Annotated in this window: 56 protein-coding genes and 1 tRNA gene (2 of these 57 running past the window's edge); 19 read left to right on the forward strand and 38 right to left on the reverse strand. The window is 69.1% G+C overall.

Annotated elements, in window-relative coordinates:
* From nusB to JCR33_RS20965, 11 genes are all read right to left on the reverse strand, one after another.
* A protein-coding gene (gene nusB, locus JCR33_RS20915) for a transcription antitermination factor NusB (protein ID WP_198884080.1) crosses the window boundary here: on the reverse strand, window positions 1-97 show its start. The gene continues 419 nt to the left of window position 1, outside the view; the window shows 97 of its 516 coding nt (coding positions 1-97); the start codon lies at window positions 95-97; the stop codon falls past the left edge of the window.
* The gene (locus tag JCR33_RS20920) at window positions 94-537 is read right to left on the reverse strand and encodes a 6,7-dimethyl-8-ribityllumazine synthase (protein WP_198884081.1); all 444 of its coding nucleotides are present in this window, start codon (window positions 535-537) and stop codon (window positions 94-96) included. The genes nusB and JCR33_RS20920 overlap by 4 nt, the downstream gene beginning before the upstream one ends.
* A gap of 62 nt (window positions 538-599) precedes the next feature.
* On the reverse strand, window positions 600-1,211 hold the full coding sequence (locus JCR33_RS20925) for a riboflavin synthase (protein ID WP_198884082.1): 612 nt from the start codon (window positions 1,209-1,211) through the stop codon (window positions 600-602).
* Entirely contained in the window at window positions 1,196-2,314 is a 1,119-nt protein-coding gene (ribD, locus tag JCR33_RS20930) for a bifunctional diaminohydroxyphosphoribosylaminopyrimidine deaminase/5-amino-6-(5-phosphoribosylamino)uracil reductase RibD (protein ID WP_198884083.1), read from the reverse strand. Before ribD ends, JCR33_RS20925 begins: the two co-directional genes overlap by 16 nt.
* Window positions 2,311-2,814, reverse strand: a complete 504-nt coding sequence (gene nrdR / locus JCR33_RS20935) for a transcriptional regulator NrdR (protein ID WP_198884084.1) — start codon at window positions 2,812-2,814, stop codon at window positions 2,311-2,313. The genes ribD and nrdR overlap by 4 nt, the downstream gene beginning before the upstream one ends.
* The gene (gene glyA, locus JCR33_RS20940) at window positions 2,811-4,106 is read right to left on the reverse strand and encodes a serine hydroxymethyltransferase (protein ID WP_198884085.1); all 1,296 of its coding nucleotides are present in this window, start codon (window positions 4,104-4,106) and stop codon (window positions 2,811-2,813) included. Before glyA ends, nrdR begins: the two co-directional genes overlap by 4 nt.
* Window positions 4,107-4,241: 135 nt before the next feature.
* Window positions 4,242-5,426, reverse strand: a complete 1,185-nt coding sequence (locus tag JCR33_RS20945; protein WP_232372733.1) for a L,D-transpeptidase family protein — start codon at window positions 5,424-5,426, stop codon at window positions 4,242-4,244.
* Window positions 5,427-5,678: 252 nt separating this feature from the next.
* Window positions 5,679-6,197: a MarR family winged helix-turn-helix transcriptional regulator gene (locus tag JCR33_RS20950; protein WP_198884087.1), complete on the reverse strand. Its 519-nt coding sequence runs from the start codon at window positions 6,195-6,197 to the stop codon at window positions 5,679-5,681.
* A 161-nt stretch (window positions 6,198-6,358) separates the two neighbouring features.
* Complete coding sequence (locus JCR33_RS20955; RefSeq protein WP_198884088.1) at window positions 6,359-7,453, reverse strand: DUF6163 family protein; 1,095 nt, start codon at window positions 7,451-7,453, stop codon at window positions 6,359-6,361.
* On the reverse strand, window positions 7,450-8,469 hold the full coding sequence (locus tag JCR33_RS20960; RefSeq protein ID WP_198884089.1) for an enoyl-CoA hydratase/isomerase family protein: 1,020 nt from the start codon (window positions 8,467-8,469) through the stop codon (window positions 7,450-7,452). Before JCR33_RS20960 ends, JCR33_RS20955 begins: the two co-directional genes overlap by 4 nt.
* Before the next feature lie 8 nt (window positions 8,470-8,477).
* A complete protein-coding gene (locus JCR33_RS20965) occupies window positions 8,478-9,626 on the reverse strand; it encodes an acyl-CoA dehydrogenase family protein (protein ID WP_198884090.1) in 1,149 nt (382 codons plus the stop codon).
* A gap of 166 nt (window positions 9,627-9,792) precedes the next feature.
* Between JCR33_RS20965 and hemB the strand changes: the two genes are divergently transcribed.
* The 4 genes from hemB to JCR33_RS20985 all read left to right on the forward strand — a co-directional run bounded on the left by hemB (window position 9,793) and on the right by JCR33_RS20985 (window position 14,925).
* Window positions 9,793-10,818, forward strand: a complete 1,026-nt coding sequence (gene hemB / locus JCR33_RS20970; protein ID WP_232372734.1) for a porphobilinogen synthase — start codon at window positions 9,793-9,795, stop codon at window positions 10,816-10,818.
* A 17-nt stretch (window positions 10,819-10,835) separates the two neighbouring features.
* On the forward strand, window positions 10,836-12,098 hold the full coding sequence (locus JCR33_RS20975; protein WP_198884091.1) for a threonine ammonia-lyase: 1,263 nt from the start codon (window positions 10,836-10,838) through the stop codon (window positions 12,096-12,098).
* A gap of 75 nt (window positions 12,099-12,173) precedes the next feature.
* Window positions 12,174-14,003, forward strand: a complete 1,830-nt coding sequence (locus tag JCR33_RS20980) for an SLC13 family permease (protein WP_232372735.1) — start codon at window positions 12,174-12,176, stop codon at window positions 14,001-14,003.
* Between the two features lie 67 nt (window positions 14,004-14,070).
* On the forward strand, window positions 14,071-14,925 hold the full coding sequence (locus JCR33_RS20985) for an arginyltransferase (RefSeq protein ID WP_198884092.1): 855 nt from the start codon (window positions 14,071-14,073) through the stop codon (window positions 14,923-14,925).
* 12 nt (window positions 14,926-14,937) lie between these two features.
* Here the strand turns inward: JCR33_RS20985 and JCR33_RS20990 are convergent, their stop codons facing one another.
* From JCR33_RS20990 to rpoZ, 10 genes are all read right to left on the reverse strand, one after another.
* Window positions 14,938-15,195: a hypothetical protein gene (locus JCR33_RS20990; protein WP_211110479.1), complete on the reverse strand. Its 258-nt coding sequence runs from the start codon at window positions 15,193-15,195 to the stop codon at window positions 14,938-14,940.
* Between the two features lie 35 nt (window positions 15,196-15,230).
* Window positions 15,231-17,441, reverse strand: coding sequence for a DNA topoisomerase IV subunit A (parC, locus tag JCR33_RS20995; protein WP_198884094.1), 2,211 nt, complete (start codon window positions 17,439-17,441; stop codon window positions 15,231-15,233).
* A gap of 363 nt (window positions 17,442-17,804) precedes the next feature.
* Window positions 17,805-18,548 carry a DNA repair protein RecO gene (gene recO, locus JCR33_RS21000; RefSeq protein WP_198884095.1) on the reverse strand — a complete coding sequence of 248 codons (744 nt, stop codon included), beginning with the start codon at window positions 18,546-18,548 and terminating at the stop codon, window positions 17,805-17,807.
* Window positions 18,549-18,551: 3 nt separating this feature from the next.
* Entirely contained in the window at window positions 18,552-19,511 is a 960-nt protein-coding gene (era, locus tag JCR33_RS21005; protein WP_198884096.1) for a GTPase Era, read from the reverse strand.
* Window positions 19,511-20,206 (reverse strand): ribonuclease III, encoded by a 696-nt coding sequence (gene rnc / locus JCR33_RS21010; protein WP_198884097.1) that lies wholly within the window; start codon window positions 20,204-20,206, stop codon window positions 19,511-19,513. Before rnc ends, era begins: the two co-directional genes overlap by 1 nt.
* Before the next feature lie 2 nt (window positions 20,207-20,208).
* Window positions 20,209-20,964 (reverse strand): signal peptidase I, encoded by a 756-nt coding sequence (gene lepB / locus JCR33_RS21015; RefSeq protein WP_198884163.1) that lies wholly within the window; start codon window positions 20,962-20,964, stop codon window positions 20,209-20,211.
* Between the two features lie 140 nt (window positions 20,965-21,104).
* A complete protein-coding gene (gene acpS, locus JCR33_RS21020) occupies window positions 21,105-21,503 on the reverse strand; it encodes a holo-ACP synthase (protein ID WP_198884098.1) in 399 nt (132 codons plus the stop codon).
* A 6-nt stretch (window positions 21,504-21,509) separates the two neighbouring features.
* Window positions 21,510-22,160 carry a DUF2062 domain-containing protein gene (locus tag JCR33_RS21025; RefSeq protein ID WP_198884099.1) on the reverse strand — a complete coding sequence of 217 codons (651 nt, stop codon included), beginning with the start codon at window positions 22,158-22,160 and terminating at the stop codon, window positions 21,510-21,512.
* A 58-nt stretch (window positions 22,161-22,218) separates the two neighbouring features.
* Window positions 22,219-24,348: a RelA/SpoT family protein gene (locus tag JCR33_RS21030; RefSeq protein WP_198884164.1), complete on the reverse strand. Its 2,130-nt coding sequence runs from the start codon at window positions 24,346-24,348 to the stop codon at window positions 22,219-22,221.
* A gap of 168 nt (window positions 24,349-24,516) precedes the next feature.
* Window positions 24,517-24,894, reverse strand: a complete 378-nt coding sequence (rpoZ, locus tag JCR33_RS21035; protein ID WP_198884100.1) for a DNA-directed RNA polymerase subunit omega — start codon at window positions 24,892-24,894, stop codon at window positions 24,517-24,519.
* Between the two features lie 211 nt (window positions 24,895-25,105).
* Here rpoZ and JCR33_RS21040 point away from each other — a divergent pair, with 211 nt between their 5' ends.
* Window positions 25,106-25,693, forward strand: a complete 588-nt coding sequence (locus JCR33_RS21040; RefSeq protein ID WP_198884101.1) for a LabA-like NYN domain-containing protein — start codon at window positions 25,106-25,108, stop codon at window positions 25,691-25,693.
* A gap of 19 nt (window positions 25,694-25,712) precedes the next feature.
* Entirely contained in the window at window positions 25,713-26,354 is a 642-nt protein-coding gene (locus tag JCR33_RS21045; protein ID WP_332461246.1) for a uracil-DNA glycosylase, read from the forward strand.
* Between the two features lie 32 nt (window positions 26,355-26,386).
* On the opposite strand, the gene JCR33_RS21050 is transcribed toward JCR33_RS21045, so the two are convergent.
* The 10 genes from JCR33_RS21050 to paaN all read right to left on the reverse strand — a co-directional run bounded on the left by JCR33_RS21050 (window position 26,387) and on the right by paaN (window position 37,214).
* Entirely contained in the window at window positions 26,387-27,523 is a 1,137-nt protein-coding gene (locus JCR33_RS21050; RefSeq protein WP_198884102.1) for a polysaccharide biosynthesis/export family protein, read from the reverse strand.
* Between the two features lie 242 nt (window positions 27,524-27,765).
* Window positions 27,766-29,133 (reverse strand): hypothetical protein, encoded by a 1,368-nt coding sequence (locus JCR33_RS21055; protein WP_198884103.1) that lies wholly within the window; start codon window positions 29,131-29,133, stop codon window positions 27,766-27,768.
* Window positions 29,134-29,208: 75 nt separating this feature from the next.
* On the reverse strand, window positions 29,209-30,084 hold the full coding sequence (locus tag JCR33_RS21060) for an ATP-binding cassette domain-containing protein (RefSeq protein WP_198884104.1): 876 nt from the start codon (window positions 30,082-30,084) through the stop codon (window positions 29,209-29,211).
* Window positions 30,085-30,167: 83 nt separating this feature from the next.
* Window positions 30,168-30,869, reverse strand: coding sequence for an ABC transporter ATP-binding protein (locus JCR33_RS21065; protein ID WP_198884105.1), 702 nt, complete (start codon window positions 30,867-30,869; stop codon window positions 30,168-30,170).
* Complete coding sequence (locus tag JCR33_RS21070) at window positions 30,869-31,630, reverse strand: ABC transporter ATP-binding protein (RefSeq protein WP_198884106.1); 762 nt, start codon at window positions 31,628-31,630, stop codon at window positions 30,869-30,871. Before JCR33_RS21070 ends, JCR33_RS21065 begins: the two co-directional genes overlap by 1 nt.
* The gene (locus JCR33_RS21075) at window positions 31,627-32,562 is read right to left on the reverse strand and encodes a branched-chain amino acid ABC transporter permease (RefSeq protein WP_198884107.1); all 936 of its coding nucleotides are present in this window, start codon (window positions 32,560-32,562) and stop codon (window positions 31,627-31,629) included. Before JCR33_RS21075 ends, JCR33_RS21070 begins: the two co-directional genes overlap by 4 nt.
* A 3-nt stretch (window positions 32,563-32,565) precedes the next feature.
* Window positions 32,566-33,441: a branched-chain amino acid ABC transporter permease gene (locus tag JCR33_RS21080; protein WP_198884108.1), complete on the reverse strand. Its 876-nt coding sequence runs from the start codon at window positions 33,439-33,441 to the stop codon at window positions 32,566-32,568.
* Window positions 33,441-34,361 carry a ketopantoate reductase family protein gene (locus JCR33_RS21085; RefSeq protein WP_198884109.1) on the reverse strand — a complete coding sequence of 307 codons (921 nt, stop codon included), beginning with the start codon at window positions 34,359-34,361 and terminating at the stop codon, window positions 33,441-33,443. The genes JCR33_RS21080 and JCR33_RS21085 overlap by 1 nt, the downstream gene beginning before the upstream one ends.
* A 4-nt stretch (window positions 34,362-34,365) precedes the next feature.
* Window positions 34,366-35,502, reverse strand: a complete 1,137-nt coding sequence (locus tag JCR33_RS21090; protein WP_198884110.1) for an ABC transporter substrate-binding protein — start codon at window positions 35,500-35,502, stop codon at window positions 34,366-34,368.
* A gap of 56 nt (window positions 35,503-35,558) precedes the next feature.
* On the reverse strand, window positions 35,559-37,214 hold the full coding sequence (gene paaN, locus JCR33_RS21095; RefSeq protein WP_198884111.1) for a phenylacetic acid degradation protein PaaN: 1,656 nt from the start codon (window positions 37,212-37,214) through the stop codon (window positions 35,559-35,561).
* Between the two features lie 230 nt (window positions 37,215-37,444).
* Between paaN and JCR33_RS21100 the strand changes: the two genes are divergently transcribed.
* The 7 genes from JCR33_RS21100 (at window position 37,445) to JCR33_RS21130 (ending at window position 44,963) form a co-directional block, all read left to right on the forward strand.
* Window positions 37,445-38,266 (forward strand): enoyl-CoA hydratase-related protein, encoded by an 822-nt coding sequence (locus JCR33_RS21100; protein ID WP_198884112.1) that lies wholly within the window; start codon window positions 37,445-37,447, stop codon window positions 38,264-38,266.
* A complete protein-coding gene (gene paaI / locus JCR33_RS21105; RefSeq protein ID WP_198884113.1) occupies window positions 38,259-38,696 on the forward strand; it encodes a hydroxyphenylacetyl-CoA thioesterase PaaI in 438 nt (145 codons plus the stop codon). Before JCR33_RS21100 ends, paaI begins: the two co-directional genes overlap by 8 nt.
* Complete coding sequence (gene paaK, locus JCR33_RS21110; protein WP_198884114.1) at window positions 38,689-39,999, forward strand: phenylacetate--CoA ligase PaaK; 1,311 nt, start codon at window positions 38,689-38,691, stop codon at window positions 39,997-39,999. The genes paaI and paaK overlap by 8 nt, the downstream gene beginning before the upstream one ends.
* A 99-nt stretch (window positions 40,000-40,098) precedes the next feature.
* Entirely contained in the window at window positions 40,099-40,782 is a 684-nt protein-coding gene (locus tag JCR33_RS21115) for an HAD-IA family hydrolase (protein ID WP_198884115.1), read from the forward strand.
* Window positions 40,775-41,500 (forward strand): ATP12 family chaperone protein, encoded by a 726-nt coding sequence (locus JCR33_RS21120; protein WP_198884116.1) that lies wholly within the window; start codon window positions 40,775-40,777, stop codon window positions 41,498-41,500. The genes JCR33_RS21115 and JCR33_RS21120 overlap by 8 nt, the downstream gene beginning before the upstream one ends.
* A 95-nt stretch (window positions 41,501-41,595) precedes the next feature.
* Window positions 41,596-43,128 carry an acyl-CoA carboxylase subunit beta gene (locus JCR33_RS21125; protein WP_198884117.1) on the forward strand — a complete coding sequence of 511 codons (1,533 nt, stop codon included), beginning with the start codon at window positions 41,596-41,598 and terminating at the stop codon, window positions 43,126-43,128.
* 185 nt (window positions 43,129-43,313) lie between these two features.
* Window positions 43,314-44,963, forward strand: coding sequence for a GGDEF domain-containing protein (locus JCR33_RS21130; protein ID WP_198884118.1), 1,650 nt, complete (start codon window positions 43,314-43,316; stop codon window positions 44,961-44,963).
* A gap of 12 nt (window positions 44,964-44,975) precedes the next feature.
* On the opposite strand, the gene JCR33_RS21135 is transcribed toward JCR33_RS21130, so the two are convergent.
* Together JCR33_RS21135 and JCR33_RS21140 are read right to left on the reverse strand one after the other, a co-directional pair.
* Window positions 44,976-45,692, reverse strand: coding sequence for an LrgB family protein (locus tag JCR33_RS21135; RefSeq protein WP_198884119.1), 717 nt, complete (start codon window positions 45,690-45,692; stop codon window positions 44,976-44,978).
* A complete protein-coding gene (locus tag JCR33_RS21140; RefSeq protein ID WP_198884120.1) occupies window positions 45,692-46,027 on the reverse strand; it encodes a CidA/LrgA family protein in 336 nt (111 codons plus the stop codon). The genes JCR33_RS21135 and JCR33_RS21140 overlap by 1 nt, the downstream gene beginning before the upstream one ends.
* Window positions 46,028-46,114: 87 nt before the next feature.
* Between JCR33_RS21140 and JCR33_RS21145 the strand changes: the two genes are divergently transcribed.
* Entirely contained in the window at window positions 46,115-48,097 is a 1,983-nt protein-coding gene (locus JCR33_RS21145) for an acetyl-CoA carboxylase biotin carboxylase subunit (RefSeq protein ID WP_198884121.1), read from the forward strand.
* Complete coding sequence (locus JCR33_RS21150) at window positions 48,094-48,369, forward strand: acylphosphatase (protein WP_198884122.1); 276 nt, start codon at window positions 48,094-48,096, stop codon at window positions 48,367-48,369. The genes JCR33_RS21145 and JCR33_RS21150 overlap by 4 nt, the downstream gene beginning before the upstream one ends.
* Here the strand turns inward: JCR33_RS21150 and lipB are convergent, their stop codons facing one another.
* Window positions 48,370-49,056 (reverse strand): lipoyl(octanoyl) transferase LipB, encoded by a 687-nt coding sequence (lipB, locus tag JCR33_RS21155; RefSeq protein WP_198884123.1) that lies wholly within the window; start codon window positions 49,054-49,056, stop codon window positions 48,370-48,372.
* A 161-nt stretch (window positions 49,057-49,217) separates the two neighbouring features.
* Here lipB and JCR33_RS21160 point away from each other — a divergent pair.
* Window positions 49,218-49,302 (forward strand) — tRNA-Leu (locus JCR33_RS21160).
* Between the two features lie 290 nt (window positions 49,303-49,592).
* On the opposite strand, the gene recA is transcribed toward JCR33_RS21160, so the two are convergent.
* The 3 genes from recA to dksA form a co-directional block, all read right to left on the reverse strand.
* Window positions 49,593-50,690, reverse strand: a complete 1,098-nt coding sequence (gene recA / locus JCR33_RS21165) for a recombinase RecA (RefSeq protein ID WP_198884124.1) — start codon at window positions 50,688-50,690, stop codon at window positions 49,593-49,595.
* Window positions 50,691-50,798: 108 nt separating this feature from the next.
* Window positions 50,799-52,796 (reverse strand): ATP-binding protein, encoded by a 1,998-nt coding sequence (locus JCR33_RS21170; protein ID WP_198884125.1) that lies wholly within the window; start codon window positions 52,794-52,796, stop codon window positions 50,799-50,801.
* A 72-nt stretch (window positions 52,797-52,868) separates the two neighbouring features.
* Window positions 52,869-53,288 carry an RNA polymerase-binding protein DksA gene (dksA, locus tag JCR33_RS21175; protein ID WP_211110480.1) on the reverse strand — a complete coding sequence of 140 codons (420 nt, stop codon included), beginning with the start codon at window positions 53,286-53,288 and terminating at the stop codon, window positions 52,869-52,871.
* 442 nt (window positions 53,289-53,730) lie between these two features.
* On the opposite strand from dksA, the gene JCR33_RS21180 reads away from it, so the two are divergent.
* The 3 genes from JCR33_RS21180 to otnC are packed head-to-tail and all read left to right on the forward strand — an operon-like array spanning window position 53,731 to window position 55,690.
* A complete protein-coding gene (locus tag JCR33_RS21180; protein ID WP_198884127.1) occupies window positions 53,731-54,573 on the forward strand; it encodes an AAA family ATPase in 843 nt (280 codons plus the stop codon).
* A complete protein-coding gene (locus JCR33_RS21185) occupies window positions 54,573-55,043 on the forward strand; it encodes a SixA phosphatase family protein (protein WP_198884128.1) in 471 nt (156 codons plus the stop codon). The genes JCR33_RS21180 and JCR33_RS21185 overlap by 1 nt, the downstream gene beginning before the upstream one ends.
* Complete coding sequence (otnC, locus tag JCR33_RS21190) at window positions 55,040-55,690, forward strand: 3-oxo-tetronate 4-phosphate decarboxylase (RefSeq protein WP_198884129.1); 651 nt, start codon at window positions 55,040-55,042, stop codon at window positions 55,688-55,690. Before JCR33_RS21185 ends, otnC begins: the two co-directional genes overlap by 4 nt.
* A gap of 21 nt (window positions 55,691-55,711) precedes the next feature.
* On the opposite strand, the gene JCR33_RS25565 is transcribed toward otnC, so the two are convergent.
* A protein-coding gene (locus JCR33_RS25565; RefSeq protein WP_198884130.1) for a DUF3754 domain-containing protein crosses the window boundary here: on the reverse strand, window positions 55,712-55,734 show its 3' end. The gene runs 1,297 nt beyond the window's last position; 23 of the gene's 1,320 nt are visible here — the last part of the coding sequence; its start codon lies off the right edge, out of view; the stop codon is at window positions 55,712-55,714.

The following is a 55,734-nucleotide window of genomic DNA, read 5'->3' on the forward strand; positions in this document are numbered from 1 at the left end:
CGTCCATCTGATAGAGCGCCTGCACGGCGGCGAGCCGAGCGACGGCCCGCTTGTTGGCCGGTTTCGGACGCGCGCCGTGTTTCGCCGCGGGTTTCATTGGTTGAGCTGCGCGCGCAGATCGAAGAGGGCGATGGCGGCTTCGGCCGCGTCGCCGCCCTTGTTCTTGCGGGCGGGGTCGGCACGCACGTAGGCCTGCTCACCGTTCTCCACCGTCAGGATGCCGTTGCCGAGCGCCAGGCGGTTCGCCACCACGAGGTCGACGAGGGCGCGGTTCCCCTCCCCCGCCACGATGTCGTAGTGCCCCGTCTCGCCGCGGATGACGCAGCCGAGCGCCACGTAGAGCTCGTAGGACATGTCCTTGCGGCGGGCCGAGCTCATGGCGATGGCGAGCGCCGGCGCGATCTCCAGGACGCCGGGAACGGTGATGATCTCGTAGGCGAAGCGGCGCTTTTGCAAGGCAGCCGTGGCACCGGCGAGCAGCATGTCGGCGATGTCGTCGTAGAAGCGGCTTTCGATGATCAGCGCGCGTGCGGTCATTCAATCCAATCCCAGCGGAACCGGCGGACCATAGACGATGGCACGCGCCGAGTGAAAGCAGATCAGTTCCCCGTCTCGCGCATGGCAACGAGGCGGGCGACATAGCGGGCGATGGTATCGATCTCGATGTTCACGAGATCGCCGACCCGACGCCGGTGCCAGGTGGTCACCGCGAGGGTGTGGGGGATCATCGCGACGGTGAACGTGTCGGACGCCTCCACCACGGTGAGCGACGTGCCGTCGAGGGCCACCGAGCCCTTCTCGGCGATGAGCGACAGGAGGCGGGACGGCGGGGCGAAGCGGAAGAGGCTCATGTCCTCCTCGTCCTCGCGGGCGACGATCTCGGCGCGCCCGTCCACGTGACCGGAGACGATGTGGCCGCCGAGCTCGTCGCCGGCCTTCAGTGAGCGCTCGAGGTTGATCGGGTCGCCCACCGCCCAGCCGCCGATGGTCGTCTTGTCCATCGATTCGGCCGACACGTCGACGGTGAAGCGCGCGCCCGAGGCGGTCGCCGAGACGGTGGTCGCCGTGAGGCAGCAGCCGCCGCAGGCGATGGAGGCCCCGATGGCGATCCCGTCCGCCGGATAGGTGCACTCGATCGCAAGGCGCGCGCCATCGCCGAAGGGGATCTTGTCGACGATGCGGCCGACGTCGGTGACTATGCCTGTGAACATGGGTCTCGCCAGTATTCGGTCCAATGGTCGTCGCCGTAGCGCCGCGAGAGGATGGGCTCGAAGCGCTCGGCGAGGGAGGCGGCGTCGATGGGGGCCATCACGTCGCCGTCGATCGTGGTCGGCGCGGCGATGCGGTGCACGGCGTCGACGAGGTCGGCGACGAGAAGCGCCGACTGCAGCACCGGCCCTCCCTCCACCAGAAGTGTGGTGATGCCGCGTGCCGCCAGCAAGGCGAGCGCGGCGGCGAGATCGATGCGCCCGTCGGCGCCGCGCCCGACGCGCTCGACCTCAGCGCCGGCGGCGTCGAGGCCGGCGATGCGCCCGGCGTCCGCCCCCTCCCCCACGAAGACGATCACCGGGATCGTCGCCGCGTCGGCGAAGAGGCGGGCGGTGGGGGGCACGTTGGCGTCGCTGTCGAACACCACGCGCACGGGCGACCAGCGCGCGAGCCCCGGCAGGCGGCAGGTGAGCACCGGATCGTCCGCGACCACGGTGCCGACGCCCACCGCGATGGCGTCGCACTCGGCACGCAGCAGGTGGGTGCGGGTGTTGGCGAGCGCCCCGGTGATCGCCACCTGGCCGGCGCCGCGCCGTCCCACCGCCCCTTCGGCGTCCACCGCCATCTTGAGGCGGACATGGGGGCGTCCGAGCGTCATGCGGGTGATGTGGCCGGCGAGGTCGCGCCGCGCCTCGTCCGCCCGCACGCCGAACGTCAGCGGAATACCCGCCTCGCGCAGCTTCTCGGTGCCCTTGCCGGACACCATCGGATTGGGGTCCTCGATGGCGATCACCGCCCGGCCGATCCGCGCCCCGACGAGGGCGTCGGCGCACGGCGGGGTGCGGCCGAAATGGGAGCACGGCTCGAGCGAGACGTAGAGCGTCGCCCCTTCCGCCTCGCCGCCGGCCTCGGCGAGGGCGTAGCGCTCGGCATGCGGGCGGCCACCGTCGCCGGAGCGGCCCGCGCCGACGATCACCGGCCCGAGCGGGCCCTGACGGACGAGAACTGCGCCGACGGGCGGGTTCGGCGCCGTCCTGCCCTGTCCCTGACGCCCGATCGCCAACGCGGCGGCCATGAAGCGCCGGTCTTCCGCCTCCGATGTCACGCGCCGCTCGCTCCGTCGTCCGGCGGAGCCGCGGTGCTTCGCCCGCTCACCGTCTGCGCGAGGTCGGCCACGAACTCCTCGAAGTCGCGCGCTTCGGAGAAGTTCTTGTAGACGGAGGCGAAGCGCACATAGGCGACGTCGTCGATCGCCTTCAGCGCGTCCATCACCAATTCGCCGATGTGGTTGGCCGACACCTCGCTCTCGCCACTGCTTTCGAGCTGGCGGACGATGCCGGAGATCATGCGGTCGATGACCTCCTCGTCGATCCGCCGCTTGCGTGTCGCGATGGCGATGGAGCGATGCAGCTTGTCTCGATCGAAAGGCTCGCGCTTGCCGGAGCGCTTCAGCACCACGAGCTCGCGCAACTGCACGCGCTCGAAGGTGGTGAAGCGGCCACCGCAGACGATGCAACTGCGCCGCCGGCGGATCGCGACCCCGTCTTCCGTGGGTCGCGAATCCTTAACCTGCGTATTCTCGGCGGCGCAGTAAGGGCACCTCACTCGGCGTAGATCGGGAAGCGGCCGGTGAGGTCGTGCGCCTGCGCGCGCACCTTGGCGACCACGTCGTCGTCCGGGTTGCCGCCTTGGTCCATGGAATCGACCACCTCGGCGATCATGCGGGCGACGTCCTGGAACTCCTTCACCCCGAAGCCGCGCGTGGTGCAGGCGGGCGTGCCGACGCGGATGCCCGACGTCACCATCGGCTTCTCCGGATCGTTCGGCACGCCGTTCTTGTTGCAGGTGATCGCCGCCTTGCCGAGGGCTTTCTCGGCGTCGCGGCCGGTCACCCGCTTGGGACGCAGGTCGACGAGGCCGACATGGGTGTCGGTGCCGCCGGACACGACGTCGAAGCCGTGGTTCTTCAGCGCCTCGCAGAAGGCCTTGGAGTTCTCCACCACCGCCTTGGCGTAGGTCTTGAACTCCGGCTGCAGCGCCTCGCCGAAGGCGACGGCCTTCGCCGCGATCACGTGCATCAGCGGGCCGCCCTGCAGGCCGGGGAACACCGCGGAGTTGATCTTCTTGGCGATGTCCGGATCGTTGGTGAGCACCACGCCGCCGCGCGGGCCGCGCAGCGTCTTGTGGGTGGTGGAGGTGACGACGTGCGCATCCTCCATCGGGCTCGGGATCACGCCACCGGCCACGAGACCGGCGAAGTGGGCCATGTCCACGTGGAAGACGGCGCCCACCTTGTCGGCGATCGCGCGGAAGCGCTTGAAGTCGATGAGGCGCGAGTAGGCCGAGCCGCCGGCGATGATCACGGCCGGCTTGTTCTCCACGGCGAGGCGCTCGACCTCGTCGTAGTCGATGAGCCCGGTCTCGGCGTCGACGCCGTAGGTGACGGCGTTGAACCACTTGCCCGACAGGTTGGGCTTCGCGCCGTGGGTGAGGTGACCGCCCGCATCGAGGCTCATGCCGAGGATGGTGTCGCCGGCCTTGGCGAGGGCGAGAAGCACGGCCTGGTTCGCCTGGCTGCCGGAGTTCGGCTGCACGTTGGCAAAGCCCGCCCCGAAGAGACGCTTCAGCCGCTCGATGGCGAGCTCCTCGGCGATGTCGACGAACTCGCAGCCGCCATAGTAGCGGCGGCCGGGATAACCCTCGGCATATTTGTTGGTGAGCACCGTGCCCTGCGCGTCCAGGACGGCGCGCGAGACGATGTTCTCGGAAGCGATCAGCTCGATGTCGTTCTGCTGCCGCTCCAGCTCGAGCGCCACGGCACGGGCGATCTCGGGGTCGGAATCAGCGAGCGAACGATCGAAAAACGGACGGGTCTCCACCGCGTCACGCAGGCTCATACGCCATTCTCCTTGGATTGGGCCGCGACCCTATCGGGCGCGGCCGACCCAGTGCAACGACGAACGGCCCGCCGAAGCGGGCCGCTCATCGACCATGTCGCCGTCCCGCCGGCAGGCGGCGGTCGGCGCCTCACGCTAGCGAAGGGCCAGCGTCTCCACTCCGTCCTTGCGATAGATGTCATCGCGGAAGTGCACAACCCCGTCCGCGTTCACCCACGCGGTGATGTAGGCGAACATCACCTGCGTCGGCCGCTTGAGCTGCACGTCGAGGCGCTGGCCGGACCGGATCGCGGCGTCGACCTGCGCACGGTCCCAACCGTTGCCCTGGACGAGCCAGGTGATCAGCTCGCGTACGTTCTGCACCCGCACGCAGCCCGACGAGTGGAACCGCGCGTCCTCGCCGAAGAGGCTCTTCTGCGGCGTGTCGTGCATGTAGACCTGGTGCATGTTGTGGAAGTTGATCTTCACCGTCCCCAACGAGTTCAGCTCACCCGGCTCCTGGCGGAACATGTACTGGGTCGCCTCGTCGGTGTTCCAGTCGATCTCGGTGTAGTCGTACTCGCGGGTCTCGTCGCCCCAGCGATAGATGTGGATCTTCTGATCCTTCAGATAGGAGGGGTTCTCCTTCATCTTCGGGATCAGATCGCGCCGCACGATGGAGACGGGCACGGTCCAGTAGGGGTTGAAGTTGATCTCGTAGATCTTGGAGGTGAGGATCGGGCTCTGCCGGTCGATGCGGCCGACGACGGCGGTGTGGCGGGAGCGCACGCGCCCGTGCTCCACGGCCTCGATCTCCGCCGCCGGGATGTTCACCAGCACGTAGCGATCGTCGAGCTTGCCGGAATATTCGGCGATGCGGCCGAGGTTGGTCTCGAGCTGGCCCAGGCGCACATAGACCGGCACGTTCATGGCGTCGAGCGTCGCCTGGTCGACGATCCCCGTCGGCGCGAGGCCGTGGCGCATCTGGAAGCGGCGCACGGCGGCGGCGACGTAACTGTCGAACACGTCGTCCCGGCCGCCGATCTGCACGAGGTCGCCGCTGATCGTCAGCCGGCGGCGCAGCGTGCGCACCGCATTGTCGCGCGTGCCGAGGCGCATCGCCTTTTGCGGCGAGTTCACCGTGGGCCAGCCGCCCGTCGCCGCGATGGTACGATATTGCTCGATGGCGATCTGCATGCGCCCGAGCGTCGCGGGCGACAGCGTGGGGGCGGTGGAGTTGACCGCCCGCACCTCCGGCAGCGTCGCGTCAAACCGGTCGGACCACTCGGCCTGACGCTCGAACGAACGCAACGCTTCGAGCGGGCTCTCATGCTGGGCCATGGCCGGCACCGGCACAGCCGCAATCACCACCAAGGCACATCGCATGATGGCCATACGAAGCAAACGACCAGCACCCCTGCCGATCGACGGAACACCATCGCTCGTCACAGCCACGCCAACCCCCGACACACATACATGAACCCCCAAGGCGGTAACACGCTTTGGGGGTTCGGAACAACGCAGGATCGATCAAATTGATTTGGTCGCCGCGCGGCGAGCCTCGCTTGCACCCTTCCGACGAATCGGAAAACCTCAGAGCCGATAGAGGACCTGATCCTTCCAGAAACGGTCGAGACGGCGCAAGGTTTGGGTCGCTCCATCGAGGCTGTCGGCTTCGACCCCGCCGATCGGCCCGAGCGAGCGCATGTGGCGGTCGAGCAGACCTTCGACGATGTTGGCGATCTCCGCCCCCTTGTCGGTGACGGCGATGCGCACCGTGCGGCGGTCCCGCGTCGAGCGGCGCTGCGTCAGATAGCCGAGTTCGCCGAGCTTCTTCAGGTTGTAGGAGACGTTGGAGCCGAGATAGTAGCCGCGCGACTTCAGCTCGCTCGGCGTCAGCTCCTCGCAGCCCACATTGTGCAAGAGCACGGCCTGCACGTTGTTGACCTCCTCTCGACCGAGCCGGTCGAGCTCGTCTTTCACGACGTCCAGGAAGCGGCGGTGGGCGCGCTCGATGAGACGGATCGTCTCAAGGTAGGCCTCCCGCGCTTCCGTTGCGACGGGCGCCCCCGTGGCCCCGTCCCGATCCGCCTGCCGCACCGCTAAATTCATTGTCTGCCTCATTAATCTTTGCCCGCTTTTGCAGGCGCGTTTTGAGGCAGGGTCCGCTTCTGCACTAAAGCGGTGCTTAAGCGTCAGCGTGAACAGAGGGTTAACGAGCGCTTCGTGGCATTTGCGTCACAAGCGAAATGGGGCACCCGACCGTCACGCCGTCAATCGAGCTCGTCGGCGCGCCGTCGCCAGGCCATCAGCGCCCCGAGCGAGGTGACGACGAGGAAGACGACGAGGTTGCTCAGGAGCGCCGCCGGGCCGAACGGCAACAGCATCGGATTGAGCACGGCGAGCGCCACCCCCGCCCCGATCGCCGCCGCCCACACCACGACGCCCCAGCTTCCGCCGAGCCAGAGGCCGATGGACACCACCGGATAGGCGACGGCGGCCACGATGGTGGTGAGCCAGGGCCCGTCGGCGGCGTGCCAGCCCGGATTGAGGCTGGACTCCAGATAGCCCACCAGCCGGCCCCAGATGATGATCGCACCGGCGAGCCAGGCGATCCCCGCCACCTTCATGATGATGGCCGTCACCGCGCGCAGCGGCTCCGGCCGCTCCTCGCGCTGGGCAAGGGGCGTGTCGAGCGACATCGCCGAGAAATTGGCCGCCCGGGGGTTGCGGCGCAGCGTGGTGTCGCCGGCCTCCTTCTTGCGCGAGGCTTTCGGCGGCTTGACGGGCCGCGACGGCGCGGCGGCAGCGGCGGCCGGCGCCGCGGGCGTCGGCTGCGGCGGAGCCGGCGCCACCACAGCCGGCAGATTGGCCGGCGGCGTCGGCTTCGCCGGGGACGCGAGCGCCTGTTCGGCGGGAGCGACCGCCTCCGCCTTCACCTCGCGCGGCGTGCCGGCGGGGCGACCCGTCGCCCCGGTCTTTTCGGAGCCGGACGCGCGCACCAGGGCACCGGACTTCGCGACGGAGCCGCCCTTGACGGGCCCGCTCGGCTGGAGCGTCCCCCGATCCCTCTCGGCGCGCGGGCCGCTCGCGCTCGGTGCCGGCACCTTCGCCGGCGCCGAGGCCTCGCCCTTCGCCGCCTCGGTGGGGGCGGGCTTACGCGCCGGCGGCTTCGCCGGCCGGGGCGTCGCCCCTGCCGCGGCGCGTCCCGCCTTGCCGGCCTCGCTCTTTTCCCGCACGGCCTCGCCCTGTGGGCCACCGCCCTTTTCCTTCGCGGAACCACCCTTTTCCTTGGCGGAAGCGCCCTTGATCTCGGCGGCGGCGCCCTTCGGTTTGGCGGGATCGCCCTTCGGAGTGTCGGAACTCATATGGCGGCACCACTCAGATCGAGATCGCCGTGCGGCGGCACGGCGAAGTACACCGCGATCTCGTCGGGATCGACCTGATCGAGCCGGGCCGGGTCCCAACGCGGCGCGTTGTCCTTGTCCACGAGCAGCGCCCGGATGCCCTCGTAGAGGTCGGGTCCTTCGAGCACGCGCGAGACGATGCGGAAGTCGGTCGCAAGGCACTCGGTCAGCGACTTTTCGGTCGCCTCCCGCAGCTGCCGCACGGTGATCATGAGGCTCGTCGGGGACTTCTGGCCGATCGCCTTCACCGCCTTCGCGGCGAGCTCGGAATCGGCCGCCGCCTCGTTGAGGCGCTCGAGCATCATCATGATGTCGTCGCCGGCGAAGGCGGCGTCGATCATCTTCGCCGCCTCGTCGTCGCGCGGCGCCGTCTTCACCACGAGCTCGTCGAGCGCACCGTCGAGACCACGGGCGTGAACGGCGCGGTCGAGGGCGTCGCCGAGGCGCCCCGCGTCGATCGGATGGGTGACGATCCCCAACGCGGCCGCCTCGTCCCGTCCGACGCGACTGCCGGTCAGAGCGAGCCACATGCCGCTTTCGCCGGGAAGGCGGGAAAGAATGTGGCTGGCGCCGACGTCGGGAAAGAGGCCGATCCCCACCTCGGGCATCGCGAAGACGAGATTGTCCGTCGCGACGCGATGCGAGCCGTGACCGGAGATGCCGACCCCGCCGCCCATGCACACCCCGTCGAGCAGCGCCACGATGGGCTTTTCATAGAGGCCCGTCAGAAGGTCCGTCTGATACTCCACGCCGAAGAAGTCCACCGCCCCGGCGCGGCGCGCGTAGACGTCGAGGACGTCGCCGCCGGCGCAGAACGCCTTGCCCTCCGCCTTCAGCACGACGCGCTCGACCCGGTCGTCCCGCCGCCACTCTTCGAGCGCCTCCTTGAGGGAGCGGACCATCGCCTCGCTCAAGGAGTTGAGCGCCTTCGGCCGGTCGAGGGTGACGACCCCCGCCCGGCCGGCGGTTTCGAACACGATCTCGCTCATCGCGAGGCGGGGCCGAGGAGGTGACGGGCGATGATGACGCGCATGATCTCGTTGGTGCCTTCCAGGATCTGGTGGACGCGCAGGTCGCGCACATAGCGCTCCAGCGGATAGTCCCGCAGATAGCCGTATCCGCCGTGAAGCTGAAGCGCCTGGTTGACGACGTCGAAGCCGGTGTCGGTGGCGAGGCGCTTCGCCATCGCAGCGAGGGCCGTCGCCTCGGCGCGGCCGGCATCGACGGCGGCAGCGGCCTTGTGGAGGAGGAGGCGCGCCGCCTCGAGCCCCGTCGCCATGTCGGCGAGGCGGAATTGCAGCGCCTGGAAGGCTTCGAGCGGCCGGCCGAACTGGCGGCGCTCCTTGAGGTGGTCGCGGGCGAGCTCCATCGCCGCCTGGCCCGCCCCGAGCGAGCACGCCCCGATGTTGAGGCGCCCGCCGTCGAGCCCGGCCATCGCGATGCGGAAACCGTCCCCCTCCCCGCCCACGAGGTTGCTCGCCGGGACGCGGCAGCCGTCGAAGATCACCGCCGCCGTCGGCTGCGAATGCCAGCCGAGCTTTTCCTCCTGCGCCCCGAAGGAGAGGCCGGGGGTACCGTTCTCGACGAGGATCGCGCTGATCCCGCCAGGCCCGTCGCCACCGGTGCGCGCCATCACGAGATAGAGGTCGGCCGCCCCGCCGCCGGAGATGAACGCCTTGGCGCCGTCGATGACGTAGTCGTCGCCGTCGCGGCGGGCACGGGTCGTGAGGCTCGCGGCGTCGGAGCCCGCGCCGGGCTCGGTGAGGCAGTAGCTTGCGAAGTGCGCCATGGTGGCGAGCGGCGGCAGATGCGTTTGCCGCAGCGCGTCGGAGCCGAAGCGGCCGATCACCGCCGCCACCATGTTGTGGATCGAGATGTAGGCGGCGGTGGAGGGGCAAGCGCGCGCGAGCGCCTCGAACACCAGCGTTCCCTCGAGCCGGCCGAGGCCGGTCCCGCCGTAGGCCTCGTCGACGAAGAGGGCGCCGAAGCCGAGCGCGGCCGCCTCCCGCAGCGTTTCCACCGGAAAGGTCTCGTCGCGGTCCCATTGGGCGGCGAACGGGGCGATGCGCTCGGCCGCGAAGCTCTCGGCCATCTCGCGAATGGCGCGCTGGTCCTCGCTGAGGTCAAAATCCATGGCGCTCGTTCCCCGCCCCATCCATGGCGCTCGTTTCCCGCTCTCGGGCGGCGACACTCCCTCCCGTCGACGGCCGCGTCAACTGCGCTCGCTGGGGACGGCGTCGAGACCAATGGACGGCGGCCGGGTCGATGCTCTAGTTTCACGCCAGCCGCGGGGGAGTCCCATGGATCTGGAACAGCGTCACTTCACGCCGGATATGGCGGACATTCTGCGCGGCCGTCGCATGCGCCGCAATCGCCGCACCGAGTGGTCGCGCCGCCTCGTGCGCGAGCATACGCTGACGGTGGACGACCTGATCTGGCCGATGTTCGTGACCGAGGGAACCGCGACGCGCGAGCCCGTGCCCTCGATGCCGGGCGTCGACCGCCTCTCCGTCGACGAGATCGGCGCCGCCGCCGAGGAGGCCGTCGCGCTCGGCATTCCGGCGATCGCCCTCTTCCCCTACACCAAGGCCGACAAGCGCGATCCGCTCGGTTCGGAAGCCGCCAACCCCGACAATCTCGTCTGCCGCGCCTGCCGCGAGATCGCCCGCCGCACCCCCGGCCTCGGCATCATGACCGACGTCGCCCTCGACCCCTACACGAGCCACGGTCACGACGGGCTGATGGTCGGTGACGAGATCGTCAACGATGCGACGATCTCCGCCCTCGTCGCCCAGGCGATGGTGCAGGTGGAGGCGGGCTGCCACATCATCGCCCCATCGGACATGATGGACGGGCGCATCGGCGCGATCCGCGCCGCGCTCGATGCCGCCGGCCACGAGAACGTGCAGATCATGGCCTATGCGGCGAAGTTCGCCTCCGCCTTCTACGGCCCGTTCCGCGACGCGGTCGGCGCCTCGTCGGCGCTGAAGGGCGACAAGCGGACCTACCAGCTCGACCCGCTCAACGCGCTGGAGGCGCTGCGCGAGGTGGAGCTCGACATCGCCGAGGCCGCCGACATGGTGATGGTGAAGCCCGGCATGCCCTATCTCGACATCGTCTGGCGCGTGAAGGAGCGCTTCGGCGTACCCACCTTCGCCTACATGGTGTCGGGCGAATATGCGATGATCGAGGCGGCCGCGCGGAACGGCTGGATCGACGGCGAGAAGGCGATGCTCGAAGCCGTCGGCGGCTTCAAGCGCGCCGGCGCCGACGGCATCCTCACCTACCACGCGCCGCGCATCGCCCGGCGCCTCGCGGCAGGCTGACACCGGCACATTCCCCGATGACACGCCCCGACACCTCGACGTCTGCCCCGAACGCGTCGGCGATCAGCTTCGCCGACATCGCGGACGCGGCGCTGCAGCTCCAGGGCATGGTGCTGCACACGCCGTGCCTGCCGGCGCCGCGCCTGTCCGCCCTCACCGGCGCCAATGTCTGGGTGAAATACGAGAATCTTCAGCCGATCGGGGCCTTCAAGGAGCGCGGCGCGGTCATCAAGCTCGCCTCGCTCACCGAGGCGGAGCGCGCCGCCGGCGTCACCGCCATGTCGGCAGGCAACCATGCCCAGGCGGTCGCCTATCACGCCGCCCGGCTCGGCATCTCGGCGACCATCGTGATGCCGGAGCGCACGCCCTTCGTGAAGGTCGCAGCCACCGAGGCGCACGGCGCGCGCGTGGTGCTCTCCGGCGAGACGCTCGCCGAGAGCGCCGTCGCCTGCGCCGAGCTCGCCGCCGCGGAAGGGCGCATCATCATCCACCCCTACGACGACCCCGCCATCATCGCCGGCCAGGGCACGGTGGGGATCGAGATGCTGGAGGCGGTGCCCGAGCTCGACACGATCGTCGTGCCCATCGGCGGGGGCGGGCTGATCGCCGGCATCGCCACCGCGGCCCGCCACATCAAGCCGTCGATCCGCATCATCGGCGTCGAGGCCGCGCTCTACCCCTCCGCCCACGCCGCCCTTGCCGGGCGCGAGGCGCGCTGCGGCGGCACCACGCTCGCCGAGGGCATCGCGGTGAAGGCCGTGGGCAAGCTGACGCTCCCCATCATCCGCGAGCTCGTCGAGCGCATCATCCTCGTCGACGAGCCGACGCTGGAGCGGGCGGTCAACGCCCACATCACGCTGCAGAAATCGATGGCGGAGGGCGCCGGGGCCGCCGGCCTCGCGGCGATGCTGACCGAGCCGGACCATTTCCGCGGCCGCAACGTGGGCCTCGTCCTGTGCGGCGGCAACATCGATCCGCGCCTTCTCGCCTCGATCATGGTGCGCGAGCTCGCCCGCGAGCGGCGCATCGTGTCGCTGGAGGCCTCGTTCGCCGACGAGCCGGGCGTGCTCGCCCGCCTCACCTCCGCCATCGGCGCCGCCGGCGGCAACATTCTGGAGGTGACTCACAACCGCCTCGCCCTCACGCATCTAGCCCGGGAAACGGCGGTGCGCCTCACCATCGAGACCCGCGACGACCGCCATACCGACGCCGTCATGGAAGGCGTGCGGGCCACCGGCTTGACCATCAACCTGACCGATCATGTGGACGGCCGATTTTGACCGACGCCGCCCGCTGGGCCAAAACAGCGCGCGGCACCTGAGGAGACCCCCGAACGTGGACAAGACACACTGCTGATGGATGTCGATATCGCAATGATGGCGACGCTCGCCATCATCGGCCTCTCCACCGTGCTCTACGCGACGGAGCGCTATTCCATCGAAGCGATCAGCCTCGGTGTGCTCGCCTCCTATCTGTTCATCTTCGTGGTGCTCGGCCTGGCGGCGGGCGACACGACGCTGTCGGCCGCGCAGCTCCTGGAAGGCTTCGCCAATCCCGGCCTCATCACCATCCTCGCCCTCCTGGTCGTCGGCCAGGGCCTCTTCCACACCGACGCCCTCGAGCGGCCCGCCCAGCTGATGGTGCGGTGGGTGGCCAAGCGGGGCAATATCGGCATCACGATCACCTTCGTGATGATCGCCACGCTGTCGGCCTTCCTCAACAACACCCCGGTGGTGGTGATGTTCATCCCCATCATCTCCACCCTCGCCTCGACGCTGAAGTCGACCACCTCGCGGCTGTTGATGCCGCTGTCCTTCGTCACCATCCTCGGCGGCATGACGACGCTCATCGGCTCGTCCACCAACCTTCTCGCCGCCAACGTGGCACGCCAGTCCGGCGCGGTGGATCTCGGCTTCTTCTCCTTCACCCCGGTGGCGCTGCTCGTGATCGCCATCGGCCTGCCCTACGTGCTCTGGGTGATGCCGATGCTGCTCGCCAATCGCCGCTCGATGGCGGAGGCGATGCGGGCGGGCGGCGGCAAGCAGTTCATCGCCGAGATTCCGATCCGGCCCGGCCACCCGCTGGTGGGCGCGACGTCCAACAAGGGTATGTTCCCGCAGCTCAAGGACATGACCGTGCGCCTCGTCCAGCGCGGCGAGCGGCCCCACCTGCCCCCGTTCGAGAACGTGACGCTGCAGCCGGGCGACATCGTGATCGTGGCGGCGACGCGCCAGGCGCTCGAAAAGGCCCTCTCCACCCAGAGCACGGTGATGGATCGCCGACCGGACGGCGAGCGGGGGACCGAGCGCGCACCGGACCGCCCGCCCGGCGTCGTCACGTTGGCGGAGGCGATCGTGGCGCCCGGCTCGCGCCTCATCGGCCGCACCGTCTCCCAATCGGGCTTCCGGGGCGAGGTCGGCTGCGTGGTGCTCGCCATCGAGCGGCGCAGCCGCATGCCGCGCCTGCCGATGGCCGACATCCGCATGGAAGCGGGCGACGTGCTGCTCTTCGGCGGCCCCCGCAAGGCCATCGAGGACCTGCGCGGCAACCGCGACGTCCTCCTCATCGACTGGACCGCCGCCGACGTCCCCCACCGACGCAAGGCCCCGGTGGCGCTCGGCATCTTCCTGGCGGTGGTGGCCGCGGCGGCGACGGGCGTCATGCCCATCGTGGTGGCGGCGCTCCTCGGCGCCTTCGCCATGCTGTGCAGCCGCTGCCTCAACACGCGACAAGCCTCGCGCGTGGTCGACGGGCGCATCATCATGCTGATCGCCTCGGCGATCGCCTCGGCCACCGCGCTGGAGGCGACGGGCGGGGCCGAGACCATCGCCAACGCCATGCTGTCGATCCTGCGCGACGCGCCGCCGGCGATCGTCATGTCGGCCCTGTTCATGATCATCGCCCTCACCACCAACATCATGACCAACAACGCGGCGGCGGTGCTCTTCACCCCCATCGCGATCGGCCTTGCGAGCCACCTCGGCTTGCCAGCCGAACCCTTCGTCGTCACAGTGATTTTGGCGGCTAACGCGTCCTTCGCGACGCCGGTCGCCTACCAGACGAACCTCCTCGTGATGGGACCGGGCCACTATCGCTATCGTGACTTTCTGGTCGCAGGAGGGCCGTTGGTGTTGCTACTATGGGGCGCATTCTCAATCATCGCGCCATGGTGGTACGGTATTTGATGGTGTCCGCCGGGGTCCCGCCCCGTAGGCGATCCAGGCAAACGCCCAAGGAGGCCGGCTGAGGTCCATGGTGAAGTCGAACGACCGCTTCGACGACAACGAGAGTGTCCGAGAAGGTGCCACCGCCCGACCCGAGGCGGAGGCCGCCTCGTCTCTCCCCACCGAAAAGCCGATCAGGGCCCGCCGCCGCGTCACCGTCCGGCGGGTCACCGAGCACCCCCAATTCTATCTGACCGCCCCCTCGCCTTGCCCGTACCTGCCCAACCGGTTCGAGCGGAAGGTGTTCACCCACCTCGTGGGCGAGCGGGCCGAGCCGCTCAACGATCTCCTCACCCAAGGCGGCTTCCGTCGCAGCCAGAACATCGCCTACCGGCCGGCCTGCGAGGGCTGTCGCGCCTGCGTCTCGGTGCGCGTGGTGGTGGACGAGTTCGACTGGACGCGCTCGTTGCGCCGCGTTCTGAAGACCAACGCCGATCTGGAGCGGCGGGAGCGCCCGGCGCTGCCCTCCTCCGAGCAATATTCGGTGTTCCGCGGCTATCTCGACAGCCGCCACGCCGACGGCGGCATGGCCGACATGACCGTGCTCGACTATGCGATGATGGTGGAGGACACCCACGTCGACACCCGCCTCTTCGAGTATCGCCGACCGGGCTCGGGGCGCACGCGCGGCCCGCTCGTCGCCTGCGCCCTCACCGACATTCTCGGCGACGGGCTGTCGATGGTCTATTCCTTCTACGAGCCGGACCTTGAGGCCGACAGCCTCGGCACCTTCATGATCCTCGATCACATCCGCCGCGCCGCCGAGCTGGGGCTCCCCTACGTCTATCTCGGCTACTGGGTCGGTGGCTCGGAGAAGATGGCCTACAAGACGCGATTCCAGCCCCAGGAGCATCTCGGCCCGCGGGGCTGGGTGCGCGCCTGAGCGCCGGTCCGCTCAGGCGCCGAGCGCGTCGATCACCCGCCCGATGAGGGCGCGCGTCTTCGGCCCGGTATCGGCGCGCTCGCGGATCGCCTCGAGCCGTGGCCGTGCCGCCTCTGCGGCCACCTCGCCCACCTGCGGCGCGACGCCCGTCAGAACCACCATGATGTTGTAACGCCCCGCCTCGTTCGCCGCATCCCACGCGTCGAGCGCGATCGGCAGGGTGCGCGGATCGCCGAGGCGATAGAGAAACTCCGCCGCGTGCACCCGCACCGCCTCGTCGGGAAGGCGGGCGGGATGGCGAGCGGTCAGCCCTCGAAGCTGCGGGCGCGGGTGCGCGCGCCGGCCGCCGCCCGCTGACCGCGATAGTCGGCGAGCTGGTCGAGCGTCTTGGTCGGCCGGCGATTGCCTTCCTCGCGCCAGGTGAGACCCTGCTCGGCGGCGAACACGCCGATCTCCGCGAGCCCGCCCGACTGGTATTTCTGCAGCCGCACGCCGCGCCCCTTGGCAAGCGTCGGCACCTGCTCGATGGGGAAGACCAGGAGCTTGCGGTTGTCACCGAGCACCGCCACGTGGTCGCCTTCGGCCCGCACCAGGCGATGGGCGACGTCGCCGTCGGCGAGCATCATCACCTGCCGGCCGCGCTTGGTGGTGCCGATCATGTCGTCGGCCGACACCAGGAAGCCGCGCCCCACCTTGGAGGCGACGAGCCACTGCGTGCCGGCGGCGAACACCACGAGCGCGGCGATCTCCACCCCGCCCTCGAGCTCCAGGAGGAGGCGCAGCGGCTCGCCGTGCCCGCGCCCGCCGGGCAGCTTATCGGCGCCCATCGTGTAGACGCGCCCGTCGGAGGCGAGCACCAGGAGCTTGTCGGTGGTCTCCGCGTAGAGCACGCTGCCGGGCCCGTCGTCCTGGCGATATTGCAGGCCGTCGAGCTCCTTCACGTGGCCCTTCAGCGCCCGGATCCAGCCCTTCTGGGAGAGCACGACGGTGATCGGCTCCCGCTCGATCATCGCCTCCATCACCTCGTCGGCGCTGGTTTCGGGGGCGATCGCGAAGTCAGACCGGCGGCGGCCGAGATCGGTCTTCGGGCCGAACGTCTCGCGGACCTCCTTCACCGAGCCGGCGACCTTCTCCCACTGCTTCTCCTGCGACCCGAGCAGCGCCTCGAGCTCGGCGCGCTCGGCGGTGAGGCGCTCGTGCTCCTTGCGGATCTCCATCTCCTCCAGACGGCGCAACGAGCGCAGCCGCATGTTGAGGATCGCCTCGGCCTGCACGTCGGTGAGGCTGAACTCGGCGATCAGCTCGGCCTTCGCATCGTCGGCGTAGCGGATGATGTGGATCACCTTGTCGAGGTCGAGATAGACGACGAGGAAGCCGTCGAGCACCTCGAGCCGGTGCACCACCTTGGCGAGGCGGTGGTCGGCCCGGCGCACCGCCACCTCCTTGAGGTGGTCGAGCCAGGCGCGGATCACCTCCACGAGCCCCACCACGCGCGGCACCTGCCCGCCCATCAGGACGTTCATGTTGAGCGGAATGCGCGATTCCAGGTCGGTGAGCTTGAAGAGGCTCTCCATCAGGAGCACCGGGTCGACGGTGCGCGCCCGCGGCTCGATGACGATGCGGATGTCCTCGGCACTCTCGTCGCGAATGTCGCCGAGGAGCGGCAGCTTCTTCGCGTCGAGAAGCTCGGCGATGCGCTCGATCAGCCGGCTCTTCTGCACCTGATAGGGGATCTCGGTGACGACGATCTGCCAGACGCCGCGCGCCCCCTCCTCCCGCTCCCAGCGGGCGCGGGTGCGGAAGCCGCCACGGCCGGTGCGGTAGGCCTCGTGGATCGCCTCCGGCGTCTCCACGATGATGCCGCCGGTCGGAAAGTCCGGCCCCTTGACGATCTTGAGGATGGTGTCGAGGCGGGCGTCGGGGTGCTTGATGAGATGGAGCGCCGCATCGGCGATCTCGGCGGCGTTGTGCGGGGGAATGCTCGTCGCCATGCCGACGGCGATGCCGGAGGCGCCGTTGGCGAGGAGGTTGGGAAAGCCGCCCGGCAGCACCACCGGCTCCCGCTCGGAGCCGTCGTAGGTGTCGCGGAAGTCGACCGCGTCCTCGTCGAGCCCGTCGAGCAGCAGGCGGGCGACGTCGGTCATCCGCGCCTCGGTGTAGCGCATCGCCGCGGCGCCGTCGCCGTCGACGGTGCCGAAGTTGCCCTGCCCGTCGACGAGCGGGTAGCGCACGGCGAAGTCCTGGGCGAGGCGCACGAGGGCGTCGTAGACGGCAGTGTCGCCGTGGGGGTGGAACTTACCGATGACGTCGCCCACCACGCGGGCCGACTTCTTGAAGGCGGACCCCGGATCGAGCCGCAATTGGCGCATGGCGAAGAGGATGCGGCGGTGGACCGGCTTCAGTCCGTCGCGCACGTCGGGCAGCGCCCGGTGCATGATGGTCGACAGCGCATAGGCGAGGTAGCGCTCCTCGAGCGCCTCCTTGAGGTCGACCAGATCGTCGGATGGTTCAGCCAAGACGCGCCTCCATACGCTCTTCGACTTAGGGGCGCGGCGCCCGCCTTGGCAATCGCCCACGGCGTGCGTCCACCGATATCCCCCCGCTTCGCCCGAACACCGCCCCGCCTCTTCGACGGGCACGCCACCGTCACGGCAACCGCGATCCGGCACCCTCCTTCTCGGCGCGCACCCCTCCCGTTCCTCTGGAGAGTCGGGCCGGTCGTTCCTCCGGAGCCGTCATGCGACCGCCACGGCCCGGGGCTCGGGATCCGTCACCCGAAGGGCCGGAACGCACGTGGAGGACGGCGAAGCCGTTGACGGATCCCGAGCCCCGGGCCAGCCTCGCCGCATGATGGACCGGGGCCGCCACAAGCTCCCCCTTCAGGCCTCCACCCCTTCCTCCCGCGCGATGGCCTTCACCACGGCCCGCACGAAGCGCTCCCGCTCCGCCGGCATCGGCTTGTTGACGAGCCCCGCCACCTCGCGCGCCACGAAGTGGCCGGTCATGCGGAAGCCGTCGGCGACGCTCCGGGCGTCCGCCGGCGCGTTGACGGTGAGGAAGGCCGGCAGCGGCAGCAGCCGATCGCGCCACGGCACCCCCGCCTCCCGGCACACGGCACGCCCCGTCCGCGGCGAGACGTAGACGAGATCGTCGGTCGTCCCCGTCGCCGCGCAGGCGGACAGGTCGAGGCCGAAGCCGAGCTCTTCCAACAGGATCAGCTCGAACCGCACCCCCGCCTCGCCCGCCGCCGGCGGCAGGGCGAAGGCGCCGACGAGGGCGTCGGCGGCGGCGAAGAGGCGCGGATGGGGATCGCGCTCAGGCAGGAAGGTGAGGAGCGAGGCCATGGCGCCGAGGCCGAACGCCCCCCAGGCGTTTTCCATCACGAGCCCGGCCCGCGCCTCGATCAGCTCCAGCGTCAGGCTGCCGAGTTGATCGTCGAGGCGGGCGCGCCAGGTGGCCTCGACGCGGTTGCCGGGCTGCAGCAGGGCCCGCATCGTCTTGGAGCGGGCGCCGCGGACGAGGCCGGCCGTCCGCCCTTCGCGCCGGGTCAGGACCTCCACGATCTTCGAGTTCTCGCCGAGGGGGCGGGCCGACAGGATGATCGCTTCGTCGCGCCACTCCATCGGTCAGCGCCAGAAGTCGAGGCCCATCTCGCGGTAGCGCTCCGGATCGTCGGTCCAGCGGGGGCGCACCTTCACGAACAGGAAGAGATGCACCGGCGCCCCGACCATCTCGGCGATCTCCTTGCGCGCCGCCATCGAGATCGCCCGGATGGTCTTGCCCTTTTCGCCGAGCACGATCTTCTTCTGCCCCTCGCGCTCCACGAACACGGCCTGCTCGATGCGCACCGAGCCATCGCGCAGGCTCTTCCACGTCTCGGTCTCGACGGTGGCCGAATAGGGCAGCTCGTCGTGGAGGCGCAGGGTGAGCTGCTCGCGGGTGATCTCGGCGGCGAGCTGGCGCGCCGGCACGTCGGAGATCTGATCCGCCGGATAGAGCCACGGCCCCTGCGGCATCGAGGCGGCGAGGTGCGCCTTCAGATCGTCGACCCCGTCGCCGGTCTTCGCCGAGATCATGAAGGTTTCGTCGAACGCCGTCACCGCGTTGGCCTTCTCGGCGAGGGCGAGGAGGGTCGGCGGATCGACGAGATCGATCTTCGTCAGGATCAGCGACTTCGGCAGCCGCACCTCGGTCAGCGCCTCGAGGATCTTCTCGTTGTCCTCGTCGAGCCCGCGCCGCGCGTCGATCAGGAGGCACACCCGATCGGCGTCGTAGGCGTGATTCCAGGCGGTCTTCACCATCGCCCGGTCGAGCCGGCGGCGGGGGGCGAAGATCCCGGGCGTGTCGACGAGCACGATCTGGGTGTCGTCGGCGAGGGCGATGCCGCGCACCGTCGCGCGCGTCGTCTGCACCTTGTGGGTGACGATCGAGACCTTCGCCCCGACCAGAGCGTTGACGAGGGTGGACTTGCCCGCGTTCGGCGCGCCGATCAGCGCGACGAAGCCGCAGCGCGCGGCCTCGGCCGCGGGTGCCCCCTCCACGCCGCCGAGCGCCGGCGGGGTCGCGGGTGTCGCTTCGTCGACCATCAGACGCTCTCCCTAAGGCTGGCGAGGGCGGCGCGGGCCGCCTGCTGCTCGGCCTCTCGCTTGGAGCCCCCCTCGCCCACCGCGAGCACCCCGTCCGAGCCCACCACCTCGATGACGAAGTGGGGCCGATGGTCGGGCCCGGTCCGCTCCTTGAGCCGATAGGTGGGGGGCGGACCACCGGAGGCCTGCAGACGCTCTTGGAGCGCGGTCTTCGGATCGCGCTCCGGCTCGTCGGCGCGGGCAAGCAGCGGCTCCCACACCCGGTCGATCACGCCGACGGCCGCGCCGAAGCCGGCGTCGAGATAGACGGCGGCGAGCACCGCCTCGCAGGCGTCGGCGAGGATCGCGGTCTTCTTGCGGCCGCCGGCGAGCGCTTCGGCGGCGCCGAGCTTCAGCGCCTTGTTGATGCCCATGGCGAGCGCGCGGTCGGCGCACGCCTCGCGCCGCACCAGCGCGTTGAGGCGGCGGGCGAGATCGCCCTCGTCGGCGCCCGGAAAGGCGTCGTAGAGGCGCGAGGCGATGGCGAGCCCCAGCACGCGGTCGCCGAGAAATTCGAGCCGCTGATAGCTCTCGCCGCGGCCGTCGTCGTGCACGCTCGCGTGCATCAACGCGCGCTCCAGCACCGCGCGGTCGGCGAAGCGATGGCCGAGCGCGTCCTCCAGGGCGCGAAGGGCGTCGTCCCGTCGACCGCCCATCGTCACAGACTGTCGAAGATGCGACCCCAGCGGACCGCCCAGGGCCAGTTCCACACCTGCCAGATCGGAGTATCCTCCCGGATCGAGAAGAAAATCACTTCAGCACGTCCCACGAAGTTCTCGAACGGCACGTAGCCCACGAACGCCTGGGCCCGGCTGTCGGTGGAGTTGTCGCGGTTGTCGCCCATCATGAAATAGTGCCCCTCGGGCACTTTGTAGATGCCCGTGTTGTCGAAGAGGCCATTTTCCTCGGTGTCGAGGACCTCGTAGGATACGCCGTTGGGTAGCGTCTCGCGATAGCGCGGGGCGCGGAACTCGCGACCGTTGGGCCCGACGTCGACGTAGTCGGCGACGCGCTCGCGCGGCACCTCCTCGCCGTTGATGTAGAGAACGCCGCCCGTCACCTGGATCTCGTCGCCGGGCAGACCGATCACGCGCTTGATGTAGTCGGTCGAGTTGTCCTTCGGCAGCTTGAACACAGCGATGTCGCCCCGCTTCGGCTGCGACGCGAAGATGCGCCCCGGGATCGGCACGATGCCGAAGGGAATCGAATAGCGGCTATAACCGTATGCGTACTTCGACACGAAGAGATAATCGCCGACCAGAAGGGTCTGCACCATCGATGCGGAAGGAATGTTGAAAGGCTGAAACAGGAAGGTGCGGATCACGAAGGCGATCAGCAGAGCCTGGATGATAACCTTGACCGTCTCGTACAGACCGCCCTCTTTCTCCGCAGTCTTGTCTTTCGCCACGCTCATCATTACCCCTTTGATGGCGCGCAACTGCGCACGCGCCGACTGCGGACCGCCTGGCGCGGACACGCTCACATAATCCGTCGACGCCCAGCATGCAATGAACGCACAAGGCGTCGGTTGCGTGGCCCGAACCCGGGCCGGCCCTACCGGGGCAACGCTTCGATCACCACGAATGCCTGCGCCAGCGGGAAGTCATCCGTCATCGACAGGTGGATCGAGGCGCGGTGTCCCGCGGGAAGCATGGCGTCGAGGCGGGCCTGGGCACCGCCCGCGAGATGCATCGTCGGCTGGCCGGAGGACAGGTTGACGACACCCATCTCCCGCCAGGCCACCCCCATGCCTATGCCCGACCCGAGCGCCTTGGAGCAAGCCTCCTTGGCCGCAAATCGTTTGGCGTAGGACGCCGCGGTCTGGGCGGTCCCCTCGGCGCGCGCCCGCTCCTCGGCGGTGAACACGCGGTCGAGGAAGCGCGTTCCGTACCGCGACAGCGTCCGCTCCATGCGGCGAATGTCCATCAGATCGCTGCCGATGCCGAGGATCATCCGGCCTCAATCCTTGGCGGCGGAGACGGACTTCGACACGTCCACCTCCGCCTCGGTTCGCAGCGCGGTGGCCGCGTCGAGCGCCCGCGCGTGGCGCAGGGCGGCGGCGCTCTCCATGGCGGCCTGGAGCCGCGCCTCCCGCAGCGAGCGGGAGACGAGCACCGCCGAGCGCACCAGCACGTAGAGCACGCCGCCCACCACCGAGCCGATGATGACGCCGCCGATCAGCATCGGCTTCAGCGTCGGCCACAGCGTGGCGAAGGAGTTCCACATGAGGTCCACGGAGAACTCCAGATCGAGCGGCGACACCGAGTTCTCCGACCGCCCGAGAATGACCTCGCCGAGCTGGAAGGAGGACAGCCAGATGAACGGGAAGGTGAGCGGGTTGCCCACCGCCGTGCCGAACGCCGCGGCGATCAGCGAACCGCCGATCAGCCAGGCGAGCGCGAAGGAGAGAAGAAAATGGAAGCCGACAAGCGGGGTGCACGAGGCGAAAGCCCCCGCCGCCACCCCGGCGGCGATGGCGTGGGGAGAGGCTTCGAGACGCAAGACGCGGTGCTTGTAGTAGACGAAGGACCGGCGAAAGGAACGCCGCGGCCAGGCAGCGATGCGCAGGCGCTGTGGCAGCGAGGGACGCGCCCTGCGAGCAAACAACATCTATCCTTCATCCTCTTGTGACGCCTTTCGGCCGGCCGGCCGGACGAGCGCCCGGTCGTCAATGCGCGGAGCGGGCCGCCTCCGAAACGATCGTCAGGCTCTTCAGCCTGTCGATGATCCGCCCGAGATGCGCCTTGTCCGCCACCTCGATATGGAGGTTCATCTCGCGAAATTGAGGGGTCTTTTGCGTCATGGAGAGATCATCGATGTTGCCACCCTCCTCGGCGATGGCGCCCGCCACCTCCGCGAGAGCACCCCGTTCGTTGGCCGCCAGCACCCGCACCCCTACCGGAAATAGCGAACCTTTCGCCCCGTCAAGGTCCCAGCTGAGTGGCAGCCAGCGCTGCGGCTCGTTGGTGTAGCGGCTGAGCGCCTCGCGCGCCGTCGCGGGATAGACGGTGACGCCCTCGCCCGGCTGCAGGATGCCGACGATGTTGTCGCCCGGGATGGCGTAGTGCTGGGGGGCGAAGCTCACCGGCAGATCGCCGCCGATGCCGCGGATCGGCACCGGGATCCCGTTGGTCGGCGGGCCGAGAGGCTCGGCGGCGTGGCCGAGGGCGGTCAGCACCGCGCTCGCCGCCAGCGCTCCGCTGCCGATCGCGAAGGCGAGCGCCTCGGGGTCCGCCGCCCCCAGCCGCTCGGCGGCGAGGGCGAGATCGGGCTTCAGCGACTGCTCGTCGGAGAGCTCACGGCGGGCGATCTCGTTGTCGATGAGCTGCTGGCCGAGGCGGATGAACTTGCGCCGGTCGGCCTCGCGGTTGGCCTTGCGGATCGCGGCCCGGGCCTTGCCCGTCACCGCGAGCGTGTTCCACGCTGACGGCGGCGTCGCCCCGGCCTTGCAGATGATCTCCACCTCGTCGCCGCTCTGAAGCGGCGTCACGAGCGGCCGCGACCGGCCGTTGATCTTGCAGCCGATGCACGTGTTGCCGATGTCGGTGTGCACCTGGTAGGCGAAATCGATCGGTGTCGCCCCCGGCGGCAGGGCGATGAGCTTGCCGCGCGGGGTGAAGCAGAACACCCGATCCTGAAACAGCTCGAGCTTGGTGTTCTCCAGGAACTCCGCCGAGCTGCCTCCGTCGGACAGAAGCTCGATGGTGTGACGCAGCCAGGCGTAGGCGTTGGAGTCCTTGGCGAGCTGGCTGTGGCCGCGCGTCATCTGATCCTTGTAGAGCACGTGGGCGGCGATGCCGTATTCGGCGACGCGATGCATCTCATGGGTGCGGATCTGCAGCTCCACCCGCTGCTTGCGTGGCCCCACCACGGTGGTGTGCAGCGACTGGTAGTCGTTCTGCTTCGGCGTCGAGATGTAATCCTTGAAGCGCCCCGGCACGGACTGCCAGATCGTGTGGATCACCCCGAGCGCCGCGTAGCACTCCGGCACCGTGTCGACGATGATGCGGAACGCGTAGATGTCGGACAGATTCTCGAAGTTGATGTGCTTGCGCTTCATCTTCAGGAAGATCGAATAGGGCTTCTTCTCGCGCCCCGACACCCGCGCCTTGATGTCATTTTCGGCGAGCTTCTGGCGCAGATCCGTCTCGATGTCGATGAGCAGCGGGCCGACGTGGGCGCGCCGCTCGGCGAGCTTCTTCTCGATGAAGGTGTGGTCTTCCGGATAGAGCACGGCGAAGGCGAGCGCCTCGAGCTCCTCGCGCATCCATTGGATGCCCATCTTGCCGGCGAGCGGGGCGTAGACCTCCATGGTCTCTTCGGCGATGCGGCGGCGCTTGCCCGGCGGCACGTAGTGCAGCGTGCGCATGTTGTGCAGCCGGTCGGCGAGCTTGACGAGGAGGACGCGCACGTCGTCGGCCACCGCGAGGAGCAGCTTGCGCAGATTCTCGCCCTGCTTGTCCTCCTGGTTGACGAGGTGCAGCCGGGCGATCTTGGTGAGACCTTCGACGAGCTTGCCGATCTCCTCGCCGAAGAGCTGGTCGATCTCCTGACGCGTGGCGTCGGTGTCTTCGATGGTGTCGTGCAGCAGCGCGGTGGCGATGGTCGCGTCATCAAGCCGCATCTGGGTCAGGATCGCGGCGACCTCGAGGGGGTGGGAGAAGTAGGGATCCCCCGAGGCGCGCTTCTGATCGCCATGCTTGCGCATGGAGTAGACATAGGCGCGGTTCAACAGCGCCTCGTCAACATCGGGATTGTACTGGGCGACGCGCTCGACGAGCTCGTACTGCCGCATCATCGGACGGCTGGGCACCGCTGGTTCTCCTGCCCCGTCCGACAGATGGTGGCGGGGGGTGGCCGGCTCAATGGTGCCGGTATCTCCGGCCGGCACACTCGCCGGGTCCGCCGGTGTCCGCAGCATGGTGCAACCCTGTCCCCTGACCCGTTGCCCCCGTGCCGACTTCGCTCAGACCTCCTCCGTCCGCTCCGGCGGCACCAGCGTCTCCATCGCCCGCAGAAGTTCCTCCTCGGACATGGAATCGAAGGTCTGATCGATGCTATCCTCGCCCGATGACGGCGCGGCGACGGCGGCGGGCTCGGCCTCCGGCTCGTCCACCTCGACCTTCTTCTGGAGCGAATGGATGAGATCTTCCTTGAGGTCGTCCGGGTGGAGTCGCTGGTCGGCGATCTCGCGCAGGGCGACCACAGGATTCTTGTCGTTGTCGCGATCAACCTGGATCGGCGAACCGCTCGAGATCATGCGAGCCCGGTGGCTCGCGAGAAGCACCAGCTCGAAGCGGTTCTCGACCTTGTCGACGCAATCTTCGACCGTGACGCGCGCCATGGTCCTCTCCCACGAATTTCTGTTGACAAGAAGCCTGCCGAATACCAAGCAGGGAGCATTGACGCAAGTGTCAAACGCTCCGTGTGACGTGCCACCGCCGCGAGCAGGACAGGCAGACGCGCCGACGCTCGATGACGCCCCTTCGCCACGATGACGGTAGGACGACTTTCAGCTCGGCCCTTCGCCCGGCACAAATATAGAAAGACACCAAATGTTCGACCCTAGAGAGAAGATTGCGTTGTTCATTGATGGCGCCAACTTGTATAGCGCCGCGCGATCTCTCGGTTTTGATATCGACTACAAGCGACTCCTCGCCGTATTTGGGCGTAAGGGATACCTCCTGCGCGCCTACTACTACACCGCCCTCGCCGAAGACCAGGAGTTCTCGACGCTTCGCCCGCTGATCGATTGGCTCGATTACAACGGCTATACCGTCGTGACCAAGCCGCTGAAGGAATTCTACGACCAGAGCGGGCGCCGCAAGGTCAAGGGCAACATGGACATCGAGCTCGTCATCGATGCCATGGAGATCGCCGAGCAGGTGGACCACGTCGTGCTGTTCTCCGGTGACGGCGACTTCCGCCGCCTCGCCGAAGCCGTGCAGCGCAAGGGCAAGAAGGTGAGCGTCGTCTCCACGCTGCAGACGCAGCCGCCGATGATCGCCGACGATCTTCGCCGTCAGGCCGACCATTTCATCGAGCTTGCCGATCTGCAGTCCGACATCGGACGCGATCCGTCGGAGCGGCCCACGCGCGAGCGCCCGACCAGCGAGACGCGCCACGCTCCCGCCAATATCTAAGGGCGTCCTGCCTCCCAACGTGCGCGATCCACAGCTCGACTGCCCGCAATGCCCGCGCCTCGTCGCCTTTCGGCATCAGGCGCGGGACGCCCACCCCGATTGGTACAACGCCCCGGTGCCCACCTTCGGTGAGATCGGCGATGCGCGCCTCCTGGTGGTCGGCCTCGCACCCGGCCTCGGCGGCGCCAACCGCACCGGCCGCCCGTTCACCGGCGACTATGCCGGCACGCTGCTCTACGAAACCCTCGCCGATCACGGCTTCGCCAATCACGCCTTCGACGCCCGCATCGACGACGGCCTCGTGCTGCATGGAGCCGCCGTCACCAACGCGGTGCGCTGCGTGCCGCCGCAAAACAAGCCGACCGGTGTCGAGATCCGAACGTGCAGCGCCTTCCTCGCCGAGACGATGGCGGCGATGCAGAGCCTCGAGGTGGTGCTGGCGCTCGGACGGATCGCCCACGACGCCGTGCTGCGCACGCTCGGTGCGCGCCTCTCCGCCTACCCCTTCGGCCACGGGCGGGTGCACCAGATCCCGGGCGCCCCGATCGTCACCGACAGCTACCATCCCTCGCGCTACAACGTGAACACCGGCGTGCTCGACAAGCCGATGTTCGACGCGGTGGTCGGCGCGATCCGCTCCCGCCTCGACGCCGCCGGCTGACGGCACGCCCCCTGTCGGGGGCGCCGGGCCGGCTACTTGCTGAAGCGGGTGGTGAGCGTCGCCACGGTGGTGGCGGTGTTGATGAGCGGCGACAGGATCTGCAGGAACTTGCCGAGCTCCGCCGACGGGTGGTTGGCGACGTAGAGCATGTCCTCGTCGCGCAGGTCGAACATCTGCGCCAGGAAGTAGCCGTTGGGGTCGCGCAGGTTCAGCGTGTAGATCACCGGCACCATGGTGCCGTCGGGCGCGGTGATCGCCCGCTCGGACACCTGCTTGGCGATGCTGTCCGGCTCGAAGCGGAAGAGGAACACACCGCGCGCGTCGGCGAGGCTGTCGTTGAGGCCGCCGGCGCGGGCGATGCCCTCGGCGAGCGTCACGCGGCGGGAGTCGAACTTGTACTCCGAGCGGTTCAAGGTGGCGCCGAAGACGGTGAAGGAGCGCGACGCGTTGGTGACGAGCACGGTGTCGCCCGGACGCACCGGCACGTTCTCTTCCGGGTGGTCGAAGAGGTCTTCGAGCGGCGCCGTCGCCACCTGGTTGCCGCGGCGCAGGATCACCCGCGTCTCGAACGTCTTGTCCCTGGTTCCGCCGGCGGCGGCGATGAGGTCGAGCACGCGCACGCCGGAAATCGCCACCGGCACCTGGCCGGGCTTGCCGACGTCGCCGAGCACGGTCACGGAGTTGGCGAGGCTCTCCAGCACCATCACCTGGACCTGCGGCTGGATCGCCTTGTCCTCCAGCGAGCGCTGGATGGTGGCCCGCAGGTCGCTCACCGAGCGGTTCGCCGCGGTCACGGCCCCCACGTAGGGCACGAAGATCTGGCCCTGATCGTCGACGACCGTCTCGATCTGCGTGGCCTTGGAGTTGGACGAGGAGAACAGGCCCTCGGCGCCGGCTTCGAAAATGCTGACCTGAAGGCGATCACCGACGGCGAGACGAATGTCCGGACGCGCCTTGGTGACTTTGAAGAAGGTGGAGAAGCTCGGCGCCCGATAGTTGCTGGTGACGTTGGTGACCTTGGCGTCGATGGCGACGACCGCGTAGGGCGCCTTGGCCGCATTGGGGTTCTCATCGCCGACGATCGCCCGTGCCGGAGGACCACTCGCCGGCAAGCCGCCACACCCGGCGACGGATGCGGCAAGAACGACCGCCAGCAATTTCCACCCCATGTGCGGGCCCTCGTCTCACTCGATACGCATTCGGCTTAACATCGAGCCTTCCGCGCGTGCACCCTGGTTTGTCCGCCAAAGGTGAAAGAGACGTCACCCGTTGCAGAGGAGCCACAGAATAATTGCCCCTCTCGACCTCAGAATCGTGCCCAATGTAACAATCTCAGGCTCGCCTGATAGTCCAATCGCACCGGCGGGCCTGAAAAAGACCCGCCGACGCCCGCTCGCCAATGGTTAAGATCTCAGACGACCCGGTCGCGCACCGCAGAGCCCACCAGCGCCATGATCCCCCAAATGCCGAAGAGCGAGCCGAAGAGGATCAACGTCCACCGAATCGCCTCCGGATAGAGCGAGGATTGCGGCTCCTCGCCCCGCACGAACACCGCCAGATAGCGCTGCTGCTTGAGGGCCTCCACACGCGCCGCCTCCAGCGCGGCGAGCGTCGAGATGTAGGCCTTCTCGGCGAACTCACGCTCGGCGAGCAGCTCCTCGTAGCGCGACAGGCGCTCGGTGAGGGCGGGCTGCTGCTCCGTCCCCTCCCGCGCCACGGCCACCGAGAGGCGCTCGGTGGCGATCTGCCGGCGCAGCGCGTCGATCTGATTCTGCACGTAGACCACGCGGGGCGCGTTCTCGCTCATCGTGGAGCGCAGCGCCGCGAGCTCCGACTCCTTGCGCGAGACCTCCGCCTCGAGCTCGCCGATCAGCTCCTGCTGCGAGGTCGCCGTGGCGGAGGGGTCGATTTCGCGCTCGTCGCCGCGGTAGGCGGCGACCGCCTTTCGGGCGTTGGCGAAACGCTCCTCGGCGATCTCCACCTCCCGGCGCGCCGACTTCAGGCTGTCCTCGCGCGCCCGCAGCGACAGCTCGTTGACGAGGGCTTCCGACTTCTCGAGCACCTTCCGCGTGATCGCCTCGGCGTCCGACGGGCGGAAGGCGCGCACGATCAGCGTCATGATGCCGGTGTCGGTGTCGAACTCGACGCTCGCCATCATGTTCCAGTAGTCGACCAGGGATTCGATCGGCAGGTTCGGGTCGAGCCGATAGTAGGGGTCGGCCGAGGGGCGGCTGTAGACCTCCAGGAAGTTCGCCTCGGAAATCAGCGTCTGCACCATCTCGCGTGACAGAATGTAGTTCTGCACGATGAAGCTGTCGGAGGCCTCGTTGGTGGCCGCGGAGCCGAGGCCGAGCATGCTGCTGACGTCAATCGAGGTGGACGACGTGGTGCTGCCGCGTACCGCGAACGAGCTCTCGGTCGCGTACTGATCGCTGGCGACGAAGACGTAGAACAGGATGGCGACGATGGTGGGCGCCACGACGCACACCACGAAGCTCGCCTTCAGCAGCCGGCTGAAGCGCGACACCGTCTTCTCCACCTGCGCACGCGGCGGCAGCATGAAGCTCTCCGGCCGCACCGTCGTGACCGGCTGGCCCCGCCCCTGCTGACCGCCGCCGGGCTGGCTGCGCTGCACCGGACGGGGGTTGGTGGCGACCTTCGGCTCGGGCACCGGCGGAGCGGGCTCCGGCCTTTCGACCGGCGCCGCCTCCTTGCCCTTCGCCTCGGCAAGCTCGCGTGCCTCGGCACGCTGTGCGATGGCGCGCTGGCGCCGTTCCATCCGTGATCGGCGGGCCGCCGCCCGGCGGTCTTCCGAATCCGGTACGGGAACGAGACTGTTGTCGGTCATTGCGCGTTAAAAGCCTTGTTCCATCGCATAGTCGTCGCCATCGTCCTCCTCCTTGGGTTTGCTCGCTCGGTGGATACCGGGCGAGACCGGAGTGGGCAGTGCGTCATAGATGGCGGCGGCCTCATCGACATCATCAAATAGGTATAATCTGCCATTGTACAAAATGTATGCCAAATCAGCATTCGTCGGCCGCAGGCGCGACGCCGTCACCGAGGCAATATAATCCCGGTCATAGATTAACTCTTCGAACGCTTCGCCTTCATCGCCGCTGAGATCGAATTGGCTGGCTCGTGGTGGAAGATCCATCAAGAGCAGATCGAAGTTCGCGGCGAAAATAACAATCATCCCGAAGCGGCGTCTCAGGCCGTTCGGCATCGAGCGCACGGGTTCATTGAGCTGACGCTCGCCAAGACCACAGAACCCCCGAAGGGCATTGAGGATTTCCCGCGGCTCCACGCCGAGCACGCGGGCCGTGAAAATGGCGTTGTCGCGAATCGACAGGCGCGGATCGAGGAATGTCGTCAGGTGGACCGGCCACGACAGGCGCGAATTGACGTGCACGCGCCCCCGCGACGGCGGCCGCTCGCGCAACATCAGCTCCAGGAGCACCGACTTGCCCGAGCCTTGATGGCCGAACAGGACGATCTTCCGCCCCTTCGGGAACGCTGCGGACAGATTGTGAAACAGCTCGATGCGCGTCGACTTGAGCTTGATGATGTAGCTCATCCGATCGAAGGCGACGTGGCAATCGCGCAGCGGAACGACGGTCTGCCGCTCGCGCAGCTCCTCGTCGGTGATGATGTAGGGCTGCTCCGCGCCGGTGCCTGCACCACCGCGCGCCCGCGCCACCTCCTCGAACGAGACGACGTTGGTCTCACTCATCATCGCCTCCATCCGGCGGGTGCGGCACCACGGCCGTACCCGGTCGAATTAGCATAAAATGCCGTCGTTTCGATGATAACGTGTCAACCGCCCAAATATGCCCGCTGGATCGCGGGGTCTGTGAGCAGATCCTCCGAGCGGCCTTCGGCCACCACGCGGCCGGTTTCGAGCACGTAGCCCCGGCTCGCGAGCTTCAGCGCCGCGGAGATGTTCTGCTCGACGAGGAGCACCGTCAAACCGGCGCTCCGGTGACGCCCCGCCAGCGCCTCGAAGATCTCGCGCGTGACGATGGGCGCCAACCCCATAGACGGCTCGTCCAGCAAGAGCAAGCGGGGGCGCGACATCAGCGCCCGCGCGATCGCCAGCATTTGCTGTTGTCCACCGGAAAGCGACCCCGCCGCCTGCCGTCGCCGCTGCGCCAGAATCGGGAACAGCGCCTCCATCTCCTCGCGGTCCGCCGACACGTCGCCATGGGCGCGGTAGGCGCCGAGCGCCAGGTTATCCGCCACCGACAGCGGCCCGAACACCTGCCGCCCCTCCGGCACCAGAGCGAGACCGCGGGTCACGCGCTCGTGAGCCGGACGGCGCGTCACGTCCTCGCCGCCCACCGTGATGGTGCCGGCGGCAACGGGATGAATACCCGCTATCGCCTTCATGAGGGTGGTCTTACCCGCCCCGTTGGCGCCCACGATGGCGACGATCTCGCCGGGCTCCACGTACAGCGACAGATCGTGCAGCACCTCGATACGGCCGTAGGCGGCCGTCAGCCCTTCCACCTTCAGCATCAGACCTCGACCCCCAGATAGGCCGCGCGCACGGCCGGGTCGGCGCGGACCGCCTCGGGCGCCCCGTCGGCGATGACGCGGCCCTGGTCGAGCACCACGACGCGGTCGGAAAGGCTCATCACCATCGCCATATCGTGCTCCACGAGGACGATCGCGAGCCCCTCCCCCGCAAGCCGGCGGATGAGGGCGGAGAGCGCCTCGGTCTCCGTCGCGTTGCAGCCGGCGGCGGGCTCGTCGAGAAGCAGGACGCGGGGCTTCGCCACGAGCGCCCGGGCGATCTCGAGGCGCTTCAGCATGCCGTAGGCAAGGCTCGAGGCCGGCCGGTCGGCGACGTCGGCGAGGCCGACGTGCTGGAGCTCCTTGCGTGCCGCCTGGCGCGCCGCCTTCTCCTCCGCGAACACGCCCGGCAGCGGCAAGAGATGACGCCACACATTGTGCCGCTCGCCGAGGTGGTTGCCCACCATCACGTTCTCGAGGGCCGTCATCTGAAAGAAGATCTGCAGGTTCTGGAACGTGCGCGACAGGCCGCGGGCGGCGAGGCGGTGGGGCGGCTCGCCGGTCACGTCCTCGCCGAAGAGGCGCACCCTCCCCCGCCCCGGCCGGTAGACGCCGGAGAGCATGTTGAAAAGCGTCGTCTTGCCGGCGCCGTTGGGGCCGATGATCGCCGTCACCCCGTGCTCTGCCGTGGTGAAGCTGACGTTGTCGACGGCCCGTACGCCGCCGAAGTCGATGCCGACGCCCTCGGCCGCGAGCGCGCTCATGCCCGCCCTCCCCGGCCGACGAGCGCGAGAAGGCTCGGCACGATGCCGGCGCGCAGGACGATCATCACCACCATCATGATGAGGCCGAGAACCATGTGCTCATATTCGGAGAAGGCGGTGAGGAGCTGGGGCAGCGCGGTGAGGATGGTCGCCCCCACGACCGCGCCCAGCACCGAGCCCATGCCGCCGAGCACCACCATGGTGATGAGCTCGATGGAGTTCAGGAAGCCGGCGACGTCGGGAGTGACGAAGCCGTCATAGAGGGCGAGGAGGCCGCCCGCGACGCCGGCGTAGACGGCCGAGATGACGAAGGCGAGTGTCTTGTAGCGGGCGACGTCGATGCCGGCGACCATCGCCGCGACTTCCGAATCGTGCACCGCCCGCAGCGCCCGCCCCGTGGGGCTCGCCTTGATGGAGCAGGCGACCAGCGCCCCGAGGAGCAGCACGCCGGCAGTGATCCAGTACCAGTTGTCGGCGCCCCGCACGCGCCAGCCGAAGAGCGTCAGCCGCTCAACGCGCATGCCGTCCGGGCCGCCGGTGAGCCAGGCCTCGTTGGTGATCACCATGGCGACGAGGATGCCGAGGCCGAGCGTCGCCACCGCCAGCGCGTGGCCGCGCAGGCGCAGCACCGGCCGCCCGACGAGGAGCGCCAAGAGCCCCGCCGCGACGACGCCGACGACCATCGCGAGAAGCGGGTGAAGCCCAGTCTGGGCCGGCAGCACGGCCGTCGCGTAGGCACCGATGCCGAGGAAGCCCGCATGGCCGAGGCTCACCTGGCCGCAGTCGCCGACGAGGATGTTGAGACCGATGGCGGCGAGGCCGTAGATGAACACCAGCGCGGCCACGCGCAGGATGAAGCTCGAATCGACGGCGAAGAACACGCCGACGATCAGAACCAGGAGGACGAGAGGCGTCGCGAAACGGGCCACCACGGGTCAGACGCGCTCCACGCTGCGCCGGCCGAAGAGCCCCGCCGGCATGAAGAAGAGGACGGCGAGGATCACCAGGAAGGCGAACGCGTCCTTGTAGTCGGAGGAGATGAGCCCGGCGCCGAACGCCTCGATGAGGCCGACCGCGAGCCCGCCCACTACGGCGCCGAAGGGGTTGCCCATGCCGCCGAGCATCGCCGCCGCGAAACCCTTGAGGGCGAGCAGCGTGCCGACGTCGTAGCTCGTGAGGGTGATCGGGGTGACGAGGATGCCGGCGAGCGCGCCGATCGCCGCCGACACGCCGAAGGAGAGGCCCACCACGAGCGCCGTGTTGATGCCGACGAGGCGGGCGGCGACGCGGTTCGCCGCCGTCGCGAGCACCGCCTTGCCGAGGAGGGTGCGCTCCAGAAAGAGCCACAGGAGCACCACCACCGCGAAGGAGCCGCCGAGCACCCAGAATGTCTGCGGCAGCACCGCCGCGCCGGCAAGGCGCACCGGCGCGTCGCCGGAGATCGGCGGCAGCGAGTGGAACTGCTTGTCGAACACCGTCTGCGACAGGCCGCGCAAGAAGATCGAGGCGCCGATGGTGATGATGATCAGCGTGACGGGTGAGGCGCCGCGCGCCGGCTCGATGGCGAGCGCCCACAGGAGCAGGCCGACGAGCACGGCGACCGCCACCGCCACGATCGAGGCGATCGGCAGCGGCACGCCGAGCGCCGACAGGAACACCGTCGACATGCCGCCGATCATCACGAACTCGCCCTGGGCGAAGTTGATGACGCCCGAGGCGTTGTAGATCAGCGTGAAGCCCAGCGCGACGAGGGCGTAGACCGCCCCCACCGTCAGTCCGGAGAAGGCGAATTGCAGGAGTTCCGACGTCATCAGGCGGGGATTCCCTCGCGTGAGGGGCGCAGCGCCGACCAGGCGACGCGGTGCACGGGGGTGGGAATGCCCGCTGCCTCGCCAAGCGCCACGATGCGGCCCGACAGGCCCTCGATCTCCAGCCGCTTGCCGCGGGTGAGGTCGTCGAGCATCGAGGAGCGCATCATCGGGTTGGCAGCGGAGATGAAGCTCATGTGTTCGTCGAGGAAGTCGGGCGCGATGCCGCTCTCGTGGTGCCGCGCGACGGCGAGCGATTCCTCGATCGCCGCCACATAGAGCGCCCGACCCGCCGGATCGTCGAGGATCGGGCCGATGGGAAGGCGCGCCAGCGAGGTGACGGCGGAGAAGGCCGACAGGAAGATGAACTTGTCCCAGAGCCTCTTGCGGATGTCGTCGGCGAGGAGGTGGTCGAGCCCGGCCGCCGCCATCGCCGAGGCGAAGTCGCGCAGCGCCGGCCGGTCCGATCCGTCGAACGCGCCGAACACCAGGCGGGCGAACGCGGTGGAGTGGCGCACGACGCCCGGCTCCTTGACGTCGGCGCCGATATAGGCGGCGCCCCCCGCCGCCCGGTCCGCGCCGTAGGCCTCGGTGATCGCGGCTTCGGCGTCGATGCCGTTCTGCAGCGACAGCACCGTCGTCGCAGGTCCCACGAGGGGGCGGATCGCCGCGAGGGCGGCCGCCGTGTCGTAGAGCTTCACGAGGACGAGCACGATGTCGGCCGTGCCCGCCGCGGCCGGGTCCTCGGTGGCCGCGACCGGCACGGTCGCGTCACCGAGAGGGCTCTCGATCCGGAGCCCGTCCCGTTGGATCGCCGCGAGGTGGGCGCCGCGCGCGATCAGCGTGACGTCGGTCCCGGCGGCCGCGAGACGCCCGCCGAAATAGCCGCCGACGGCGCCCGCCCCCATCACGACGATCCGCATCGGTCTACTCGACCAGCGTCCACTCGCCGTCGCGGATCTCGAGCATCCGGAAGGCGGTGAGGTCGAGGCCCATGTGGTCGTCCGGGCTCATGTTGACGACGCCGGCGGTGCCCATGAAGCCCGAGGTCTCCTCGATGGCGTCGCGGATCGCCACCGGATCGTCGGAACCGGCCCGCTCGATGGCGCCGACGAGGATCATCAGCCCGTCATAGGCGTGACCGCCGAAGGTGGAGACGTCCTCGCCGGTGGCGTCCTCGTAGGTCGACTTGTAGCTCACCACCACGTCGCGCTGCGGATCGTCCGCGGGCAGGATGTCGGCGACGAGGAGGGCGGAGGCCGGCAGCCGCACGCCCTCGGCGGCGTCGCCGGCAAGGTCGATGAACGACTTCGAAGCCACGCCGTGGCTCTGGTAGAACGGCAGCTCGATGCCGAGCTGCTTGACGTTGCGCGTGACGATCGCCGGGCCCTGGCCGAAGCCGGGGTTCACGATCACCTCGAGCCCGTCGGTGTTCTTGATGTTGGTGAGCTGCGGCGTCATGTCCGAATCCTTCGGCCCGTAGCTCTCGTCGGCGACGATCTCGATGCCGTAGTTCCCCGCGACGTCGAGGCACTGCTCGCGCATCGACTTGCCGAACCCGCCGGTGCCGGAGATCAGCCCGACCTTCGACATGCCGCGCTGCTGGATGTCCTCGAAGATCTTCTCGCACGCCATCCGGTCGGTGTGCGGGGTCTTGAAGAGGTAGGGCTGGACCGGATCGATGATCACCACGGCGCCGGCGAGCGAGATGAAGGGGATCTCGTAGTCGTCGAAGATCGGCGCCATCGCCATGGTGGTGCCGGTGGTGGAGCCGCCCACCATGGCGACGATCTCGTCGTCCTCGACGAGGCGGGTCGCGAAGGTGCGCGCGTCGTTGGCGTTGCCGGCGCTGTCGTAGACGATCAGCTCCAGCGGGCGCCCGAGCACGCCGCCGGCCTCGTTGATCTTGTCCACGTAGATTTCGAGCGTCTTCTTCTCGGGCTCGCCGAGGAAGGAGGCCGGCCCGGTCGCGGACAGCACGGCGCCGATCTTGATCGGATCCTGCGCGGCGGCGGGCATCGTCAGGCCGATCGCCGCGACCGCCGTCAAGAGTAGGTGTTTCATCAGTTTCCTCCCGGGGTGGGGGCGACCGTCTTCCGCGGCTCGCCCTCGGGTGAGTGTTATGCGGGGACCGGCCGCCTGACGGTTGCCACCGAGAAGCGGTTGGTCACGAAAGCGAGATCGGTCAGCGTGGCGGTGCCGGCCGGGTTGAGCCCGGTCACGTGGTAGTCGGAGAAGGCGGCCGACTGGTTCACCAGGATCGGGCCGGTGAGGTTCACCGAAAGCGGCGCGCCGACCGCGGCGAAGGCGTCTTCCGCCGCCTCGATCACCGCCTCGTCGGTGGCGTAGAGGGCGGCGGTGATCGCACCCTTCTCGGCGACGGACTTCGCCGCGAGGGCGACCCCGTCCGCCGCATCCTTCACCGTCACCAGGAAGGCGACGGGGCCGAAGCACTCCTCGCGCCAGGCCTCGTCCGCGGCGTCGACGGCGACGATCGCGGGCGTCGCGGTGCGCGCCTCGCCCGCCCCCTCGACCGGGGCCGACGGCCGGACGAGGCGCCCCTTGCCGCTCGCCTCGGCGACGCGCTTCAGCGTGGCCGGGTTCTGCACGGCGCCGAGCACCGCCATCGCCCGCGCGGTGTCGCCGAGAAGCTTGTCGAGCGCCTTGGCGATCCCCTCGCCGACCTCGTCGACACTCTTGTGACCCTCGTCGGTGTCGATGCCGCCGGCCGGCACGAACAGGCTCTGCGGCGCGGTGCACATCTGACCCGAATAGAGCGACAGGCTCATGGCGAGATTGCCGCACATTCCCTTGAACGAGTCGGTGCCGGTGATCACCACCGGGTTCACCCCCGCCTCCTCGGTGAAGACCGGACGGCCGCGCGCGTGCGCCCTAACCGTCGCGCCGAAGGTGGCGGAGCCGGTGAAGTCGATCATGTCGACGTCGTCGCTGGCGATATAGTCCATCGTCACCGGATGGTCCGGATCGTCGGCGGCGAGCAGCACCACGTTCGGGTCGAAGCCCGCCTCGGCGAGCACCTCGCGGATCGTCTTCACGGTGATCGCGAGCGGCAGGATCGCCATCGGATGCGGCTTGACGATGGAGGCGTTGCCCGTCGCGAGGTTGGCGAAGAGGGCCGAATAGGAGTTCCACGTCGGAAAGGTGGAGCAGCCGATCACGAGGCCGACGCCGCGCGGGGCGATGCGGAACGTCTTCTCGAGCACCAGCGGCGGGTTCTTGCCCTGCGGCTTCTCCCAGCGCGCCGACGCGGGAACGGCGGTCATCGCCTCGTAGGCGTAGGCGACGGCCTCGAGGCCGCGGTCCTGCGCGTGGGCGCCGCCCGCCTGGAAGGCCATGATGAAGGACTGGCCGGTGGTGTGCATCACCGCGTTGGCCATCAGGAAGCTCTGCCGATTGAGCCGGTGGAGCGCCTCGAGGCAGACGCCGACGCGCTCCTCCACCGACGCCTTCGCCCACGACGTCGCGGCCGCGTTGGCCGCCTCGATCAGCGTCCCGGGAGCGGCCGTCGGATAGGTGATCGCGAGAGGCAGGCCATAGGGGCTCGCCTCGGCACCCGTCGTCCCCTCGCTCGGCTGGTCGAGCGGGAAGGTGGTGCCGAGCAGCGCCTTGAAAGCGGCCTCCCCCTCGTCCTTCGCGCTCTCGCCGTAGATCTTGCCGGAGGGCATCTCCGGATAGGCCGACCAGTAGCCGCGAGCGTGGATTTCGGAAACCGCACGCTCCAGCGTCTCGCGGTGCGACTCGAACAGCGCGCTCAACACATCCTCCCAGCCCCCGTGGTCGATGGGACCGTTGGGGCGTTCGTGCCGTTTCGTGTTATCGCCCTCCGGAAATCTCGCTGTCTCGGAGCGCGTTGACAACCGCTTTGAGGCCTCAATAAGTTACGGAAATTCGATCTCGTCAAGCCTTCCTGTCACACGTTGGAAGCGACGAGCGTTCAAAAACAACCACAACGCGGCGGCGGAATGCCGGGCCAAAGGGGAGGCTGATGGATACCGTCTTGACGGAACGGCGTGGCGCCGTTCTGCTCGTCCGACTGAATCGTCCGGACAAATTGAATTCCTTCAACGAGGCGATGCACGCCGATCTCGCGGCGGCGCTCGGCACCGTCGAGGACGATCCCACGATCCGTGCCGTCGTCCTCACCGGCACCGGCCGCGCCTTCTCGTCCGGTCAAGACCTCTCCGATCGCGTGCGCGCCGAAGGCGACCCGCCGCCCGATCTCGGCGATACTCTGGGGCGTCTCTATAACCCCCTGGTGCGCCGGCTGCGGTCGCTGCCCGCCCCCACCATCGCCGCCATCAACGGCGTCGCGGCCGGGGCCGGGCTCAACATCGCGCTCGCCTGCGACATCGCGGTCGCCGGTCGGTCGGCGGTGTTCCTGGAGCCCTTCGCCAATCTCGGACTCGTGCCGGACGCGGGCGGCACCTTCACCCTCCCCCGCGCCATCGGCGCGATGCGCGCCCGCGCCATGGCGATGCTCGCCGAGAAGGTCGACGCCGAGACCGCCGAGCGCTGGGGCATGGTCTACCGCCTGTTCGACGACGACACCCTCGTCGACGATGCGGTCGCCCTCGCCGAGCGCCTCGCGAGGCTGCCCACCGACGGGCTGGTCGCCACCCGCCGCGCCTTCGAGGCCGGCGCCACCAACACGCTCGACGCCCAGCTCGACGTGGAGCGCGACGCCCAGCGTGCCGCCGGCCTCCATCCGGACTACGCCGAGGGGGTCGCGGCCTTCGTCGGCAAGCGCCGCCCCGCCTTCATCGGCCGAGGCCCGGCTTCATCTTCCGAGGGTAAGAGCGATGAGTGAGATCGCCCGCCGCGCCGCCGACGTGATGTGGGCCGACGACCGCGCCTCCCAGGGGCTCGGCATGCGCATCGTGGAGGTCGGCGACGGCACCGCCACCCTCGCGATGGCGGTGCGCGAGGACATGACCAACGGCCACGGCATGGCCCACGGCGGCTTCATCTTCACCCTCGCCGATTCGGCCTTCGCCTTCGCCTGCAACTCCTCCGGCCAGCGCGCCGTCGCGAGCCAGTGCCAGGTCGCCTATCTGCGCCCCGCCATGCTGGGCGACACGCTCACCGCCCGCGCCGTGGAGCGCTTCAAGGAAGGGCGGCAGGGCATCACCGACGTCACCATCACGGACAGCTCCGGCGCCGTCGTCGCCGAGTTCCGCGGCTTCTCGCGCACCATCCCCGGCTCGCTGTTCGACACCAAGGACGAGACGAATGCTTGACCTTGCCCCCGATCGCGCCTCCCTGGACCCGATCGAGATCGCGAGCCGCGACGAGATCGCCGCCCTCCAGCTCGAGCGGATGAAGTGGAGCCTCGCGCACGCCTACAACAACGTGCCCTTCTATAAGAGCGCGTTCGAGGCGGCGGGCGTCCACCCCGACGATCTGACCTCGCTCGACGACCTCAAGCGGTTCCCCTTCACCCGCAAGTCGGACCTGCGCGACCATTACCCGTTCGGCCTGTTCGCCGTGCCGCGCGAAAAGGTCGCCCGCATCCACGGCTCCTCCGGCACCACCGGGCGGCCGACGGTGGTGGGCTATACCAAGCGCGACATCGAGACCTGGGCGTCGGTGATGGCCCGCTCCATCCGCGCCTCGGGCGGGCGGCCGGGCGACATGGTGCACGTCGCCTACGGCTACGGCCTCTTCACCGGCGGGCTCGGCGCGCACTACGGCGCGGAGGCCCTCGGCTGCACCGTGGTGCCGATGTCCGGCGGCATGACCGAGCGCCAGATCCAGCTCATCGGCGACTTCAAGCCCGACGTCATCATGGTGACGCCCTCCTATATGCTCGCGATCCTCGACCACTTCCGCGCCGAGGGGCTCGATCCGCGCGAGACCTCGCTGAAGGTGGGCATCTTCGGCGCCGAGCCGTGGACCAACGCGATGCGCGCCGAGATCGAGGAGGCGTTCGACATGCACGCCGTCGACATCTACGGCCTGTCGGAGGTGATGGGCCCGGGCGTCGCCAACGAGTGCGTCGAGACCAAGGACGGGCTGCACATCTGGGAGGACCACTTCTACCCGGAGGTGATCGACCCGGCGAGCGGCGCGCCGGTCGCCGACGGCGAGCTCGGTGAGCTCGTATTCACGAGCCTCACCAAGGAGGCGCTGCCGGTGATCCGCTACCGCACCGGCGACCTCACCCGCCTCAGCCCGGGCACCGCGCGCTCGATGCGTCGGATGGAGAAGATCACCGGCCGCGCCGACGACATGCTCATCATCCGCGGCGTCAACGTGTTCCCGACCCAGATCGAGGAGCAGATCCTGAAGCTCGAGGCTCTCGCGCCGCACTATCTCATCGAGGTGCATCGCGAGGGGCGGCTCGATACGCTCACCGTCCACGTCGAATGCCGCGGCGCGGAGGCGAGCGGACCGATCCGCGATGCCGCCGGGCGGGCGCTCGACGTCGCGGTGAAGAACACGGTGGGCATCTCGATCCGCACCCGCGTCGTCGACCCCGGCGCCATCGAGCGCTCGATGGGCAAGGCGAAGCGCGTGGTGGACCACCGGCCGAAGGACTGACGCGGCCGCCGGCAACTTGACGGACCCCGCCCCCCGGCGCACTTCTCCTCATGAGCCGCGGCCATCGTCGGCCGCGGCACGGAACCCGTGAAGTCCGCAATGTCCCCACGCCTTGTCCTGTTCGACTGCGACGGCACCCTCGTCGACAGCGCCGCCGTGATCATTGGCGCGATGCGCGCCGCCTTCGAGCGCCACGACCTCGCCCCGCCGACCACGGCGGAGATCCGCGGCATCATCGGCCTGTCGCTGCCGATCGCCATATCGAACCTCTGCGCCAAGCATCCCGACGCGCCGGTGGAGGCGATCACCGCCGCCTACCGGATCGCCTACCGCGACACGACGGCGCGGGAGGCGGCGCAGGAGCCGCTGTTTCCCGGCACCGTCGACGCGCTCGCGAAGATCAACGACGACGACACCCTTCTCGGCGTCGTCACCGGCAAGTCGCGGGCGGGCCTGTCGCGCGTGCTCGCCGCCCACGGCCTCGCCGACCAGTTCGTCGTGAGCTTCACCGCCGACGACGCGGCCTCCAAGCCCTCCCCGGAGATGGTGGAGAAGGCGATCGCCGAGACCGGGGCCGACGTCGCCCGGACCGCCGTCATCGGCGACACCACCTTCGACATCGAGATGGCGGTCAACGCCGGCGTCCATCCGATCGGCGTCGCCTGGGGCTACCACGCGCCGGACCGGCTGACGGCGGCCGGCGCGAAGGCCATCGCCGGCACCATGGCCGACCTGCCCGGCCTCGTCGCGAACCTCATGGGCGAGACCATCGGCCATGGCTGAGGCGCCGCGCCCGCCGGAGCCCGCCGAGCCGATCCGCCGCTTCTATCGCGAGGCGAGCGTCGCCGATCACGCGGCCGGCGCCCGCATCCTCCTCGACGGGCGGCCGGTGCGCACCCCGGCGAAGGCGCATCTTGCCGCTCCCCGCCCCGTCGCCGAGCGCATCGCCGCGGAGTGGAACGCGCAGGGCGAGCACATTCTCCCCCTCACCATGCCGATGACGCGCCTCGTCAACACCGCGATCGACGGGGTCGGCGGCGCGGTGGAGGCGGTGCGCGAGGACATCGCCAAGATGGCCGGCAGCGACCTCGTGATGTACCGCGCCGACTGGCCGGCGGGCCTCGTCGCCGCGCAGAAGCAGCGCTGGGACCCGGTGGTCGCGAACGCCGAGGCGTTGTTCGGCGTCCGCATCGTCCTCGTCGAAGGGGTGATGCCGGTGAGCCAGGACGAGCGCCTCACCCTCGCCGTGCTCGACGCCCTGCCGCGCGATCCGCTCCCGCTCGCCGCCCTCCACCAGCTCACCACGCTGACCGGCAGCGCGCTCATCGCCCTCGCCGTCGCCCGCGGCACCCTCGGCTTCGACGAGGGGTGGATCGCCGCCCACGTCGACGAGGACTGGAACATCGCCGAGTGGGGCGAAGACGCCGAGGCCGCCCGCCGCCGCGCCCAGCGCCGCCGCGATGCGCAAGAGGCTGCCTTCGTGCTCGCCCCATCCGCTTGAGAGCGGCCGGGTCGCCCGATCGCCAAGGGTGAATTCGCGCGCAAAGGCCGATAATCTCACCCCTCAGACCCGTTCACCAATCAAGGCCACCTTGCATGAAAGACGTCCTCATCGAGCTTGAGCGCCGCCGCGACGAGGCCCGCGCCGGCGGCGGAGAGCGCCGCATCGCCGCCCAGCACGAGCGCGGCAAGCTCACCGCGCGCGAGCGGCTCGAGGTGCTCCTCGACGAGGGCTCGTTCGAGGAGTTCGACATGTTCGTCGAGCACCGCTGCACCGATTTCGGCATGGCCGAGACCAAATATCCGGGCGACGGCGTGGTGACGGGCTGGGGCACCATCAACGGCCGCACGGTGTTCGTGTTCGCCAAGGACTTCACCGTGTTCGGCGGCTCGCTGTCGTGGACCCATGCCGAGAAGATCATGAAGGTCCAGGACATGGCGCTGCGCAACAAGGCGCCGATCATCGGCCTCTTCGACGCCGGCGGCGCGCGCATCCAGGAGGGCGTCGCCGCGCTCGGCGGCTACGGCGAGGTGTTCCAGCGCAACGTGCTCGCCTCGGGCGTCATCCCGCAGATCTCCGTCATCATGGGTCCGTGCGCCGGCGGCGACGTCTACTCGCCGGCGATGACCGACTTCATCTTCATGGTGCGCGGCTCGAGCTACATGTTCGTGACCGGCCCCGACGTGGTGAAGACCGTGACCAACGAGACGGTGACGGCCGAAGAGCTCGGCGGCGCCGACGTCCACACCACCCGCTCCTCCGTCGCCGACGGCGCCTACGACGACGACATCTCGGCGCTGATCGACGTACGCCGGCTCGTCGACCTATTGCCCGCCTCCAACATCACGCCCGCCCCGGTGCTCGACACCACCGATCCCTACGACCGGATCGAGATGTCGCTCGACACGCTGATTCCGGATTCGGCGACGGCGCCCTACGACATGAAGGAGCTCCTCGAAAAGGTCGCCGACGAGGGCGAGCTCTTCGAGATCCAGGCCGCCTACGCCAAGAACATCATCACCGCCTTCGGCCGCATCGAGGGCAAGACCGTGGGCTTCGTCGCCAACCAGCCGATGGTGCTCGCGGGCGTGCTCGACGCCGACGCCTCGCGCAAGGCGGCCCGCTTCGTGCGCTTCTGCGACGCCTTCTCGATCCCCATCGTGACCTTCGTCGACGTGCCGGGCTTCCTGCCGGGGACCGCCCAGGAATATGGCGGTCTCATCAAGCACGGCGCCAAGCTCCTCTTCGCCTACGCCGAGGCGACGGTGCCCAAGGTCACCCTCATCACCCGCAAGGCCTATGGCGGCGCCTACGACGTGATGGCGTCGAAGCACCTGCGCGGCGACATGAACTACGCCTGGCCCACGGCCGAGATCGCGGTGATGGGTCCGAAGGGCGCCGCCGAGATCCTCTATCGCGCCGACCGAGACGATCCGCAGCGCCTCGCCGAGCGCATCCACGAGTACGAGACGCGCTTCGCGAACCCGTTCGTCGCCGCCGAGCGCGGCTTCATCGACGAGGTGATCCTGCCTCATTCCACGCGCCGCCGCGTCGCCCGCGCCCTGCGCCTGCTGCAGGACAAGGACCTCGACAACCCGTGGCGAAAACACAACACGATCCCGCTTTGATCCCCGTTTCGGAGACACAAACGATCCATTAATGTCTAGATCGCTTACTCTGGAGAAATAATGTAACGGCAACGACACAATCTCGTCGTAATTTTGCCGCATCCGCGAACAGCGCGTTCCCCCGCCTTCGGCGTCGAGGCGCCGGGGGTGCGGATGCAACTGGGGTGGGGTCGATGGATCGGTTCATGAGCCGCGAAGAGCTCAAAGCGCTGATGGCGACCGACTCGCGCATAGCAAGCTTCCTCGCCAACCTGCCCGATGCCCTCGTCTGGATCTTCGACGGCGAGGGTCAGCCGCTTCTCGTCGAGCATCTGCTTGCGGCGAGCTTCGCAAACAGCTGCAACCTCGACGACCACAACCTCGGCTGCATCAACGAGCGGATCCGCACCCTGCCGCGCACCGATCAGCTCATCCGCGTCCAGATGAGCAGCGGCATGCGCGAGTTTCGCGCCTGCAGCATGAAGCTCGACGGCGCGCGGATCGTCGTCGCGCTGCGCAACGTCACCGTCGAGCAAAAGCTCGAACGGGAGCTGAAGAAGACGAGCGCCGCGCTGCGCGCCCTCAATTTCGGCCTCGACCATTCGAGCGAGGAGGCGCTGCATCTCGCGCTCGCCGATCCGCTCACGGGGCTGCCCAATCGGCGCGCCTTCGACGTGGAGCTCGCCCGCTCCTGCGAGGCCGGCAAGTTCGCCCTCTGCCTGCTCGACATGGACCGCTTCAAGGCGGTCAACGACGCGCTCGGCCATACCGTGGGCGATCGCCTGCTGATGGAGGTGGGCGAGCGTCTGCGCCAGCAGGCGCGCGGCAAGGACTTCGTCGGCCGCCTCGCCGGCGACGAGTTCGCGATCGTCTTCCACAACATTTCCTCGGTGTCGGCGGCCGAGGAGGCGGCCGGCCGGATCCTCGCCGCGTTCGGCGGTCGCATCGACCTCGGCGACGTCGACATCCAGGCGAGCCTGACCGCGGGGGTCGCCGTCGCCCGCCGGGGGGACGATCCCGCCGCCCTCTACCGCCGCGCCGACATGGCGCTCCACACCGCCAAGGCGAAGCGCCGCGGGGCACTCGTCGTCGACGCCGGCGACCCCTCCCATCTCGGCGAACACGACGACCTCGTCATCGCCAAGGCGCTGATGGGCGACGCCCCGGTCCCCGTGACTCTCGTCCCGATCCGCGACGCCGGGCACGTCGTCGTCGGCCACGAAGCGATGGTGGGCGGCCTTGCCGACCGCGCCGCCACCCAGCGCGTCTTCGCGACCGCGGCGAAATTCGGCCTCGTCGACGACCTCTTCGCGCGCACGCTGCGGGCGGTGCTGGAGGCGGCGACGCGCCGACCCGGCCACGCCCCGGTGCACCTCCTGGTGCCTGCCGCGGTGCGCGCCACCTCCTCCCTCGCCGATCAGATCCTCGGGGCGATGCGAGAGGCGGGGCTCGTTCCGCGCGAGCTCGTCGTCGATCTCTCCCTCGGGGCGTTCGAGAGGGAGGGCACGGCGGCGTGCGCGGCGCGCTTGCGCAGGGCCGGCCTCGCCCTCGCCCTGTCGGACTGGGACATGAGCCTTGCGAGCCTGGAGCAAGCCGCGAGCGGCGACTTCGCCATGGTGAAGTTCGAGATGCGCCGCGCCTCGCCGCTGCTCTTCGCGCCGCAGATCACCCCGGTGTGGCGGGCGGCGTTCGCGAGCCTCGCCTCGCTCGGCGTCGTCGCCTGCGCCACCGGCGTGTCCACCAAGGCCCTCGCCAAGGAGGTGATCGGCCTCGGCGCGACGGCGATCGTCACCCCGCCACTCGCGAAGGAGCGGGACGGCCGCTTCACCTTCGCAAGCTTCAGCTCCGCGGCCTGAGCCCCTCCGGCCTCAGAAGAAGAGCAGGAGAAGCGGTGCGATCAGCGCCGTCAGCGCCCCGTTGAGCGCCATGCCGATGCCGGCGAACGCGCCCGCGAGGGGATCCACCTGAAATGCCCGCGCCGTGCCGATGCCGTGCGCGACGACGCCCGCCGCGAAGCCTCGCGCCGCCATGTCGCGGATGCGCAACGCGTTCATCAGCGGCGTCACCACGATGGCGCCGATCACCCCGGTCGCGATCACGAGCACCGCGGTCAGCGCAGGAATGCCGCCGAGCGCGCTGGAGATGCCCATCGCGATGGCCGTCGTCACCGACTTCGGCGCCAGCGACATCAGCACCTCGCGCGGCAGCCCGAACGCCCAGCCGATGAGCAGCGCCGAGACCGTCGCCGTGACCGATCCCACCACCAGCGCCGTGACGATGGGCAGCGCCGCCGCGCGCACCTTCTGAAAGTTTTCCACAAAGGGAACGGCGAGCGCCACCGTGGCCGGCCCGAGGAGGAAGTGGACGAACTGAGCGCCCTCGAAATAGGTCGGAAACGGCGTGCCGGTCACCGTGAGAATGGCGATGACGATGATCGCCGCGCCGACGACGGGATTGAGGAGAGGATGGCGCCGCGCCGCGATCGCGATACGGTCGGCGAGCGCGTAGGCCGCCACGGTGACGGTGAGCCAAGTGAGCGGGCGCTCGGCGAGATAGACCCACAGGAGCGCGACATCGTCCCCCATCAGCGCCGCCCCACGGCGCGAAACACCAGCGCCGCCGCGGTGAGGGCGAGGATCGCCGACACGATGAGGGTGACGATCAAAGGCAGGCCGTAGCGCACGAAGACGTCGCGATGCTCGATCACCCCGACCGCGGCCGGCACGAACAGCAGCGAGAGGTTGCGCAGGATGCCGTGGGCCGTGCCGGAGAGCACCGTGTCGACGCGGCCACGCCACAGCAAGGCGAGCGCCAGGGCGCCGGCGCCGAGCACCGGGCCCGGCACCGGCAGCCCCAGAAAGCGCACCACCACTTCGCCGCCGAGCTGAAAGCCGAGCAGCACCACCAGAGCGTTGATCATCCGCATTTCCTCCCGATCTCTTAGCGTTGGACACCGTCCCGTGCGCCTCGCTAAAACTCATGTCGCAGGGGCGTTGAAGGGTAAACGATGTTCAAGAAGATCCTGGTGGCAAACCGCGGCGAGATCGCCTGCCGCGTGATGAAGACCTGCAAGCGGCTCGGCATCGCCACCGTCGCGGTCTACTCCGATGCCGACCGGCACGCCCTGCACGTCGAGATGGCGGACGAGGCGGTTCGCATCGGCCCGCCCGCCGCGGCGGAGTCATATCTCCTGATCGACAAGATCGTGGAGGCCTGCAAGGCGACGGGCGCCGACGCCGTGCATCCGGGCTACGGCTTCCTGTCGGAGCGCGCCGCCTTCCCCGAGGCGCTCCAGGCGGCCGGCATCACCTTCATCGGCCCGAACCCCGGCGCCATCGAGGCGATGGGCGACAAGATCGAATCGAAGCGCCGCGCCGAGGCCGCCGGCGTCTCCACCGTGCCGGGCGGCGCCGGCGAGCTCGCGAGCGCCGAGGAGGCCCTCGCGATCGCCGAGGAGATCGGCTACCCGGTGATGATCAAGGCCTCGGCCGGCGGCGGCGGCAAGGGCATGCGCATCGCCCATTCCGCCGACGAGGTGAAGGAGGGCTTCGACCGCGCCCGGTCGGAGGCCGCCTCCTCCTTCGGCGACAGCCGCGTGTTCGTCGAAAAGTTCATCGTCGATCCGCGCCACATCGAGATCCAGGTGCTCGGCGACAAGCACGGCAACGTCATCCACCTTCTGGAGCGCGAGTGCTCCATCCAGCGGCGCAACCAGAAGGTCATCGAGGAGGCCCCCTCGCCGCTCCTCGACGAGAAAGTGCGGGCCGAGATGGGGGCGCAAGCCGTCGCCCTCGCCAAGGCCGTGCACTACGATTCGGCCGGCACGGTGGAGTTCGTCGCCGATCAGCACGCGAACTTCTACTTCCTCGAAATGAATACCCGCCTCCAGGTGGAGCATCCGGTGACCGAGCTCGTGACCGGCGTCGACCTCGTGGAGGAGATGATCCGCTCGGCCGCCGGCGAGCCGCTGCGGCTCACACAGGAGGAGATCCGCCCCAACGGCTGGGCCATCGAGAGCCGGCTCTATGCGGAGGACCCGGACCGCAACTTCCTGCCCTCGATCGGCCGGCTGCGCCGGCTCCAGATGCCGGCCGAGCATCGCGGCGAGACCACCGTGCGCGTCGACACCGGCGTGGTCGAAGGCTCCGACATCTCGCGCTTCTACGACCCGATGATCGCCAAGATCATCACCCACGGCTCCGATCGTCTCGCCGCCATCGACGAGATGGCCGACGCGCTCGACCGCGTGTCGATCGAGGGGATCCGCCACAACGGCACCTTCCTGGGCGCGCTGATGGCGCATCCGCGCTGGCGCGAGGGGGCGCTCTCCACCGGCTTCATCGCCGAGGAGTTCTCCGGCACCGCCGTCCTTCCGCTCGACGACGACACGCGGCTGCGCATGGCCGCCGTCGCCTTCGCCGAAGAGGCCCGCGAGGCCGCGCGGCGGGAGGATTTCGGCCCCCACCCCGCCCCCAACCCGGCCCACCTCTCCGCCCTCTTCGACGATGGCAGCCGGGTCGACGGCCACGTGGAGCACGCCGGCGCCGGCTGGCGCGTGACGCTCGACGGGCGCGCGATCGTGGTGATCCGCGACGATGCGGCGAACCCGCGGGTGTGGGTCGGCAGCCTGGACGGGGCGCCGCTCGCGATGGGCTGCGAGCACATGGTGCAGTCGACCGCCTTCTCGTTCCGCGGGCGTCGCGCGAGCGTGCGCGTCCGCCGCCCCCGCATCGCCGACCTCACCGCGCTGATGCCGGAGGTGTCGGCGGCGGACGGCGGCAAGAAGGTGCTCTGCCCGATGCCCGGCCTCGTCGTCTCCTTGAGCGTGAAGGCCGGCGACAAGGTGGACGACGGGCAGCCGCTCGCCGTCATCGAGGCGATGAAGATGGAAAACGTGATCCGCGCCGAGCGCTCCGGCGTGGTGAAGACGGTGCACGTCGCCGAAGGGGCGAGCCTCGCCGTCGATACGGTGATCCTGGAGTTCGAATGACGGCGACGCGCTTTCTGATCGCGGGGCGGGTGCAGGGGGTCGGCTATCGCGACTTCGTGCGCCGCGAGGCGTCGCGCCTCGGCCTGTGCGGGACGGTGCGCAACCTCGCCGACGGTCGTGTGGAGGCGGTGGTGGTCGGCGGCCGGGCGGCGACCGACGCCCTCCTCGCCGCATGCCGGAAGGGGCCGCCGTTCGCCGAGGTCACCGGCGTCGGCCTGGAGCCGCTCTCGGACGAGCCGCAGATCGATGGCTTCGTGATCCTCAGAAGCTGATCAGGCTTCGGTGAGCGTCAGCGGCGGGGCGGCGGCGACGGTCGCCCCGAAGCGGGCCTCGAACGCGCGGCGTAGCGCGGCGTCCACCTCCTCCATGGTCACGATGCGGCCGAGATCGGCAAGGCTCGTGACGCCGTGCCCGCGCACCCCGCAGGGCACGATGCCGGCAAAATGCTCGAGCTCCGGCTCCACGTTGAGGGCGATGCCGTGGAACGTCACCCAGCGGCGCACCCGCACGCCGATGGCGGCGATCTTGTCCTCACCCGCCCCACTCGGCCGGCGCACCCAGACCCCCACGCGATCCTCCCGCGTCTCCCCGTCCACGTTGAAGGCGGCGAGGGTGTCGATCAGCCAGCTCTCGAGCCCGTGCACGTAGGCGCGCACGTCGCGGCCGCGATGCCGCAGGTCGAGCATCGCGTAGGCCACCCGCTGGCCGGGGCCGTGGTAGGTGTACTGACCGCCCCGGCCGGTCTTGTGGACGGGGAAGCGGTCCGGCGCCATGAGGTCCTCCGCCTTGGCGCTGGTGCCGGCGGTATAGAGCGGGGGATGCTCCACGAGCCACACGAGCTCGCGCGCCTTTCCGGCGGCGATCGCCTCCGCCCGCGCCTCCATGGCGGCGACGGCGGCGGCATAGTCCACCAGCGCGTCGGAAATCGCCCATTCGACGGGGGCGGGATCGGTGGCCATGATGGGTCCTTCCTTCGATCGGGGCGCATGGCGAGCGTGCCGCGACGGGGCTCCCGCGGGAGCGCGCCCCCAACCTTTTGCACATTCATCATCTAAATCGCCGTCGTCGCGCTTGAAAGGTCCAACCGGGGGTGCTACCTCCCCGGCCGTGCCAATGACTTGCGGTCGTGGCGGAATTGGTAGACGCGCAGCGTTGAGGTCGCTGTGGGGCAACCCGTGGAAGTTCGAGTCTTCTCGACCGCACCATCATCAGTCGGACCATCGGGCAAACCGCCACGCCTGAACGGGATCGAGACTGAGCCGGATCTCCAGTCCGCGGCCTTTCCTCCCTTCAATCGATCGCGCGCGCGGTGGCAACGCGTGCCCGCACGCCTCGCCGTGCGCCTGCTCGCGCAGGTGAGCGAGACACTCGCTTCACCCGCAATCGTCATGAAACGCGAGCGTGCCGGCATGGAGAGGCGTCGGCATGAAGCGGGCGCCGGCATGAAAAAAGGGGCGCCTCGCGCCCCTTCATCGCCGTCGGTCGGGGCGGCGGATCACTCCGCCGCGGGCGCCTCGTCGTCCGGATAGTCGGCATCGCCGTCGGGCTCGGCGGCGCCGGTGATGCGGTCGGCGATGAGGCCGGCATTCTGGCGCACCGCCGCCTCGATGGCGTCGGCAATCTCGGGATTGTCGCGCAGGAACTGCTTGGAGTTCTCGCGGCCCTGGCCGAGACGCTGCGAGTCGTAGGAGAACCAGGCGCCGGACTTCTCCACGATGCCCGCCTTCACGCCGAGGTCGAGCAGCTCGCCCAGCTTCGACACACCCTCGCCGTACATGATGTCGAACTCGACCTCGCGGAACGGCGGGGCGAGCTTGTTCTTCACCACCTTCACGCGGGTCTGGTTGCCCACCACCTCGTCGCGGTCCTTGATGGAGCCGATGCGGCGGATGTCGAGACGGACGGAGGAGTAGAATTTCAGCGCGTTGCCGCCCGTGGTGGTCTCGGGCGAGCCGAACATGACGCCGATCTTCATGCGGATCTGGTTGATGAAGATCACCATCGTGTGGCTGCGGGAGATCGACCCGGTCAGCTTGCGCAGCGCCTGGCTCATCAGACGGGCCTGGAGGCCGGGGAGCTGGTCGCCCATCTCACCCTCGAGCTCGGCGCGGGGGGTGAGGGCGGCGACGGAGTCGATCACCAGAACGTCGATCGCGCCGGAGCGCACCAGCGTGTCGGCGATCTCGAGCGCCTGCTCGCCGGCGTCGGGCTGGGAGATCAGGAGATCGTCCACCTGCACGCCGAGCTTGCGCGCATAGATCGGGTCGAGCGCGTGCTCGGCGTCGACGAAGGCGCAGATGCCGCCCTTCTTCTGGGCCTCGGCGATGGTGTGGAGGGCGAGCGTCGTCTTGCCCGACGATTCCGGCCCGTAAATCTCGACGATGCGGCCCTTGGGCAGACCACCGATACCGAGGGCGATGTCGAGCCCCAACGATCCGGTCGACACCGTCTCCACCTCGATGGTGGAGCCGGCGCCGAGCTTCATGATGGAGCCCTTCCCGAAGGAGCGTTCGATCTGGGAGATCGCCGCGGTCAACGCCTTGCTCTTGTCGACCGAGCTACCCTCAACCAGACGTAGGTCCGATTGCGACATGCTGCTTCCCTTACGCTTCATCGCGTTATGCCCATTCCTGATGTCGCCAGTGTCACATATTCCGACGGCGTTCGCAATATGTTCGGCATCTTAAAATTGCGTTAGCGCCTAGGTCCTACCCAGTTCCCGCTTCACCGCCTCGGCCAAGGCCTTGAGAGTGAAGGGCTTCGGCAGGAACTGGGCGTCGCCCAACTCGTCCACGGATGCCCCGTCCGCGTAGCCGGACATGAAGATGACCTTCAGATCGGGGCGCTCCTCGCGCACCATTCTTACCAGAGACGGGCCGTCGAGCTCCGGCATGATCACGTCGGTCAACAACAAATCGACGGTGTCGCCCTCCTCGGCGAAGATCTCGGCGGCCTCCACGCCGGAGGCTGCCGAGAGCACGTGGTAACCCTTGGCGCTGAGCGCGCGGGCGGCGAAGGTGCGGATCGCCTCCTCGTCCTCCACGAGGAGCAGGGTGGCGCTGCCGGTGAGGTCCGCGCTCGGCGTCCCCTGCCCGATCTGGCTCGCCTCGCGCGGCTTGCCCTCCTCGGACGCCGCCCGCACCTCCGGCTCGGTGCGCGGCAGGTAGACGCGGAAGGTGGTCCCCTCCCCCTCCACGCTGGAGACGGCGAGCGTGCCACCCGTCTGCTTGACGATGCCGTAGACGGTGGAGAGGCCGAGACCCGTCCCCTCCCCGGTCGCCTTGGTGGTGAAGAAGGGCTCGAAGATCTTGTCGAGGATCTCCTGCGGCATGCCGGTGCCGACGTCCTCGATCTCGATCAGCACCGCGTCCGATTCCGGCGCCCCCTCCGGCCCCTCCGTCACGGCGCCGTGGACGACGTTGCGGGTGCGGATGGTGAGCTTGCCGCCGCCCGGCATCGCGTCGCGGGCGTTGACGGCGAGGTTGATCACCACCTGCTCGATCTGGCTGAGGTCGGCGAGCACGGGCCACAAATCGCGTCCGTAGGCGATGTCGAGCTGCACCGTCTCGCCGAGCAGGCGGTCGAGCATCATCGAGAGGTCGGCGACGACGTCGTTGAGGTTCAGCACCGTCGGCCGGAGCGTCTGACGGCGTGAGAAGGCGAGGAGCTGCTTGACGAGCCCCGCCGCCCGCTGCGCGTTCTGCTTGATGTTCATGATGTCGCGAAACGCGGGGTCCGACGGGCGGTGGCTCTGCAGCAGCAGGTCGGAGAAGCCGATGATCGCGGTCAGCACGTTGTTGAAGTCGTGGGCGATGCCGCCGGCGAGCTGGCCGATCGCCTGCATCTTCTGGCTCTGGGCGATCTGGGCTTCGAGCTCGGATTGCTCGGTGACGTCGGCGACGGCGACGATGATCGCGCCGTCCACCCCCGGCACGGGCTTCGCCGACAGGCGCACGCAACGGTCCGGCGCCCGCCGCAGATGGGCGTCGACCCGGCTCGGCCGCTCGTCGGTCGCCTGGGCGGCGAGACGGGCGATGGCGGCGGCGTCGATCTGCAGCGCGTCGGCGAGCGTGTCGCCGGCGCCCGCGAGAGCGCGATAGGGCGCGTTGGCGGCACGGATCGCCCCGCGGGGGTCGACGATCACGGCGGCGCTCGGGAAGAGGTCGACGATTGTCGCGTCGAGCGGCGCGGCGCTCGCCTTGGGCGCGGTGGCCGGCTCGAAACGGTGGACGATGTGGTCGCCCTCCACCGTGAGGCGGGCGAGAAGATCGGGTGGGACGTAGCCCTCGGCACGCCCCTGCGCGATGGCGTGGCGGCGCAGCGAATAGAGGGCGAGCGCCGCCGCGTCGCCCTCGGCGAGGGCGTCGGGATGGGCGGGACGGCCGCGCTCGGCCATCATCGCCTCGAAGGCGGCGTTGACGGCGACGAGAGCGCCCTTGGTGGTGGTGACGGCGATAGGGTGGCCGCGGTCGAGGCGGCGCGCGCGGGCGCCGCGCACGAGGTCCAGCGCCCCTGTGCCGGCCGCCACGAAGGCCAGCGCCGCGGCCCCTGCGGTGAGGCCCGCCGGCCCGGAGAAGGCCAGCGATCCGGCGGCGACGGCGACACCCGCGAGCGCGAGGCCGGTCGCCGCGCCCGAGGTTGCGGTCGCATCACGCCCCGCGGGGCGCGTCAGGGTCGTCGGCGCGATGACATCCACCATCCGACATCTATGCCCGATTCGGGGCCGCCCCGTCGCCGGGGCAGCGCACAAAGACGACGCCGTGCGGCGGCGTCAGTCGTCGCGATGCACGCGCTCGCGGCGCTCGTGGCGCTCCTGCGCCTCGATCGAGAGGGTGGCGATGGGCCGCGCATCGAGCCGCTTCAGGCCGATGGGCTCACCCGTCTCCTCGCAGTAGCCATAGCTGCCGTCTTCGATCCGGGCGAGCGCGGCATCGATCTTGGCGATCAACTTGCGCTGCCGGTCCCGGGCCCGCAGCTCAATGGCATGGTCCGCCTCGGATGTCGCGCGGTCGGCCAGGTCGGGATGATTGCGCTCCCGCTCTGCCAACTGTTCCAGCGTGTACTTGGCTTCGCGCAAGATTTCGGAACGCCAGTCTAACAGCTTTTGCCGGAAATACTCACGTTGCCGATCGTTCATGAAAGGCTCGTCCTCGGAGGGACGATAGTTTTCATCAACGCGATCGTCGATCATCGTACTCATCGTGTGCAAGCTCCCCCGCCAGCGATGCCGCTATACACTCTTCAACGGTGAATGCAACAGGATGATTGCAGCAAACCCAATTGCTTACGGGCGTTTTCGCCCAAGAGTGTGGCATCGTCAGCAACACTGCCGCTCGCCGGATCACGCCGCCCAGCCACCAGGCGCTCGCTCCGCCGCTGCTGAGTCTTTGAAATAGAAGGTCTCTTGATTGCGGAGAGGGGACCGGCTGCACACATTTGCGTCATTGCGGAGAAAAATGGTCCGTCGCGTGGAAAATTTTACCCTTCGGCCGCGTTCGCGCCATCGTCTGTTCCGCCGCCCCCTTCGGCTCGGTACTTGACTTTGATCAGTTCGAACGAATTCATGCCGTGATGCTCGAACGGGCCGTTCGAACGGCCGCCTGTCCGCTCCGACCCAGAGGGTTTCGTCGCCGATGCGTTTTGAAGGTTCAAAGACCTACGTCGCCCCCAAAGATCTTCAAATCGCCGTGAATGCCGCCGTCGCGCTGGAACGGCCGCTGCTCGTGAAGGGCGAGCCGGGCACCGGCAAGTCGGTGCTCGCCCAGGAGGTGGCCGAGGCGCTCGGCACGCCGCTGATCGAGTGGCACATCAAGTCAACCACCAAGGCCCGCGAGGGGCTCTACGAGTACGACGCCGTCGCCCGGCTGCGCGACAGCCAGCTCGGCGATCCCCGCGTGTCCGACATCCGCAACTACATCCGCCGCGGCAAGCTGTGGGACGCCTTCGTCGCCGACGCGCGACCCGTCCTCCTCATCGACGAGATCGACAAAGCCGATATCGAATTCCCCAACGACCTCCTCCTGGAGCTCGACCGGATGGAGTTCACCGTGGTGGAGACCGGCGAGCGGGTGATGGCGACGCGCCGCCCCATCGTCATCATCACCTCCAACAACGAGAAGGAGCTGCCCGACGCCTTCCTGCGCCGCTGCTTCTTCCACTACATCAAGTTTCCCGACCCCGAGACGCTCGCCGAAATCGTGGCAGTGCACTTTCCCGACCTCAAGCCGCGCCTCCTCAAGGCCGCGCTCGAGACCTTCTTCGAGCTGCGCGAGGCGCCGGGCCTCAAGAAGCGCCCCTCCACCTCCGAGCTTCTCGACTGGATCAAGCTTCTGGTGGTGGAGGACCTCGACCCGGAGGTGATCGCCGAGCGCTCCCCCGGCAAGGTGCTGCCGCCGCTCCACGGTGCCCTCATCAAGAACGAGCAGGACGTGCACCTCTTCGAGCGCCTCGCCTTCCTCGATCGAGCCCGCCGCTGATGCGCCATCTGATCATCATGCGCCATGCCAAGGCCGAGCGGGGTGAGCACAAGCTCGACTTCGACCGGACCCTGGATCAGCGCGGATGGCAGGAGGCTGATCGGGTGGGCAAGAGCCTCGCCGAGGCGGGCCTCGCACCCGACACGGTGCTGTGCTCGGCCTCGCGCCGCACGCGCGACACGCTGGCAGCGGTGTTCCCCCACATCAGAGGCGACTGCCTCGTCCACCTGCGACGCAGCCTCTACGAGGCCGACGTCGTCGACCTGCGCGACGCGGTGCGCACGGTGCAGGGCCAGTGCGTGCTCGTGATCGGCCACAATCCGGCCGTCCACACCCTCGCCCAGGCCCTTGCCGGCAGCCATCCCGAAGCCGTCGAAATGGAGCACGGCTTTCCGACCTCCACCGCCGCGGTGTTCACCATGGGGTTTGCCATCGACACCGTGAAGTTCGAGCGACTGGTGTGCCCGTGAGCCCGGCGCTGGTCTCGCAGGAAACACGGACCCGCGATCGCATCGTGCGCCTCGCCGAGCTGCTCTATCTGCGCGGCTACGCCCACGGCACCACCGGCAACATCTCGGTGCGGCTCGACAACGGCGTGCTCGTCACCCCCACCAACTCCTCGATGGGCATGCTGGAGGCGGAGCGCATCTCCCTCGTCGCCCCCGACGGTACGCTCCTCTCCGGCGACAAGCCCTCCAAGGAGACCTTCCTTCACATCGCCATGTACGAGGAACGGGAGAGCGCGAAGGCGGTCGTCCATCTCCATTCCACCCACGCCGTGGCGGTCTCGATTCTCGCGGCGACGGACCCCGACAACGCTCTGCCGCCGCTCACCGCCTACCATCACATGAAGGTCGGGCGGCTGCCGCTGGTGCCCTATGTGCGGCCGGGCGACATGCGCCTCGCCGACGAGGTGAGGAGCCGCGCCGGCGCCCATCACGCGATGCTGCTCGCGAACCACGGCCCCGTCTGCGCCGGGCGATCGCTGGAGGATGCTCTCGCCATCGCCGAGGAGCTGGAGGAGACCGCAAAGCTCCGCCTGCTGACCGAGGGGCGGCCGGTCAACGCCCTCACCGCCGCACAGCTCGCCGAGCTCGATCACCACTTCCCGAGCTGACGGCGCCCGCCGCCGCGCCGGTCAGGCCTCCATCGCGTCCACCT

Source organism: Acuticoccus mangrovi, assembly GCF_016411865.1.
Classification (GTDB): Bacteria; Pseudomonadota; Alphaproteobacteria; order Rhizobiales; family Amorphaceae; genus Acuticoccus; species Acuticoccus mangrovi.

Bases quoted from the DNA above. Each gene is read 5' to 3' on its own strand.
- dksA (WP_211110480.1), bottom strand. From the start codon at position 53,288: ATGATCGACGATCGCGTTGATGAAAACTATCGTCCCTCCGAGGACGAG.
- JCR33_RS21145 (WP_198884121.1), top strand. From the start codon at position 46,115: ATGTTCAAGAAGATCCTGGTGGCAAACCGCGGCGAGATCGCCTGCCGC.
- JCR33_RS21125 (WP_198884117.1), top strand. From the start codon at position 41,596: ATGAAAGACGTCCTCATCGAGCTTGAGCGCCGCCGCGACGAGGCCCGC.
- rpoZ (WP_198884100.1), bottom strand. From the start codon at position 24,894: ATGGCGCGCGTCACGGTCGAAGATTGCGTCGACAAGGTCGAGAACCGC.
- lepB (WP_198884163.1), bottom strand. From the start codon at position 20,964: ATGAGCGTGGCGAAAGACAAGACTGCGGAGAAAGAGGGCGGTCTGTAC.
- JCR33_RS21140 (WP_198884120.1), bottom strand. From the start codon at position 46,027: ATGATCAACGCTCTGGTGGTGCTGCTCGGCTTTCAGCTCGGCGGCGAA.
- JCR33_RS21185 (WP_198884128.1), top strand. From the start codon at position 54,573: ATGCGCCATCTGATCATCATGCGCCATGCCAAGGCCGAGCGGGGTGAG.
- JCR33_RS21100 (WP_198884112.1), top strand. From the start codon at position 37,445: ATGGATACCGTCTTGACGGAACGGCGTGGCGCCGTTCTGCTCGTCCGA.
- JCR33_RS21150 (WP_198884122.1), top strand. From the start codon at position 48,094: ATGACGGCGACGCGCTTTCTGATCGCGGGGCGGGTGCAGGGGGTCGGC.
- JCR33_RS20965 (WP_198884090.1), bottom strand. From the start codon at position 9,626: ATGGATTTTGACCTCAGCGAGGACCAGCGCGCCATTCGCGAGATGGCC.
- era (WP_198884096.1), bottom strand. From the start codon at position 19,511: ATGGTCGACGAAGCGACACCCGCGACCCCGCCGGCGCTCGGCGGCGTG.
- lipB (WP_198884123.1), bottom strand. From the start codon at position 49,056: ATGGCCACCGATCCCGCCCCCGTCGAATGGGCGATTTCCGACGCGCTG.
- recA (WP_198884124.1), bottom strand. From the start codon at position 50,690: ATGTCGCAATCGGACCTACGTCTGGTTGAGGGTAGCTCGGTCGACAAG.
- JCR33_RS21025 (WP_198884099.1), bottom strand. From the start codon at position 22,160: ATGTTGTTTGCTCGCAGGGCGCGTCCCTCGCTGCCACAGCGCCTGCGC.
- acpS (WP_198884098.1), bottom strand. From the start codon at position 21,503: ATGATCCTCGGCATCGGCAGCGATCTGATGGACATTCGCCGCATGGAG.
- JCR33_RS20975 (WP_198884091.1), top strand. From the start codon at position 10,836: ATGACACGCCCCGACACCTCGACGTCTGCCCCGAACGCGTCGGCGATC.
- JCR33_RS21065 (WP_198884105.1), bottom strand. From the start codon at position 30,869: ATGCTGAAGGTGGAAGGGCTGACGGCCGCCTACGGCCGTATCGAGGTG.
- paaI (WP_198884113.1), top strand. From the start codon at position 38,259: ATGAGTGAGATCGCCCGCCGCGCCGCCGACGTGATGTGGGCCGACGAC.
- glyA (WP_198884085.1), bottom strand. From the start codon at position 4,106: ATGAGCCTGCGTGACGCGGTGGAGACCCGTCCGTTTTTCGATCGTTCG.
- JCR33_RS20925 (WP_198884082.1), bottom strand. From the start codon at position 1,211: ATGTTCACAGGCATAGTCACCGACGTCGGCCGCATCGTCGACAAGATC.
- JCR33_RS21135 (WP_198884119.1), bottom strand. From the start codon at position 45,692: ATGGGGGACGATGTCGCGCTCCTGTGGGTCTATCTCGCCGAGCGCCCG.
- JCR33_RS21060 (WP_198884104.1), bottom strand. From the start codon at position 30,084: ATGAGTGAGACCAACGTCGTCTCGTTCGAGGAGGTGGCGCGGGCGCGC.
- rnc (WP_198884097.1), bottom strand. From the start codon at position 20,206: ATGGGCGGTCGACGGGACGACGCCCTTCGCGCCCTGGAGGACGCGCTC.
- JCR33_RS20945 (WP_232372733.1), bottom strand. From the start codon at position 5,426: ATGGCCCAGCATGAGAGCCCGCTCGAAGCGTTGCGTTCGTTCGAGCGT.
- JCR33_RS21030 (WP_198884164.1), bottom strand. From the start codon at position 24,348: ATGATGCGGCAGTACGAGCTCGTCGAGCGCGTCGCCCAGTACAATCCC.
- JCR33_RS21090 (WP_198884110.1), bottom strand. From the start codon at position 35,502: ATGAAACACCTACTCTTGACGGCGGTCGCGGCGATCGGCCTGACGATG.
- JCR33_RS21120 (WP_198884116.1), top strand. From the start codon at position 40,775: ATGGCTGAGGCGCCGCGCCCGCCGGAGCCCGCCGAGCCGATCCGCCGC.
- JCR33_RS21130 (WP_198884118.1), top strand. From the start codon at position 43,314: ATGAGCCGCGAAGAGCTCAAAGCGCTGATGGCGACCGACTCGCGCATA.
- JCR33_RS21040 (WP_198884101.1), top strand. From the start codon at position 25,106: ATGTTCGACCCTAGAGAGAAGATTGCGTTGTTCATTGATGGCGCCAAC.
- JCR33_RS21070 (WP_198884106.1), bottom strand. From the start codon at position 31,630: ATGAGCGCGCTCGCGGCCGAGGGCGTCGGCATCGACTTCGGCGGCGTA.
- JCR33_RS21115 (WP_198884115.1), top strand. From the start codon at position 40,099: ATGTCCCCACGCCTTGTCCTGTTCGACTGCGACGGCACCCTCGTCGAC.
- paaK (WP_198884114.1), top strand. From the start codon at position 38,689: ATGCTTGACCTTGCCCCCGATCGCGCCTCCCTGGACCCGATCGAGATC.
- JCR33_RS20950 (WP_198884087.1), bottom strand. From the start codon at position 6,197: ATGAATTTAGCGGTGCGGCAGGCGGATCGGGACGGGGCCACGGGGGCG.
- hemB (WP_232372734.1), top strand. From the start codon at position 9,793: ATGGATCTGGAACAGCGTCACTTCACGCCGGATATGGCGGACATTCTG.
- JCR33_RS20980 (WP_232372735.1), top strand. From the start codon at position 12,174: ATGGATGTCGATATCGCAATGATGGCGACGCTCGCCATCATCGGCCTC.
- JCR33_RS21050 (WP_198884102.1), bottom strand. From the start codon at position 27,523: ATGGGGTGGAAATTGCTGGCGGTCGTTCTTGCCGCATCCGTCGCCGGG.
- JCR33_RS20955 (WP_198884088.1), bottom strand. From the start codon at position 7,453: ATGAGTTCCGACACTCCGAAGGGCGATCCCGCCAAACCGAAGGGCGCC.
- JCR33_RS20920 (WP_198884081.1), bottom strand. From the start codon at position 537: ATGACCGCACGCGCGCTGATCATCGAAAGCCGCTTCTACGACGACATC.
- JCR33_RS21180 (WP_198884127.1), top strand. From the start codon at position 53,731: ATGCGTTTTGAAGGTTCAAAGACCTACGTCGCCCCCAAAGATCTTCAA.
- JCR33_RS21055 (WP_198884103.1), bottom strand. From the start codon at position 29,133: ATGGAACGGCGCCAGCGCGCCATCGCACAGCGTGCCGAGGCACGCGAG.
- JCR33_RS21170 (WP_198884125.1), bottom strand. From the start codon at position 52,796: ATGGTGGATGTCATCGCGCCGACGACCCTGACGCGCCCCGCGGGGCGT.
- JCR33_RS21085 (WP_198884109.1), bottom strand. From the start codon at position 34,361: ATGCGGATCGTCGTGATGGGGGCGGGCGCCGTCGGCGGCTATTTCGGC.
- recO (WP_198884095.1), bottom strand. From the start codon at position 18,548: ATGGAGTGGCGCGACGAAGCGATCATCCTGTCGGCCCGCCCCCTCGGC.
- JCR33_RS21080 (WP_198884108.1), bottom strand. From the start codon at position 33,441: ATGACGTCGGAACTCCTGCAATTCGCCTTCTCCGGACTGACGGTGGGG.
- JCR33_RS20985 (WP_198884092.1), top strand. From the start codon at position 14,071: ATGGTGAAGTCGAACGACCGCTTCGACGACAACGAGAGTGTCCGAGAA.